Here is a 55,756-nt window from a genome sequence, read left to right as displayed (position 1 = left end):
GCGCGCCGCGTAGATGGCGGCGGTGCAGCCGGCGGGGCCGGAGCCCAGGATCAGAACCTTGGAGTGGTGGTGTGCCATCGGATGCTTCCCGGATGAATTTGATGTTGTTGCGCTACAGCATAAGGAGAGGGCGCGCCGCCCGCAAGCGGCGCGCCCCACATTTTCCGTCGCCGGATTACAGCTCGGAGGCGTGCTTGGCCAGGTACTCGGCGACGCCGTTCGGGTTGGCCTTCATGCCGGCCTTGCCCTTGTTCCAGCCGGCGGGGCACACCTCGCCATGCTCCTCGGTGAACTGCAGGGCGTCGATCAGGCGCAGCGCCTCGTCCACGTTGCGGCCCAGCGGCAGGTTGTTGACGTGGGCCGACTGCACCACGCCGTTCTTGTCGATGATGAAGGTGCCGCGCAGCGCCACCGAATCATTGATCAGCACGCCGAAGGACCGGGCGATGTTCTTGGTCAGGTCGGCCACCATGGGGAACTGGACGTTGCCCAGGCCGCCCTTTTCGACGGGGGTGTTCTTCCAGGCCAGGTGGGTGAAGTGGGAATCGACGCTGACGGCGATGACCTTGGTGTTGCGCTCGGCGAAGGCCTTGACGCGGTGGTCGTGGGCCAGGATCTCGGACGGGCAGACGAAGGTGAAGTCCAGCGGGTAGAAGAACACCACGCCGTAGGAGCCCGCCAGATAGGACTTCAGATTGAACGACGGATTGATCTCGTTGTCGGGCATCACGGCCGGGGCGGTGAAATCGGGGGCGGCCTTGGTCACCAGAGAGGTCGGGTTCACAATCGCGTCGGACATTATGAAAGCTCCATCAGAGGGCTTGGGACGAATGATGGCGAGAAATCTAGTCTGGTTCTCGCCTCTACGCAAGATGGAATGATTATAAAACTAGAGCCATGCCCTCGCCTGCGAAGGATATTAACTCGCACTTTCCTTAAGGTTTAGAGGGGCGGGCGCCGAGCGCCGGACCCGGTGGCAGCGCGAGGGCCGAAAATCGTCGGCGGGACGGAATGTTGGGCTTGCTGGCGGCGAACGAGTAATATAATTTCGCAAACCTGAGTTCTTTTGGAGTTCCCTTATGCAGCGGGTCAAGCTTGACCGCATCGATCGGCGCATCCTGGCCGACCTTCAGGCCGATGGCCGGATGACCAATGTCGAACTGGCCAGACGGGCGGGAATCTCCGCGCCGCCATGCCTGCGACGGGTGCGGGCGCTGGAGGAGGCGGGCTACGTCAAGGGCTACCACGCCGAGATCGACCCGGGAGCGCTGGGCTTCAATGTCACGGTCTTCGCCCATGTGGGCCTGAACAGCCAGGCCGAGGCCGACCTCAAGGCCTTCGAGGAACTGGTCAAGGGCTGGCCCGAGGTGCGCGAGTGCCACATGCTGGCCGGCGAGACCGACTTCCTGCTGAAAGTGGTGGCCCACGACTGGGACGATTACCAGCGCTTTCTCACCACCCGCCTGACCGCCGCGCCCAACATCAGCCACGTGAAGAGCGCGCTGGCCATCCGCACGTCCAAGCTGCAGCCCGGCGTGCCCATCGACGTCGAGGCCGGGCCCGAGCCCGAGCACGAGTAGCCGGCGGGAAGGGCGCCAAGCCCTCGTTCTTGCCCCCTTGGCGCGGCGCGACCTATAGTTCCCCCAGCCCGACAGGTCAGGATCGCAGGGAATGCCGTTCGCGCGGATCAAGCCATATGGAATAGCCGTTCTCGTCTTCCTTCTCGTGAAGCTGGCCTTGTCGGCCTCCCTGATCCGGCATGATCCAACCGCCTTCATCATGGGGGATGGGTTCGAATATCAGACCCGTGCCGACACCATGGCGCAGACCGGAAAGTTCGGAGTCCTGGGCAAGGACGGGACCGTCACCGACGACGCCTACCGCTTGCCCGGCTATCCCGCCTTCCTGTCGCTTCTCCGGCTTTCCGATGGCCCCGAGCGCGTCGCCGTGTGGAGCATCGCGCAGGTGGTGATCTGCCATGCCTGGCTGCTGCTGGTGGGCGGGTGGATGGCCCGCCGCCACGGAGACCGGAGCGCCACCTATTTCGTCGTCGCCCTGTCCCTGACCCTGCCCTGGACCCATTACATCGCCGTGGTCCACAGCGACTTCCTGTTCGCCGTCCTGCTGTTTTCCGGGGCCTTGCACCTGGCGACCGCGCTGGAGAGGCGGAAGGGCCGGCCCGTCCAGACCCTGGCGGCGGCGCTGTTCCTGGGCGCGGCCGCCCTGACCCGGCCCGATCTGGTGTTCCTGCCGTTCTGGTTGCTGGCCCTGGCCGGGGGCGTCCTGGTCTGGAACATTCGTCTCGGCCCGTCGCACGGGCAGGTGGCGGCGATGCCGATCGTGCTCGCCGCCGTGGGGACGTTCGGCGCCATGGCCGCCTGGGCCGTGCGCAATTATGTGGTGGCCGGCCGTCTGACCTATACCTCGGTGGTCGACACCGTCGTGATGTTCTTCGCCTCCAGCGCCAGCAAGACCGAGGCAGTGGCCGCCAAGGGCGCCGGGCTGCTGGACGTGGTGGGGCTGATGATCGCCAACGCCATGAACATCGTGCTCGGTTTCGGCCCGGCCCTGGCCCAGGTGTTCTTCAATCCCAGCCGCTGGTATCTGCATTTCTACATGCGGGGCTGGGGGCTGGACCTGCCGAGCAGCGGGGTGCCCATCTCGGAGATGGGATATTCCCGGTTGCCGCCGGTGGAATACGTCTACGTGGCGGTGGAAATCCTGATTCCCCTGGCGGTCTTCGCCGTCTTCGCCCGCTTCCTCCATGCCCTGTGGAAGGGGCGCATCGCCGCGCCGGCACCCGTCATGGCGCTGCTCGGCGCGATCATGGCCTATCTGATGATCCAGAAAGGCATCTGGGGCGCCCTGACCGTGGGAAGCGGCCAGCGCTACGGCATGCCGATCCTGCCGTTCGTCGTCTATTTCGGCGCCTTGACCTTCGCCGGCCTAAGGCCGGCTGTGGGTGGCGGCCAGCAGGTCCCGTAGGGTGGGCCGTTTGCGCACCCTGAGGAAGATCTGGTAGGCGAACAGGCCCGGCCAGACCCGGATGGCCCAGCCGTTGAGGGCGAGCAGCAGCCTGGCCAGCGGCGTGCGGCCCAGCGCCAGGGGGAAGGGCGCCGGAATGCCGCGCGTCTCCAGCACGCTGAAGCCCGATTGCTCGAACAGGTGGCGAATGGTTTGGAAGGTGTAGAGGCGGGTGTGGGTCATGTCGAGAATGCCCCGCTTGCCGTAATTGAACAGCCCCACCAGCAGGCCGAGCCGCACCACCAGGAAGCCCACGTTGCCGGTGCTGACCAGAAGCTCGGTCGCGGGCGACAGGTCGGGATCGCCGTGCAGCCGGTCGACGAAGGCCTCGGGCGAGGCGAGGTGCTCGATGATGTCGAGCAGCACCACCTTGTCCTTGCCGGCCAGCAGGCCCGGCGGCAGCGGCGCGTTCAGGTCGTGGGCGATGAATTCCCGGAAGGCCACCGGCTTTTTCGGCGCGGCCCGGTCCAGCCCGGTGACATTACAGCCCCGGCCGGTCAGATGGGCCGCCAGATCACCCTCGCCGCAGCCCAGTTCCAGCACGGTTTGGCCATCAGCGACCAGGGACGCGGCGACCGTATGGGGGCTGTCGAAATCCAGCTTGGCCTCGTACAGCACCTCGTCCCGGGCGGGGCGGCAATCGTAGATGCGGTCGTAGACCAGGCCGAAATCGTTGGCCCTGGCCCGGGTGGTGGCGCACACCACGTCCCAGGCGTACTTCATGCCGTTCACGTGGCAGATCTCGTCGCCGTAATAGGTGGGGATGGGCAGTTCCAGGATGCGCTGCCCGGCCCGCTGCAGCTGGATGATGATCTGGGTGTCGAAATGGAAGTCGTTGGTATTGAGGTGGAAGGGGATCGACCGCAGGGCGCTCACCGAATACAGGCGGTAGCCGGAATGGAACTCCGTCAGATCCAGGCCCAGCACCGTGTTCTGGAAGAAGGTCAGGATCTTGTTGCCGACGAACTTGTAGAGCGGCATTCCGCCCTGGCGGGCGCCGCCTTCGGTCATCATCCGCGATCCCATGACCGCGTCGGCCCGCCCCTCGGCCAGGGGCGCCACCAGTTCGGGCAGGCATTCGGGGGCGTATTGCCCGTCGCCGTGAATCAGGGCGACGTAATCGAAGCCGTTCTCCATGGCGTAGAAGAAGCCGATCTTCTGGTTGCCGCCATAGCCCTGGTTGACGGGGTTGCGCAGCACGGTGATGGGAAACGGCCAGGTCCCCTCCGCCGCGCTTCGGTGGCCGACCCGGAAGGTGTCGTCGGGCGAGGCGTCGTCGATGGCCAGGACTTCGACGTCGTAATGCTCGGTCAGGCTTGCCGGAATGCGCGAGAAGACCGAGGAAATGGTCTTTTCCGCGTTATAGGCCACGATGAAGGCGAGAAGGCGTTTCTTCATTGTCATGTCCGGAAAGCCTGGATGGCGTCCCCAGGTTCTAAAGGCAAGCGGGACCAAAGGAAAGGGGCCTTGTCCTCAGGCAAGGAATGCCGATAGGCTGTGCCGCCATCAATCCGGACACCGCGCCCTCGCCCATGAAAGTCGTTTCGCTGGCCCTGCCCGACGTGAAGCTCGTGACCCCGAGGCGGTTCGGCGACGAGCGGGGCTTCTTCGCCGAGACTTACAGCGCCCATGCCTTGGCGGCCCATGGAATCGACGTCGCCTTCGTCCAGGACAACCAGAGCGTCTCGCGGCCCGCCGGCGTGGTGCGCGGCCTCCATTTCCAGCGCCCGCCCCATGCCCAGGACAAGCTGCTGCGGGTGGTGCGCGGCTCGATCCTCGACGTGGCGGTGGACATCCGCCCGGGCTCGGCGGATTTCGGCAAATGGGTGGCGGTGGTGCTTTCGGCGGAAGACAGCGCCTCCATCTTCGTCCCCAAGGGCTTCGCCCACGGCTTCATGACCCTGGAACCGGAGACCGAGGTCTTCTACAAGGTCTCCCATCGCTACGTTCCCGAGGCGGAAGCCGGCATTCATTGGCGCGACCCCGATCTGTCCATCGACTGGCCCCTGGACCGGGTCGGGGGGGAGGGCGGCGTCACCATCGCCCCCCGGGACGCCGCCTTCGGCCGGCTGCGCGAGATGGCCCCCGAACTCCTGGCATGGGACGAGCAACCCGGATCATGAAGATTCTCGTCACCGGCGGCTGCGGCTTCATCGGCTCGGCCCTCATCCGCTTCCTGCTGGCGCGCACCGGGTGCTCGGTGGTCAACGTGGACTGCCTGACCTACGCCGCCAATCCGGCCGCCCTGGAAGGGGCGGAGGATGATCCCCGTTACGCCTTCGAGCGCCAGACCATCGTCGATGGCGCCGCCCTGCGGGAGATCTTCGGGCGGCACCGTCCCGACGCGGTGATCCATCTGGCGGCGGAATCCCATGTGGACCGCTCCATCGACGGGCCGGGAACCTTCATCCAGACCAATCTGGTGGGGACCTTCCAGTTGCTCGAGGCGGCGCGGGCCTATCTCGACGGACGGGGGGGCGCGGGGGAATTCCGCTTCCTGCACGTCTCCACCGACGAGGTCTACGGCACCCTGGGCGAGACCGGCGCCTTCACCGAAACCTCGCCCTACCGGCCCAATTCCCCCTATGCCGCCACCAAGGCGGGGTCCGACCTGCTGGCCCAGGCCTGGCGCGAGACCTACGGCCTGCCGGTGATGGTCAGCAACTGCACCAACAATTACGGCCCCTGGCAGTTTCCCGAGAAGCTGATCCCCACGGTGATCGTCAAGGCCCTGGACGGGTTGCCCATTCCCATCTACGGCTCGGGACGCAACGTGCGCGACTGGCTGCACGTGGAGGACCACGCCGCCGCCCTGTGGCGGATCGTCTCGGCGGGCAAGGTGGGGGAAAGCTACAACATCGGCGCCGCCTGCGAGCGCGCCAACATCGACGTCGCCCGCGCCATCTGCGCTTGCCTTGATGACCTGAGGCCCCTGGGCGGCGGACGGCGGCACGAGGAGCAGATCACCTTCGTCTGCGACCGTCCCGGCCACGATTTCCGCTATGCCCTGGACGCCGGCAAGATCGCCGCCGAGCTCGGCTGGGTCCCGACCTACGATTTCGATGCCGGCATGAAAGCCACGATCCGCTGGTATCTGGACCACGAGGAATGGTGGCGTGGCATCCTGGCCGGAACCTACGGCGGCCAGCGGCAGGGGCTGGGCCGGTGAAGGTCCTGGTCCTTGGCGCCGAGGGCCAGCTGGGCCGGGCCCTGATGACCGCCCCGTCCCGGCCGGGCCTGTCGCTGGTGGGGCTGGGCCGGGGCCAGGCCGATATCGGCGATTCCGAATCCGTCCGGGCGGCCATGGAAGCGGTCTCTCCCGACGTGGTGGTCAACGCCGCCGCCTACACCGCCGTCGATGCCGCCGAGGACGAGCCCGAGCGGGCCTTCCTGGTCAACGCCCATGGGGCCGGGCACGTGGCGGCGGCCTGCCGCTCCATTGGCGCCCGCCTGCTGCATGTCTCCACCGACTACGTGTTCGATGGCGAGGCGTCGCTTCCCTACCCCGATTCCGCCCCGGTCAATCCACGCAGTGTCTACGGCGCCAGCAAGGCCGAGGGCGAACGCCTGATCCGCCAGGCCCTGGAGCAGCACGTCATCCTTCGGACCTCGTGGGTGTTCGGCCATCACGGCAAGAATTTCGTCAAGACCATCCTCGGCCTGATCGGCTCCCGGGACAGGCTCGAGGTGATCGACGACCAGACGGGCTGTCCCACCGATGCCGCCGCCCTGGCCGCCGCCCTGCTGGACCTGGCGGGGCGGGGCGGGACGGATCTGCCCTGGGGCACCTATCATTTCTGCGGGGCCGACCCCATCACCTGGCACGGCTTCGCCCTGGCCATCGCCGAATTGCGGCGGCGGCGGCTGGCCGACGGCACCAGGATCGCGCCGACCACCACGGCGCGCTGGGGGCAGAAGGCCAAGCGGCCGGCCTATTCCGTTCTCGATTGCGAGCGGACCCGCGCCGTGCTGAAACTCGACGTTCCCGGCTGGCGTCCGGGGCTGGAACGGGTGGTCGACCAATGGATGGCGGGGGAACGATGAAGGGAATCATTCTGGCCGGCGGCAGCGGCACCCGGCTCCACCCGGTCACCCATGCCGTCAACAAGCATCTGCTGCCGGTCTACGACAAGCCGATGATCTATTATCCCCTGGCCACGCTGATGCTGGCGGGAATCCGCGACTTCCTGCTCATCACCACGGCGGAGGCGCTGCCGGCCTTCCGCAAGCTGCTGGGCACCGGCGCCGATTGGGGAATCGGCATCGACTACGCCATCCAGGACGAGCCCCGCGGCCTGGCCGAGGCCTTCCTGATCGGCCGTGATTTCATCGGCTCCGACCGCTGCGCCCTGGGGCTGGGCGACAACATCTTCTTCGGCCATGGCCTGCCCGACCAGCTGCGCGCTGCCGCCGCGCGGGAGGAGGGGGCCACGGTGTTCGCCTACCGGGTGGCGGACTCCAGCCGCTACGGGGTGGTCGATCTGGACCGCGACGGCAGGGCCCTGGGCTTCGAGGAGAAGCCGGCCAGCCCCAAGTCCAACTGGGCGGTCACCGGGTTGTATTTCTTCGACAACGCGGTGGTGGACATCGCCCGCGACGTCAGACCCTCGGCCCGCGGCGAGCTGGAAATCGTCGATATCCACCAGGCCTACCTGGAACGCGGACTGATGCGGGTGGAAAAGTTCGGCCGGGGCTTCGCCTGGCTGGACACCGGGACCCATGAAACGCTGCTGCAGGCGGCCCAGTTCGTCCAGACCATCGAACAGCGCCAGGACCAGAAGATCTCCTGTCCCGAGGAAATCGCCTATCGCATGGGCTACATCGACCTTCCGGCCTTCGCCGGGCTGGCGGCGCGAACCCAGAATTCCAGCTACGGCGCCTACCTCAAGCGGATAGCCCAGGAATTACACGAAGGCTGAAGCCGCCCGTCGATGTCCCGGGCCGGCTTCCGGCCGGGCTACCGCGCCAGCCTCTGGCGGATTTCCCCCTCGCAGCCCATCAGCCAGGCGATGCGCTTGAGCCGCGCGCTCTGTTCGGCCATGTCGTGGCGCTCTTTCTCGGCGCGGTCGTCGATTCGGCTCTGTTCCCGGTTCAGGCGGTCCATGCGGCCCTCGATGGCCGAGGCCTCGGCCCGAATCTGGGCGTCGATGCGGGCGCGCCGGGCCGGGCGGGCCAGCAGGTCGTCGCGCTCGGCCAGCACCGCCATCAACTGCTTTTCCCAGAAGGTGCCGGGAAACAGCAGGGCGCTGATGGCCGGGGGGCCATTGCCGGGTGCGCATGACTCGTCCAGGGACAGCGAGGAGGGCGGCGTCACCGCCCAGCCGAGAAAGCCCAGGCCCGCTCCGATCAGCAGCATGTCGCGAAGGCGCAAGGTTGCCATGGCTCGTCCCTCCTGCTTCTCCCGGTATGGTAGGACGGTGATCCGGCGGCGGCAAATGCCGATCGGCCGGGGAAGCTCTGCGCGCAAGAGTATTGCCCTTTTGCCCGCCTTTTCCGTCTGGCGGGGCCGGGGTACACTACCAAAGTCGTGGGCGGCGGGAGGCCGGTTTGGCGATCAGAGGGTCACGTGGCGTGAAGCCCGGGCGGGACATTCCGCAAAGCGAATCAATGGCGCGGCTGCGGGCGCGGGTCAAGGCGCTGGAGGCAGCCCAGCGCGAGGCGCGACGGACCCAGGGCGCCCTGTTCGCCGCCACCCGCGCCCTGCGGGAGAGCGAGGAGCGCTACGCCCTGGCCATGCGCGGCCCCAACGAGGGGCTTTGGGACTGGAATCCCATTACCAAGGAGCTGTACCTGTCGGCCCGCCTGCTCTCCATCCTCGGATTCGAGAGCGAGACCCTGCGGACCACCTCGCACGAATGGCTGAAGCTGGTCCATCCCGAGGACCGCGAGCGCTACCAGTCGACCCTGGTGCGCCACCTGAAGGGCCTCGACGCCCATTTCGAATGCGAATACCGGGTCAGCGACCGCCAGGGGCAGTGGCGCTGGATGCTGGCGCGCGGCCTGGCCGTGCGCGACGCCCAAGGGGTGGCGACCCGCATGGTGGGCTCCATCGGCGACGTCACCGACCGCCATGCCTATCAGCGCGCCCTCAAGGAGGCCAACGAGCGCCTGGAGCAGCGGGTGGCGGAGCGGACCGTGGAACTGGAGATGGCGCGATGCCAGGCCGAGGAGGCCAACCGCTGCAAGAGCGAGTTCCTCGCCAACATGAGCCACGAACTGAGGACGCCGCTCAATGCCATCATCGGCTTCTCCGACGTGATGCGTTCGGAGATCTTCGGGCCGGTGGGCAATGCCCGCTACGGCGAATACATCAACGCCGTCTGGGAATCGGGCAACCACCTGCTCAGCATCATCAACGACATCCTGGACCTGGCCAAGGTCGAGGTGGGCAAGTTCGACCTCAACGCCAGGCCGACCGATGTCGCCCAACTGCTCGACGCCGTCATCCGCCTGATGGCCGAACGCGCCGCCCAGGCCGAAGTGGGCCTGGACTGCGTCTGCGCCCCGGACGTGGGGGAGGTGGCGCTCGATCCCCTGCGCATGAAGCAGGTGCTGCTCAACCTGCTGTCCAACGCCGTCAAGTTCACGCCGGCCGGCGGGACGGTTCTCCTCGGCGCCCGCCTGTCGGGGGACGATCTGGTCATTCAGGTGATCGATACCGGCATCGGCATGGACGGCGAGAGCCTGGAAAGGGCGCTGCAGCCCTTCGTCCAGGTGGATTCAAGCCTGGCGCGCCGCTATGCCGGGACCGGACTGGGATTGCCGCTCGCCAAGTCCTTCGTCGAGTTGCACGGCGGCTCGCTCTGTCTGGTCAGCCGGCCCGGCCACGGCACCACGGTGACGGTGCGGCTTCCCCGTCATTGATTCCTTTCTCCCGCCACAACGCATGAGCTTTGCGCATGGCTGCCTTCGAACGCCTTTCGCACTTGCGAAAAGAAGCGTAGATGGCAAGGAGCGGTCGCAGGATGCTGGCGGCCAAGGAGACAACGATGATTGCTTCGACCATGGATATCGTGATGGCCGCCATCGGCGTTCTGGCCGTCGTGGGGCTCGGCATTTCCATCAGCGCCTGGCGCCACGCCGCCCGGGTGGAGCGGGAACTGGCCAAGGAAGACCATCAGGCCGGCATTCCCTCGGCCATCTGACCGGCCGGACCAAGCCACAGGCCCGCCCGGTCCCGCCTGAGGGACAGGCCGGCGCGGGCCGCCAGGGCCGGCAGGCGGCCCCGGATATCCAGCCCGAAGCGGCGGACCAGATGGTCGCCGATACCGCCGGCGGCGGCCCAGCCGTCCCGGCCGGCGATTTCCTCCACCACCAGACGCAGCAATCCCTTGTCGTCCAGGTCGAAGTCCTGGCGGGCGGCGATGCCCATGGCCGCCAGATGGGCGATGTCGGCGGCGAAGCCCCGGTCGTTGGAGGCGATCACCACCGGTCCGGCAAGAGGCCGGGACGCCATTTCGCGGACCGCCCGGGCGATGGCCTGGTCGGCGGCCTGGGAGGGGGCGTCGTCGGGAACCGGCGTCTCCGCCGCCACGGACAGGCCGCGCCGGTTCAGGGCGGCCCGCCAGGGTTCCATGGCCGCCCGGCGCCCGAACAGCTCGATGCGCCCGGCTCCGGCCCAACGTCCCAGGGCTTCCAACCGCCGCGTGCCGGTAAGATTTTCGCAGTCAATCAATACGATGGCGCTGTGGCTGGTCATGCAAACCTATCCCGCATGGCACAAATTTCACGACACGGCTTCCCGTCCGCCTCCGTGTCATATAACCTCTGTCCTGACCGGGCCTGTTGCGGGGCCGGCGGGATGATCATCTCATCCAAGGTGAATTCGGCGGGAGTAGGAATGTTCAAGCGCAAGTCCGTTGATGCACAGGTCGGCGACATGTTCATCAAGACCCACGACACCAAGAAGAGCATTTGGGTGGTCGAGAAGATTTTCGAGCACGTGGACGGCATCATGCATGCCCGCCTGTTCAACAAGGCCCAGCCGAAGACCATGATCACCGTTTCGGCTTCGACGCTCGCCGATCCCGACTTCTTTCACCGGGCACCCGCGCTTCCGCAGGATTGAGGGCCGGCCAGGGCCTTGATCGGCCCGGCATGGACCACCGTGGGCGGCTGGAACGGATTGCCTTGCACCAGCACGATGGCCGCCGTCGGGGCGGCGGCGGCCGCGAAGATCGCCATGGCCAGGATTTCCGCCCGCGCCTGATCCACATGGACCATGGCGATGGAAATCATGGTGAGAAAGCCGAGAAAGGCCATTCCCAGCCATTTCAGCGGATTGACGTGGGTTTGGGACAGGGCGATGCGCGCGCCCCGCGCCGCCCGCACCTGGGTGGCCTGGGCCAGCATCAGGCCGTGGACTCCGGGCGGGGTGACGGCGGCGATTTCGGGTCCCGACAGCAGGGCCAGCAGGCGGTCCAGATGCTCGGCCGCCAGACGGCTGCTCTGGCGCCGGGCCAGCAGCGGCCATTCCTCGTTCACGGTGACGCAGGCATAGTCGCGCACCGCGCCCACCACGCCGGTCTTGGCCGGGGGCGGCAGGTGCTCGGCCAGGGCGTCGATGCTGCGCAGTCCGTCGGCCTCCTGGTAGACGGCGTTCAGCGCCCGGTCGTGGGCGTTCCAGGTGTCGTTGGCCAGGAAGGCCAGGGTGAGGGCGAACAGCACGCCGACGACGCCCAGGAAGGGCGGCGACACGCCGCGCCACAGGCGAATCCGCTCGGCCCAGGGAGAGCGCAGCGTCACCCACAGCAGAAACCACGCGCCGAGGAAGGTGCCGAGCAGGGCGATGGCGGCGTAGCCGTAATGATCATAAGTGCCGAGGAGGGCGGTCATGGGCGTTCCTGTCCGGATGGGCGCCCCATTTCACTCCAACCGGCCGCCAAGGGCCAGCGATTGCTTCAGCGGTAGCCGAAGCCGGCCATGTCGAGATGGCTCTTGAAGTTGATGTCGCCCTTCAGCAGGTAATCGACGAAGGCCATGCGCATCTCGGTGGCGATGCGCCGCGCGTCGGCCAGGTCGGTGCCGGCTTCCACCTTGTCCCTCAGCCGTTCGAGGCGGGCCAGATTGGCGGCCTGCACCTGGCGGATGTGCTCGATGCCGGGATAGCCGGTGCGGACCAGCAGATCCATCTCCTCGGCCTGATGCTGGACGAGATGGCGCAGCAGATGGTCCAGCAGCGCGCAGGCACGACCGCCGTCCCCCTGGCCGAGGGCTTCCTCGATCTCGCCGATGGTGTTCAGTTGCTCGCGGTGGGCGCGGTCGAATTCCTCGACTCCGACACTCAGCGCGTCAACCCAGAAATCCGTGGACATGGGCTCCGTAAGAGTGGTTCTGACTTCAAGGACCACATGCTAGCACAGGGCCATACTTTCCGCCAGGGGTGTCCCCGCGCTAACCCAGGGCCCGCGCCACTTTCGAGCCGCTGGGGCGATCCAGCGCCGCACAGATGAAGCGGCCCGCCCCGATCAGGCGGTCCAGGTCGATACCGGTGTGGATGCCCATGCCGTTCAGCATGTAGACCAGATCCTCGCTGGCCACGTTGCCGGCCGCGCCCTTGGCGTAGGGACAGCCGCCCAGTCCGGCCACCGAGGAATCCATCACCGCCACGCCGCGTTCCATCACCGCCAGCAGGTTGGCCAGGGCCTGGCCGTAGGTGTCGTGGAAATGGGCGGCCAGCATCTCGACGGGCAGGCGGGCGGCCACCGCGTCGATCATGGCCTGGGCCTTGGCCGGGGTGCCGACGCCCACGGTGTCGCCCAGCGAGATCTCGTAGCAGCCCATGGCGGCCAGCCTTGACGCCACCTCGGCCACCGCCTCGGGGGCGACGGCGCCCTCGTAGGGGCAACCCAGGACGCAGGAGACGTAGCCCCGCACCCGCAACCCCTCGGCCTTGGCGCGGGCGGCCAGGGGGGCGAAGCGGTCCAGGCTTTCGGCGATGGAGCAGTTGATGTTCCGTTGCGAGAAGCTCTCGGACGCGGCGGCGAACACCGCCACCTCCTCGGCCCGGGCGGCGATGGCCGCCTCCAGCCCCTGCAGGTTGGGGGTCAGCACCGGATAGGAGACCCCCGGCCGGCGCTTGATCGCCGCCATCACCTCGCTGGTGGCCGCCATCTGCGGCACCCATTTGGGGCTGACGAAGCTGCCCGATTCGATGGCGGAAAGGCCCGTTTCGGTCAGGCGGTCGATCAACTCGACCTTGACCGCCACCGATACCGGCCGGGCCTCGTTCTGCAGTCCGTCGCGGGGGCCGACCTCGACGATGCGGACGCGTGGGGGATGACGCATGGCGCTCGTATCCTTGATGCCCATTCGCGGGCGGGACGCCCGCGCTCCAATCCCATGACCCATCTCGGAGCGCGGGCGTCCCGCCCGCCTTCACCCGGAGTGGCCTATTCCTTCACCTCGAAGGCCAGCAATTCCGTGCCCTCGGCCACCGCGTCGCCCACCTTGAAGTGGATGGCGGCGACGACGCCCTCGGCGGGGGCCTTGATGGCGTGCTCCATCTTCATGGCTTCCACCACGATGAGGGGCTGGCCGGCGGCCACCGCGTCGCCCGGCTTGACCAGCACCTGCACCACGGTGCCCGGCATGGGGGCGGCCAGACGGCCGTCGCCGCCTTCCCGCTCGGCCGCACTGGCCGACGGGTCGTCCAGCCTGATCTTCCACACATGGCCGTCGTGCAGCACGGTCAGCTCGAAGCCCGAGCGCACCACGGATGCCGTGCGGCGTTCGCCGCCGATCTCCGCCGTCAACGTGGTGCCGGACAGGGTGGCGCGGCGTGCCGACAGGGTCTGGCCGGGCAGGTCCAGCGACCAGCCGTCGGCGACGAAGTGCACGGTGACCCGGCGTTCCTCGCCCGCATCCACGAAGCGGAAATCGTGGTGGTTGTCGTCGTTGAGCCGCCAGCCGTTGGTCTGGTGCCAGGGCGAATGGGGATCGCCCGAGCGGGCGGCGGCCTGGCGGCCGTCCTCTTCCCGCCACAGCAGCAGGGCCAGCGAGGCGAAGGCGAGGCCCAATGCCGGAACCGGGGCGGAAGGCGGCAGCAGATCGGCGCGATGGCGCTCGATGAAGCCGGTGTCGAGCTCAAGCCGCGCGAAGGCCGGGTGGGCGGCGATGGCGCCCAGGAAGGAGACGTTGGTGGTCACCCCCGCCACCTGATAATCGGCCAGCGCCCGGCGCAGGCGGCGCAGGGCCGAATCGCGGTCCTCGTCCCAGACGATCAGCTTGGCGATCATGGGGTCGTAGAAAGGGGTGACCTGATCGCCCTGGCGCACGCCGGTGTCGACGCGCACGTGGCGGTTCTCGGCCGGGGGCGCCAGATGGACCAGCTTGCCGATGGCGGGCAGGAAGTCCTTGGCCGGGTCCTCGGCGTAAAGCCGGGCCTCGAAGGCGTGGCCCTTGCGGGTCAGCTGCTCCTGGGCCAGGGGCAGCTTGCCCCCCGAGGCCACCAGCAACTGCCATTCCACCAGATCCAGGCCGGTGATCATCTCGGTGACCGGATGCTCCACCTGCAGCCGGGTGTTCATCTCGATGAAGAAGAAGCGGCCGTCCTGATAAAGGAACTCCACCGTGCCGGCGCCGACGTAATCCACGGCCTGGGCGGCGGCGACGGCGGCCTCGCCCATGGCGCGCCGCGTCTCGTCGGCCAGGGCGGGGGCGGGGGCCTCCTCGATCACCTTCTGGTGGCGGCGCTGGATGGAGCAATCGCGCTCGAACAGGTAGACGCCATTGCCGTGGGTGTCGCAGAACACCTGGATCTCCACATGGCGCGGCCGGCCGAGATAGGTCTCGAGCAGCAGGGAATCGTCGCCGAACGCCGCCTTGGCCTCGCGCTTGGCCGAGGCCACCGCTTCGGCCAGGCCTCCCGGCTCGTTCACCACCCGCATGCCCTTGCCGCCGCCGCCAGCAGAGGCCTTGACCAGCACGGGATAGCCGATCACCGCCGCCTCGCGGGTGAGCTCGTCCAGCGACTGGCCCTTGCCGTGATAGCCGGGCACCAGGGGCACGCCCGCCGCTTCCATCAGCCGCTTGGATTCGGCCTTGGAGCCCATGGCGTGGATGGCGCCCACCGGCGGGCCGATGAACACCACGCCCGCCTTGGCGCAGCTTTCGGCGAAGCCCGCGTTCTCGGACAAAAAGCCGTAGCCGGGATGGATGGCCTGGGCCCCCGTCCGCTTGGCCGCTTCCAGAATGACGTCACCCTTGAGGTAGCTTTCCGCCGCCGGGGCCGGGCCGATCAGCACCGCCTCGTCGGCCATGGCCACGTGCATGGCATTGGAATCGGCCTCGGAATAGACCGCCACGGTACGGATGCCCAGACGCTTGGCAGTGCGCATGACCCGGCAGGCGATTTCGCCGCGATTGGCGATCAGGATCTTGTCGAACATGTTTGTTCCCCGAGACACTCTAAATCCGAAGATCGTCATGCCCGGACTTGTTCCGGGCATCCACGCCGGTCCGCAACTCCACCCTTTGGGATTTGTCGCACCACGTGGATGGCCGGGTCGAGCCCGGCCATGACGCACAATAAGGCTAGTTCTCCACCCAACCCGGCTTTCTCTTTTCCAGGAAGGCGCGGATGCCTTCCTTGCCCTCGTCGGAAGCCCGGCGCTCGGCGATCTGCTGGGCGGTCCAGGCGCGCAAATCGTCGTCCAGCGGCTGGTCGGCGGCGCGGCGGATCAGTCCCTTGGCGGCGCTCATGGCCTGGGGGCCGTTGCCCTTGAGGCGGGCCAGCCACTTGTCCCTGACCTCGGCCAGCCGGTCGGCGGGCACCACCTCGTGCACCAGCCCGGTGGCCTGGGCTTCGGCCGCGTCGAACAGTTCGGCGGTGACGGCGTAGCGCCGGGCCTGACGGCCGCCCATGGCGCGTACCACGTAAGGCGAGATCACCGCCGGGATGATGCCCAGCTTGACCTCGGACAGGCAGAAGCTGGCGCCTTCCGCCGCCACCGCCAGATCGCAACAGGCCACCAGCCCGACGCCGCCGCCATAGGCCGCGCCCTGCACCACGCCGATGACCGGACGCGGGCAGGCATCGATGGCTTCCAGCATGTCGGACAACGCCATGGCGTCGGCCAGGTTTTCCGCGTGGGAATAACCGGCCATGCGCTTCATCCACTCCAGATCGGCCCCGGCGGAAAAGCTCTTGCCGGTGGAGTCCAGGACCACGGCCCGCACGTCCGGCGCCGTGGCGGCGTCCTTGAAGGCCTCGGCCAGCTCCTTGATCAGGGCATCGTCGAAGGCGTTGTGGCGCTCCGCCCGATTGAGGGTGATGGTCCGCACGCCGTCATGGGTGGTGACGAGAAGGGCGCTCATCGGAATTTCCTCGGGAATGGATGGGGCGGATCAACCACGAAGGCGCGAAGGCGCGAAGAAAACACGAAGAAAAAAGAGGTGGATTGATGTCTTCCTGCCTCCTTCGTGCCTTCGTGCCTTCGTGGTGAATTCACCCCGTGGCCGTGCCGATGCCGGCAGGTATTCTGGTAGACCATTCCCGCCTCCTACATCCGGAACACGCCGAACCTGGTCGGCTCGATGGGGGCGTTGAAGGAGGCCGACAGCGACAGCGCCAGCACCATGCGGGTCTCGGCCGGGTCGACCAGACCGTCGTCCCACAGCCGGGCGCCCGCGTAATAGGGGTGGCCCTGGGTCTCGTACTGGTCGCGGATGGGGGCCTTGAAGGCTTCCTCCTCGTCGGCGGGCCAGCTTTGGCCCTTGGCCTCCATGGCGTCCCTCTTGATCTGGGCCATGACGTTGGCGGCCTGCTCGCCGCCCATCACCGAGACGCGCCCCGTCGGCCACATGTAGAGCATGCGCGGCTGGTAGGCGCGGCCGCACATGCCGTAATTGCCCGCCCCGAACGACCCGCCCATGATCACGGTGAAGCGCGGCACCTTGGCGCAGGCCACGGCGGTGACCATCTTGGCGCCGTCCTTGGCGATGCCGCCGGCCTCGTACTTCTTGCCGATCATGAAGCCGGTGATGTTTTGGAGGAAGATCAGCGGAATGCCGCGCTGGCTGCACAATTCCACGAAATGGGCGCCCTTCTGGGCGGATTCCGAGAACAGGATGCCGTTGTTGGCGACGATGCCCACGGGATAGCCCCAGATATGGGCGAAGCCGCAGACCAGCGTGGTGCCGTAGGTCTGCTTGAACTCGTCCAGCCTGGAGCCATCGACGATGCGGGCGATGACCTCGCGCACGTCATAGGGCTTGCGGCGGTCCTTGGGGATGATGCCGTAGATTTCCTTGGGGTCGTAAAGGGGCTCTTCCGGCGTGGCCATCTTCAGGCTGACCGGCTTGGTGCGGTTGAGGTTGCCGACGATGCGCCGGGCGATGGCCAAAGCGTGGCCGTCGTCCATGGCGTAATGGTCGGTGACGCCCGAGGTGCGGCAATGGACGTCGGCGCCGCCCAGTTCCTCGGCCGAGACCACCTCGCCGGTGGCGGCCTTCACCAGGGGCGGGCCGCCGAGGAAGATGGTGCCCTGGTTCCTGACGATGACGCTTTCGTCGCTCATGGCCGGAATGTAGGCGCCGCCCGCCGTGCACGAGCCGTGCACCACCGAGATCTGCGGAATCCCTAGGGCCGACATCTGGGCCTGGTTGTAGAAGATGCGGCCGAAATGGTCGCGGTCGGGGAACACCTCGTCCTGGTTGGGCAGGTTGGCGCCGCCCGATTCCACCAGGTAGACGCAGGGCAGGTTGTTTTCCTTGGCGATGTCCTGGGCCCGCAGGTGCTTCTTCACCGTCAGGGGATAATAGGAGCCGCCCTTCACCGTGCCGTCATTGGCGACGATCATGCATTCCTGGCCGGCGATGGAGCCGATGCCGGTGATGATGCCGGCCCCCATCACGTCCTTGGAATACATGTCCCAGGCGGCCAGCTGCGAGAATTCCAGGAAGGGCGAGCCCACGTCCAGCAGGCGGCGGATGCGCTCACGCGGCAGCAGCTTGCCCCGCGCGATGTGGCGCTCGCGCATGGCGGGGCCGCCGCCCATCTTGACCTGGGCCACCACGCGCTTCAGGTCGTCCACCAGGGCCTGGGTGGCCTCGGCGTTGGCCTTGAACTCGTCCGAGCGGGGATTGACGGAGCTTTTGATGACGCTCATGGCTGGCAAATTCCGCTTTATTCGGCGTCACCCCCGGACTTGATCCGGGGGTCCATGGATGGCCGGGTCAAGCCCGGCCATGACGGTTTGAGGAGGTGGCTTACTTGGTCTCTTCGAACAGCTCGCGGCCGATCAGCATGCGGCGGATTTCCGACGTACCGGCGCCGATCTCGTAAAGCTTGGCGTCGCGCAGCAGCCGCCCGGTGGCGTATTCGTTGATGTAGCCGTTGCCGCCCAGGGCCTGGATCGCCTCCAGGGCCATCCAGGTGGCCTTCTCGGCGCCGTAGAGGATGACGCCGGCGGCGTCCTTCCTGGTGGTCTCGCCCCGGTCGCAGGCCTTGGCCACCGCGTAGGTGTAGGCGCGGCAGGCGTTGAAGGTGGTGTACATGTCGGCCAGCTTGCCCTGCATCAGCTGGAAGGTGCCGATGGGCTGGCCGAACTGGGTGCGCTCGTGCATGTAGGGCACCACGATGTCCATGCAGGCGGCCATGATGCCCAGCGGCCCGCCGGTCAGCACCACGCGCTCGTAATCCAGGCCGCTCATCAGCACGTTGACGCCGCGCCCGATGTCGCCCAGCACGTTCTCTTCCGGAACCTCGCAGTCCTGGAACACCAGCTCGCCGGTGTTGGAGCCGCGCATGCCCAGCTTGTCCAGCTTCTGCGCCACCGAGAAGCCCTTGAACGTCTTCTCCACCAGGAAGGCGGTGATGCCGCGCGGACCGGCGTTCAGGTCGGTCTTGGCGTAGACCACGATCACGTCGGCGTCGGGGCCGTTGGTGATCCACATCTTGGTGCCGTTGAGGATGTAGCGGTCGCCCTTCTTCTCGGCCTTCAGCTTCATGGAGACCACGTCCGAGCCGGCATTGGGCTCGCTCATGGCCAGCGCGCCGATATACTCGCCCGAGATCAGCTTGGGCAGGTACTTCATCTTCTGCGCTTCGGTGCCGTTGCGCTTGATCTGGTTGACGCACAGGTTGGAATGCGCGCCGTAGGAGAGACCCACCGAGGCCGAGGCCCGGCTGATCTCCTCCATGGCCACCACGTGCTCAAGATAGCCCATGCCGGCGCCGCCGTACTTCTCCTCCACCGTGATGCCGAGCAGGCCCATGGCGCCCAGGCGCGGCCACAGCTCGTTGGGGAATTCGTTGGACCGGTCGATCTCGGCGGCGCGGGGCGCGATCTCGGAGGCGGCGAAGGCGGCGACCGAGTCGCGCATCATGTCGGCGGTCTCGCCCAGATCGAAGTTCAGCGCGGAATTGAAGCCGGTCATCGCGTGCTCCTAAACAGACAGGCCGGTGGATTGCGTTAAACGAGCATACGTTTTTTTAATTCGGTCGCAAGGGGAATCAGTGGCCCGGCAGGGCCAGAATCCAGATGGGCATGATCAGGGCGGCGGCCACGGTCTGGGCCGACAGCATGGTGGCCACCAGGGGGGCGTCGCCGCCCATCTGGCGGGCCACCACATAGGAGACCGGGGCGGCGGGCAGGGCGGCATAGAGCACGGCGGCGGCCAGGGTTGAACCCTCCAATCCGCACAGCGCGCCGAGGGCCAGCACCAGCAGGGGCAGTCCGCCCATCTTGGTGGCGATGGAAAGCGCCACCGAGGCTCCGGCCCTGCCCAGATCGCCGAGGCGGATGCCGGCGCCCACCGCCAGCAGGCCCAGCGGCAGCGAAGCGCCGGCCAGGATGTCGAGGAAGGGGCCGATCACCGGCGGCAGGCCGATGCCGCCCAGGTTGAGGGTGATGCCCACGAGGCAGGAGAGGATCAGCGGATTGCGCAGCACCGGCAGGATTGCGTCGCGCCAGCGGAAGGCGGCGCTCTCCTTTCCCGCCCAGCGCAAATGGGCCAGGATGCCCAGCAGGTTGACCAGCGGCACCACGGCGGCGGTGCAGATGGCAACCAGCGCCACGCCCTCGCCGCCCCACAGCCCCGCCGCCACGGCGAGGCCCACATAGGTGTTGGGGCGCATGGAGCACTGGAACAGGGAGGTGAAGGCCGGGCCGTCCAGGCGCCAGGGCGCGCGGCGCAGTCCGTCGGCCGCCAGCCCGACGATCACCGCCATCACCAGCACGGCCCCTGCCTGGGCGGCCATGATGCCGCCCACCGGCATCCCGTCCAGCCGGGCGCGGGCCAGGGCGGTGAGCAACAGGGCGGGAAAGAACAGGAAGAAGGTGGCGCGCTCGGCCGGCAGCCAGAAGGACTCGTCGATCCAGCGCCTGGAGCGCATCTGGTGGCCGAGCGCGATCAGGGCGATGACCGGAGCCAGCGCCGCCAGAACCTGGATCATGCGGGGCTCCCGTCATCCCGAGCGAAGCCGAGGGATCTCCGCCCGGAGCAGCGGTTCAGCAACGGCAAGGCCGTTCCAGGACGAGATCCCTCCTCCCGCCGGTCGTCGGGATGACAGGTCATTCCACCCCGTGTTCGGCCAGGATGGCCCTGGCATCGGCCAGATCGTCGCCCAGCTCGCGGATGGTGGCCAGCAGCGAGTGGATCAGGGTGTTCAGCCCCGGCGGCGCCTGATCCATCATGGTGCGGATGGCGTCCTTGGTCAGCACCAGACAGGTGACGTCGTCATCGGCCACCGCCGCCGCCATGCGCGGGCCGTCGTCGATCAGGGCCAGTTCGCCGAACACCTGGAACGGCCAGACCCGGCCGATGGTGACCTTGCGGCCGGCCACCGTCTTGAAGATGCGCACGGTGCCCTGCTGCAGCATGTAGGCCTCGTGGCCCGCGTCGCCTTCCTTGAAGATCACCGTGCCGCGCGGGAAGACGCGCTGCAGGCCTGGCGTGCCGCCGGTATCGCTCATGACCAAAGCCCCCTCACCCCGACTTGAAAGGTCGGTCAGCATAGCGCGCCGGTGGCGCTTCTCCAATCAGGTAAGGCCCGGGCTCGACTGTAACGATACCTGCGGTTGCCAGCGGGGCCGGGCTCGCGGTACGCTTTGCCAAAACAAGGACGGTAACCGTCTTCTCCGGGAGGATCGCTCAATGGGAAAACCCCATCGGATTGCGCTGGCCCTGCAGGGCGGCGGCGTGCATGGCGCCTTTACCTGGGGCGTGCTCGACGCGCTGCTGGACGAAGCCGCTTCCGGCACCATCGAGTTCGTCGGTGTCAGCGGCGCGTCGTCGGGGGCGCTGACCGCCACCGCCATGGCCTATGGCTACCACGAAGGCGCCGCCCAGCCCGGCCCGGCCAGCGCCCGCTCCAAGCGCATGGCCGAGGCCGCCCGGACCAAGATCCGCGAATTGTGGGAAACGGTGGCCCGCGCCGCCTTCTGGGGCGGCAATCCCTTCGTGGCCGCCATCGGGCTGGCCCACGGCTGGAACATCGACGACACCCCGGCGGCCCGCTGGGCCGACGTGGCCGGCGCCAACACTCCGGCCGCCGAATCCGGGCTCGCCACCTATCTCACCGCCGTGCTGCGGGACGTGCTGCCGGAGATTCCCGCCATCTTCGCCCTGCCGCAGCAGGGCACCCCCACCCTGATCGTCGCCGCCACCGACATCGGCGAATGCCGCCGCCAGCTGTTCATCGACGGGGCGGTGTCGCCCGACGCGGTGCGGGCGTCCACCAACCTGCCCACCTCGCTGCATACGGTCAGCATCGGCGACCATCATTACTGGGATGGCGGCTACATGGGCAATCCGCCGCTCACGCCTTTGGTCGAGCGTCTGCGCGAGGCCGACGCCGAGGACCTGCTGCTGGTGACGCTCAACCCGCTGCACCGCGACGGCCCGCCGCCCAAGGGAGCGCGGCAGGTGCTGGACCGTCTCAACGAGGTGGCCTTCAACGCCTCGCTGGTCCACGAGGTCAACGCCATCGAGACCATCAACCGGCTGGTGGATGCCGGCATGATCAAGGACCCGCCGCCCGGCCAGCATCCCTATCGCCGGGTCAACCTGCACCGCATTCACGCCGACGACGAGATGGTCAAGCTGGGCGTCTATTCCAAGGACGCGCCGGCCTGGGACTTCCTGGTCTATCTCCGCGACCTGGGGCGCAAGGCCTTCGCCGACAGCTGGTCCTCCATCAAGCCGGCCTTGGGCAAGCATTCGTCCTGGGACACCAATTCGGTGTGCGACCAGATCCTGGCCCGGAAAGCCATCACCAGCCGGGAGAAGTAGGGGGCGTTAGCCTCCTGTCATCCTGAACGCAGTGAGGGATCTTTCAGGCAAGGACGGCGGGCGCTTCGGGTGAAAGATCCTTCAGCCGCGTCGCGGCTTCAGGATGACAGGATGAAGCGCCCTTGACCGATTGCATGCAACCGGTCACGCTGCACGTCATGGACGAGGGCAAGAGGCAACTTTCAGCCGCTGAACGGTTCGACTGGCTGCGGCTGATCCGCAGCGAGAACGTCGGGCCGCGCACCTTCTCGCGTTTGCTGGAGCGTTTCGGATCGGCCGGGGCGGCGCTGGCGGCGCTGCCCGATCTGGCCCGCAAGGGCGGGGCGCGGCGGCCGCTGAAGATCTGCCCCAGGCCCGATGCCGAGCGCGAGATGGAGGCGACCGAACGGCTGGGCGCCCGCCTGCTCGGACTTGCCGAGCCCGCCTACCCGCCCTGGCTGGCGGCGCTGGAGGATGCGCCGCCGCTGCTGTGCGTGCTCGGCGACGGGGCTGTTCTGGCCAAACCCATGGTGGCCATGGTCGGGGCGCGCAACGCCTCGCTCAACGGCCGCAACTTCGCCCGCCGCCTCGCCGCCGACCTGGGCCGCGCCGGCTACGTGGTGGCCAGCGGCATGGCGCGCGGCATCGACACCGCCGCCCATCAGGGAGCGCTGGCCTCGGGCACCGTGGCGGTGCTGGCCGGTGGCGTGGATGTGGTCTATCCCCCCGAGAACACCGAATTGTGGCGCGAGATCGCCGGGGCCGGTGCCGTCGTCTCGGAGATGCCGGTGGGCACCCAGCCCCAGGCCAGCCACTTTCCCCGCCGCAACCGCATCATCTCGGGCTTGTCGCTGGGCGTGGTGGTGGTCGAGGCCAATGCCCGCTCGGGCTCGCTGATCACGGCGCGCTTCGCCGCCGACCAGGGCCGCGAGGTGTTCGCCGTGCCGGGCTCGCCCATGGACCCGCGCGCCGCCGGCCCCAACGACCTGATCCGCCACGGCGCCACCCTGACCGAAAGCGTCGCCGACGTGACCGATGTGCTGGGCGACCTGCTGCGCCGTCCTCTGGCCGAGGGCAAACGCGCCGGTTTCCGCGGTCCCCAGCCCGCCGAGCCCGACGCTTGCGAGATGGACCGCGCCCGCCGGGCGGTGGCCGAAGCCCTGGGGCCGGCACCGGTGACGGTTGACGAAATCATCCGCCAATGCCAATTGTCACCCTCCATGGTGTCCTGGGTCCTGCTGGAGGTCGAACTGGCGGGACGGTTGGAGCGCCATCCCGGCAACCGGGTCTCGCTGCTGGTCGGCTGAGTCCGGACGCCCATTGGAAGTGAACGGGTGCGGATGAAAGTCGTCGTCGTCGAGTCTCCGGCCAAGGCCAAGACCATCAACAAATATCTGGGCAGCGACTTCCACGTGCTGGCCTCCTACGGCCATATCCGCGACCTGCCGCCCAAGGACGGCTCGGTCAGGCCCGACGAGGGCTTCGCCATGGACTGGGAGACGGATGCCAAGTCCGAGCGGCAGATCAAGGAGATCGTGGCCGCCGTCAAGGGCGCCGACAAACTGTTCCTGGCCACCGACCCGGACCGCGAGGGCGAGGCCATCTCCTGGCACGTCCGTCAGGTGCTGGAATCGCGGAAGGCGCTGAAGGGCGTCGAGGTCAAGCGGGTGGTGTTCAACGAGATCACCAAATCCGCCGTGCTCGACGCCATGCGCAATCCCCGCGACATCCATCAGGAACTGGTGGACGCCTATCTCGCCCGGCGGGCGCTGGACTATCTGGTGGGCTTTACGCTCTCGCCGGTGCTGTGGCGCAAGCTGCCGGGCTCGCGTTCGGCGGGCCGGGTCCAGTCGGTGGCGCTGCGCCTGATCTGCGAGCGCGAATCCGAGATCGAAAGCTTCAGGCCCCGCGAATACTGGACCATCGCCGCCGACTTCCTGACGCCCAAGGGGGCGCTGCTGTCGGCCGGGCTGACCCATCTGGGCGGCAGGAAGCTGGACAAGTTCGACCTGTCGTCCGAAGCCCTGGCCCGCGACGCCGAGAAGAAGGCGGCGTCCGCCCGCTATTCCGTCGCCTCGGTGGAGCGCAAGCGCACCAAGCGCAATCCCTATCCGCCCTTCACCACCTCGACCCTGCAGCAGGAAGCCAGCCGCAAGCTGTACTTCGCCGCCGCCCGCACCATGCAGCTGGCCCAGCGCCTGTACGAGGGCGTCGACATCGGCGGCGAGACGGTGGGTCTGATCACCTATATGCGTACCGACGGGGTGCAGATGGCCGCCGAGGCCATCGCCGGAGCCCGGGCCGTGATCGCCGAGGATTTCGGCAAATCCTACGTCCCCGAGGCGCCGCGCCTCTACAAGACCAAGGCCAAGAACGCCCAGGAAGCCCACGAGGCCATCCGTCCCACCGATCTGGCCCGCCGGCCCGAGGACGTGGCCCGCTATCTCGACAAGGACCAGCTGCGCCTCTACGAGCTGATCTGGAAGCGGACGCTGGCCAGCCAGATGGCGGCGGCCGAGCTGGATCAGGTGGGCGTCGACATCAAGGGCGACCAGCACGGCATCGTCTTCCGCGCCACCGGCTCGGTGGTGGTGTTCGACGGCTTCATGAAGGTCTACCGCGAGGACAAGGACGATTCCGACGACGAGGACGCGGAAAAGCTGCTGCCCGACGTGACCGAGAAGGACGCCATGGAGCGCAAGGCCATGCGCACCGAGCAGCATTTCACCCAGCCGCCGCCGCGCTTTTCCGAAGCCAGTCTGGTCAAGCGCATGGAAGAGCTGGGCATCGGCCGGCCGTCCACCTACGCCTCCATCCTGTCGGTGCTGCAGGACCGCAATTACGTCCGCCTGGACCAGCGGCGCTTCATCCCCGAGGACCGGGGCCGTCTGGTCACCGCCTTCCTGGAAAGTTTCTTCGGCCGCTACGTGGAGTACAACTTCACCGCCGATCTCGAGAACCAGCTGGACGACATCTCCGGCGGGCGCATCGACTGGAAGAAGGTGCTGGAGGTGTTCTGGAAGGACTTCTCCGGCGCCGTGGACGAGACCAAGGATCTGCGCGTCGCCCAGGTGCTGGACGCCCTCGACGAGCTTCTGGGGCCGCACTTCTTTCCCGATACCGGCACGGGCCGCGATCCGCGCTCCTGCCCCACCTGCTCATCCGGGCGGCTGTCCTTGAAGCTGGGCAAGTTCGGAGCCTTCATCGGCTGCTCCGCCTATCCCGAGTGCCGCTTCACCCGGCCGCTGACGACCGGGGGCGAGGGCGAGGAGGAGGTGAGGGAAGGTCCCAAGGAATTGGGCAACGACCCCGAAAGCGGCCTGCCGGTCACCCTGCGCAAGGGCCCCTACGGCACCTATGTCCAGCTGGGCGACGAATCGACGCTGAAGGCCGAGCCTGCCCCGGCGCCGGAGAAGGGCAAGAAGGCAAAAGCGGCCAAGGCGCCCAAGCCCAAGCGGGTGTCGCTCTACAAGGGCCTCGAGCCCGCCGACGTCACCCTGGACATCGCCTGCCGCCTGCTGGCCCTGCCGCGTCTGATCGGCACCCACCCCGAGACCGGCAAGTCCATCAGCGCCGGGGTGGGACGTTTCGGTCCCTATGTGGTGCATGACGGCGTCTACAAGTCCCTGGCCAAGGACGACGACGTCCTGGTCATCGGCATGAACCGCGCCATGGAGCTGCTGTCCCAGGCCAAGGGGCGCGGGGCCGCCGGCCCCCTCAGGACCCTGGGCGAGCACGAGGGCAAGCCGGTCACCCTGCACGAGGGCCGCTACGGCCCCTACGTCTCCCGCGATGGCGTGCATGCCACCCTGCCCAAGGACGTCACGGTCGATACGGTGACGCTCGAGGCCGCCCTGGCCCTGATCGCCGCCAAGGCGGCCAAGGGGCCGGTCAAGCCGGCCAGAGGCCGCAAGGCCGCGCCCGCCGCCAAGACCGAGGCGGCGCCGAAAAAGGCCGCCGCCAAGAAGGCTCCCGCCAAGAAGAAGGCTCCGGCCAAGAAGGCCGCCGCCAAGACATGAGCGGCGGGGCCGTCCTCTTTCTCGGTCCCGCCAATTCGCCGCTGCTCGGCTGGTTGCGAAGCCAGGGGGGCGGGGTGGAGCAGACGGACGGACGGATCGACGCCGCCTTCGTGCGGGCCGGCGGCTTCCGGGCGGTGGTCAGCTACGGCTACCGCCATATCCTGAAGGCCGAGGTGCTGGCGGCCATGCCCGACGTGGCCGTCAACCTGCATGTCTCGCTGCTGCCCTGGAACCGGGGCGCCGATCCCAATTTCTGGAGCTTCGTGGACAATACCCCCAAGGGCGTCACCATCCACTGCCTGGCCGACGGGGTGGACACCGGCGACATCCTGGCCCAGAAGGAAGTGGTGTTCGGACCGGGCGAGCATACCCTGGCCTCCACCTATGCCCGTCTCCAGGATGAGATTCAGGACCTGTTCAAGACTCATTGGCCGGCGATTCTGGCCGGAACCTGCCCGCGCCGCCCGCAGGTCGGCGAGGGCAGCCTTCACCGGATGAAGGACAAGGAGTTGCTGGCCCACCTCCTCGCCGATGGATGGAATACGTCCGTCCGAGTGCTCGAGCGGCATGCCGGCAAGGGCAAAGAGGTGATGGCCGGTCACGAGTGAGAAATACTCCGGTCCCGGCCGGCGGCGCAATGGTGTATCTGGTGATAACTAAAGGTCTTTTATTGGGGTTTGGTGGTTCGTCAAAAGTGTAGCTCCCAATAAATACAGCATCAATATTGCAAAGTGACAAAATATGGCTTTTTCGCCACAAGAGTTAACAAATCCTTTACTCCCGAACCCGGCATCATGTTGAAGTGATTGGCAAAAATTCGGTTGCGCGGGGACTGTCAGTTGATCTAGACTGATGTTGTTAGGAAGTGTGCTCCCTGCATGCGACCCGCAGCCAGTGGCTTGCCGGTTGCGGGGAATGTAAGGAAGCCCGGGGCGAGAATCGCACCGGCCTCTCTAGAAAGGAGATTGGTTATGTCTGACGTCACCCTTACCTCCGCCGTCCGCAGCAACCTGCTGGCGCTGCAATCCACCCAAGGCCTCGTGAATCGTACCCAGGGCCGTCTGTCGACCGGTTTGAAGGTCGGTAGCGCCATCGACGATCCGGTCGCCTACTTCCAGGCCAAGGCGCTGTCCGACCGCGCCAGCGACTTCCAGGGCAAGAAGGACAACATCGACCAGGGCGTGTCCGCGCTGTCCACCGCGCTGCAGGGCATTTCCGGCGTCACCACCCTGGTCAAGCAGCTCAAGGGTCTTGCGCTGAACGCGCAGTCCGCTTCCAGCTCGCAGATCAGCAGCCTGGTGCAGCAGTTCAACGCGCTGCGCAGCCAGCTCGACAATCTGGCGACCGACACCCAGTATCAGGGCCAGAACCTGATCGCCGGCGCCGGCCAGACCCTGACCGTCAGCTTCTCGAACCTGACCGGTTCCAGCCTGGAAGTGGACTCGGTGGACGTGAAGGTCGGCGCCGCCGGCCTGAACATCGCCAAGGCCGTTTCCTCCAATGGCGGCTTCCAGCTGTCGTTCGACGACGCCACCGGCGTGGCGCTGGGCACCAGCGGCGTGGTCAAGGCCACCTATGCCGGCACCGCCACCGCGCTGGCCTCGGGCTCCTACACCTTCTCGTACGGCTCGGCCACGGTGAGCTTCACCGTGTACTCGGCCGGCGCCACCACCAACGCCGACCTCGGGTCCGACGTGGCCTTCACCACCACCTCGGTGTTCGCCAACGGCCAGGACTTCAACTTCCGCGCCACCACCGCCTCCCTGACCGGCACGGGCCTGTCCGAGCTGAACGTCACCCAGGGCAGCGTCCAGAACAACAACCGGTTCGCCGTGGAATACGCGGCCCTCAGCCAGGGCGGCATCTCGGCCCTGGACAAGGGCGACACCATTGACATCACCCTCAATGGCCTGACCGGCAACTCGCTGGCCAAGGGCACCTACACCTTCGCCTACGGTTCCTACAACCTGACCTTCACCGTGGCGTCGGCCGGCGATTCCGCCAACGGCACCTTCACCACCACCAGCACCTTCGTCAACGGCAGCTTCGGCACCGCCGCCGGCGCCGTGCTGACCCTGACCCTGGGCTCCGGCTCGGTCACCGGCCAGGACACCATCTCGTTCTCGGCGGCCGGCGTGTTCGCCTCGGCCAACGGCGGCAACATCAAGGGCCAGGCCTATTTCAGCGCGGGTGGCATCACCGGTGCCTACGGCATGCACATCAGCGCCGAATCCAACCTCGGCTACGTGTCGGGCCAGTACGTGCTGGACGCGAATCTGGCCGGCGTGGTGCAGGACCTGGTCACCAAGCTGGACGCCAACCTGCAGACCCTGCGGTCGGTGGCCCAGAACCTGGGTACCAACGTCGCCCTGCTGAACACCCGTCTGGACTTCACCAAGAACTACGTCGACCTGCTGCAGTCCGGTTCGGGCAAGCTGACCCTGGCCGACCTGAACGAGGAAGGCGCCAACCTGCTGGCCCTGCAGACCCGCCAGCAGCTGGGTATCCAGGCGCTGTCCTTCGCCGGTCAGAACGAAAAGTCGATCCTGTCGCTGTTCCGCTAAGTCGAAATGGCGTAAAACTTGGGAGAAGAGGTGGCTTTGCCACCTCTTTTCTTTTGTCCGGTTCCCCGCGAGAATCCGCCCGCCCCGGGGCGACGTCACGGGCGGGAAGGCGGACGGCATCGCGGCCCCCAGCAAGGGGAAAGGGAGAAAGGGCATGGCCGAGGCGGCACACGTCGACAGCGAACTGGTCACGAGGAATTTGCAGGCCTTCATGGAGCTCATGCCCGAGCTCGGTGTCCGTCTTCAAGCCTATCAGGCGCAGAGCCAGCTGGTCACCAATTCGGACGGCGACCTGGACGTGGAGTTTCGCGGCGAGTTGCTCTACGGCCCCGGCGGCCGCAAGCGGGTCGAGGCCATGGTGGAGGCGTCGGCCACCACGATCGACAGCCGCATCAACGTCAATCCCCTGTCCAGCGGACACGTGGACCTGATCACCCAGCGCTTCCTCTACCGCACCTTGAAGCGCGCCACCGAAGCTGGCATGGAGTTCCTGCAGTTCCCCGAGGAAACGGGGGGCTTCCACCTGGCCTGCATCGGGCTGGGTCTCGGCTATCACCTTCCCCTGCTGCTGGAGCAGGTGAAGCCGGCGGGAATCCACATCGTCGAACCCAACATGGATTTCGTCTTCCACTCGCTGGCGACGGTGGAGTGGCGGCCGCTGCTCGAGACCCGCCGCGACAATCCCTATCGGTTCAGCCTGATCATCTCCGAGGATTCCGGCGACATCGCCCGCTCGCTCCGGGCGGTGATCCGCTGCTGCTGTCCGGTGGTGGTCGACTGGGCGCGGGTCTTCGTCGCCTACAACAGCCCGATCCTGATGGCGGCCATGTCCGAGTTCATGCGCGACGCCCAGCTGATCGGCATCGGCCTCGGCTTCTTCCATGACGAGATGGAGATGACGCGGGCCTCCTACATGAATTTGCGCGACGGCAATTATCAGGTCATGCAGCGCGCCAAGAACACCCTTAGCGCGCCGGTGTTCATCGTCGGGTCGGGGCCGTCCCTGGACGACGACATCGAGGTGATCAAGGCCAACAAGGACCGGGCCGTGATCATTTCCTGCGGCACCGCGTCCCGCGTCCTGCTGGCCAACGGCATCCAGCCCGACTTCCAGATGCTGCTGGAGAACGGCGCCGCCCCCTATCGCGCCCTGGCCGCCGTCCACGAGGAGTTCGGCTTCGGCGATGCGGTGCTGATCGCGTCGAACACCGTGGACCCCAGGGTTCGCGGCCTGTTCGAGAATGCCGTCTACTATTTCCGTCCGGCGCTCAGTTCCTATGCCCTGTTCAGCCCAGGCCCCCAGTATTCCCTGGAGGATTCCGGGCCGACGGTGACCAATACCGGCACCTCGGCGGCGCTGGCGCTCGGCTTCCGCGAGCTGTACCTGTTCGGCGTCGATCTCGGCAGCCGCAATCCCAAGCGCCACCATTCAAAGCAATCCCTCTACCGCCACGACGACGACCAGAAGGAGGGGCAGAAGGGGGTGATGAACTTCGACACGGTGTTCGACGTCCGCGACGTGGGCAATTTCGGCGGTCTGGTCTACAGCGAGACCATCATGCTGTGGACCCGCGACGCCTTGGGCCGCATCATCGGCCGTTACCGGCCCGGCGTGGACGCCTTCAACTGCAGCGACGGGTTGCTGATCGAGAACACGCGGCCCATGAGCTCGCAATCCATCCGGCTGAAATCCACCCCGGAAATCAAGGCCCGGGACCTGGCCAGGGTGAGGGCCACCTTCCTGCCCGGCACCGAGGCCCATTTCACCGAGCGCTGGGGCCGCGAGAACTGGCAGCAGAGCATCGTTTCGCTGCTGGAGGAATGCGCGGCGGCGGTGGATGACCATCTTGGCGACATCAATCCCATGGTGGTCCGGCTGTCCGAGCTTTTGATCAGCGACTACAAGGCGCCGCCCACCGTCGCCCAGTTCTTCACGCGCGGCACCGTCATGATGGCGGTGATGTGCTTCGACTATTACGCCAAGCGGGTGAAGAATCCGGAACACAAGGCGGCGTTCTGGGACATCGTGCGCGACGAGTTCCTGGAGATGGTCCGGGTCATGACGTTGCAGTGCGAATGGTATTTCGAGAACATCGAGAAGTTCGAATCGGACGAGGAACTGTTCGAGAAGGTGACGGGGTGGCAATATGAGTGACGAATTCACCCAGGATATCGAGGACCTGATCCGCATCCTCCAGACCGGCACCGCCGCCGAGCTGATGGAGCATTGCCAGACGCGGATCGGGCAGGGCAGCCTCAATCCCTACCATTTCCTGGCCATGGGCATCACCTCGTTCTGCAGCGGCGATGCCGGGCTGGGCATCCAGCTGCTGGAGCGCGCCCATTCCATCGCGCCCGACTGCCGCGAGGTGGTGGACGTCCTGGCCAGCCTCTACACCAGGGTGGGGCGGCTGGCCGACGGCCTTTATTACGGCAAGCTGGCGGTGTGCCTGAAGCCGCGCCCCGACGCCAAGGAACTGGTGCCCGCCGATCTGTCCTCCTACATGGCCTCGCTGCAGACCGTGGGTATTTCCCACCATCTGACCAATGCCGAGGCGGCCTTTCATCTGGGCCTGTTTCGGGAGGCGCTGGATCAGGCGGAAAAACACCTGCGCATCCATCCCGGCGACGAAGCGAGCATGCTGCTGATCGCCCGCTCGTTGCTGGAACTGGGGCAGCCCTTCAGGGCGGCGGCCATGATGCGGGCCGCCCTGCACCACAAGCCGTCCGACGCCCGCATGCACGCGGTGCTGGCCGACGCCATGATGGCCTGCTCCCGCCACGGCGCCGCCCTCGAGCATCAGAAGATCGCCTTCGAACTGGCCGGGGACGACGACGTCCTGCGGGCCAGCCTGGCCGGCTCCCTGGTGCTGCAATCGCAAGCCAACTGGCCGGCCGCCCGGGCGATGATCGATGCCTATCTGGCCGACCGCGAGGCGCCCGTCCGGCGGGTCAACGCCCGCGACAAGGAGGAAACGCCGGTGGTCGGGCTGATGTGGGACCAGGTCTACGACAGCCCGCTGATCAACTGCCTGATTCCGGTGATCCGGCACCTGGAGATGACGGTCCTTTACACTCTCAACCCGCGCCATGACCACATGACCGACGTGCTGCGCACCAGCGTCATGCGTCCGCGCCAGGCCATCGGCATCGACGACGCCACCATGGGGCGCATCATCCTCGGCGACCAGCCCTCGGTGCTGATCAACTTCTGCAGCCCCGGCGAGCGTGCCTGCTATCCGGTGTTCAAGGGCGAGGGCGCGCCGGTCACCGTTCACTGGATCACGTCGCCCATGTGCGACCGCCTGCCGGGCGCCAGCGTGGTCCTCTCCGACGAGGAAACCGCGCCGGTCGATCGCCTGGCCTATGGCGACGACCGGGTGATGACGCTGCCCAATCTGCTGGCCTATCAGTTCCCGCGCATTCTGGCCCCCGAGGACGAGGTCCTCGACCTGCCGCGCTCCACGCGGGGCTTCACCATGTTCGGCGTCCACGGCATCCCCGCCCGCATGACCGAGGAAAGCGTCGCCCTGTGGTCGCGGGTACTGTGGGCGGTGCCCGACGCCCATCTGATGATCGGCGGGCGCGACGACTGGGAAGAGGAGATGATCTCCTGGGGCCTGGAGGCCTTCGCCGAATACGGCGTCTCGAACCGCGTCCATTTCCAGGCGCCGCTGGACGGCAACGACATCGCCGCCGCCAAGGCGTTTCCCCACATGATCGACGTGGTGCTGGATTCCATTCCGGTCAACGGCCTGACCGAGCTGGCCTGGGACCTGTGGATGGGCCTGCCGGTGGTGTCCATGCGCGGCGACCGCCGGGTGGGGCGGACGGGAGCATCCATCCTGCGGGCGGCGGGACGGCCGGAATGGATCGCCGATGATCCGGCCGGCTACGTGGCCATCGCCGCGGGGCTGGCCCGCGCGCCCGACCTGGGGCGGATCCGGACCGGTCTGCGCGAGCAGGTCCTGGCCTCGCCCCTGGCCGACACCGACGCCCTGGGGGCGGAGATTTCCGTGCGACTGAAGGGAATTCGGGCCCTCAACCTGTTGCGCGGCTAGATCATGGCCCGCGATCCGCTGGCCGAGGCCTTCGAGCGCGTCGAGGCGGGGGATTTGGCCGGGGCCATGGCCATTTACCGGGCCGCCCAGAGCGGCGGTGATCCCCGGGTCAAGATGTGCCTGGGCCAGATGCTGCTGCTGCATGGTGATTACCGCCGTGGACTGCCGCTGGCCGAGTACCGCCCCCAGCCGGACATCGGCGGCCCCCGCTGGCGCGGGCAGCGGCTGGCGGGCGAGACGGTCCTGATGCGGGGCGAGCAGGGCTTCGGCGACAACATCCAGTTCGTGCGCTACGCCGCCTTGCTGGCGGCGCGCGGCGCCCGCGTGGTGGTGGGCTCGCCCGCCGGGCTGGGGGCCGTGCTGGCCACGGCTCCGGGCGTGGCGGCGGTTGTGGAATCGGGCCAGGCGATGGCGCCGCCCGATTTCCAGGTGCCGATGATGTCCCTGCCCCATGTGTTCGGCACCACCTTGCAGACCATTCCCGCCCACGTCCCCTATCTGCGGGCCGATGCCGGGCTGGTGGCGGAGTGGCGCGACCGTCTGGCCGGCCATGGAGGGCTGAAGGTCGGACTGGTGTGGGGCGGCAATCCCGAGGCTCCCTACGACGGACGGCGCTCTCCGGGACTCGATCCCTACCTGACTTTGCTGGACGTTCCCGGCGTGACCTTCTTCAGCCTGCAGAAGGGGCCGGCCGCCGCCCAGGCGGCGGGGCGGAGCCTGCCGGGAAATTTCATCGACCTGGGGCCGCGTCTCGGTGATTTCAGCCAGACCGCCGCCGTCATGGAGGGGCTGGATCTGATCGTTTCATCCTGCACTTCGCCGGCCCATCTGGCCGGGGCGCTGGGGCGGCCGGTCTGGGTGGTGCTGTCCAGCTTCCCCGACTGGCGCTGGCTGCTGGAGCGCGAGGACAGCCCGTGGTATCCCACCGCCCGGCTGTTTCGGGCCGGGCACGGCGAGGGATGGGGGCCGGTGCTGGGGCGGGTGCGGAACGCGCTGGCGGAGCGGGTGGGCTGATCAGCCCGCCTTGCCTCCGGTCGCGGCGTTCTTCTGGCCTTCCAGCAGGCCCTCGGCCAATTGCATGTTGATGTTGATCAGGGTGTTGAGCGAGGAATCGCCGATGGAGGCCCCATTGGTGAAGGTGGTGTGGGCGACGAATTCGCTCAGGCGGATCAGGTTGGCCTTGAGATCGGGCGGCAGCGGGCTGCCCGGCGACCGGGCCAGGGCGCGGATGGCCACCCAGACCTCCAGATTATGGTTCAGCGCCGCCACCAGTTCGGCGGCACGGTTCTCGCCGCTGCGGGCCCGATCCAGGGCGATGGCCGCCTCGGCCAGGCTCAGGGCTTCCTGTTCGGGGAGGGGAAGGCTCGACAGATCGCCGATTTCTTCGGTCATGGGAGTCTCCTGAGGCAGCGTTCGACGCGCGGACCTTGTTGATTCTGGCCGATAATTCTGTGGCATCTTCCGTTAGAAAACCGTTAACCCCGCCACACTGGCCACCGCTTGCCCGGCCCCCCGATTTATGGATTTCTTAACGGAACGATGCTAGGCTCGGCATGGGTGAAGAATTCGCCCGCCGCGTGGGAGGTTTCCTTGAGCGACACCGTGCTCAGTGCTTATGTCGGCGATCTGACCCAGATGCTCAGCACGCTCTCGGGCATGTCGTCGCGTCCGGCGTTCAATCTGGCCTTCGCCAACATGCAGAACGCCATGGTGGTCCGCTACAACGACGAGGTGTCGGCCTTGCAGAGCAAGGCGCTGGACCGCTACGACACCAACCTGGACAAGGAACTGGCCCAGCTCGAGGAGCGCCTGCCCAAGCTGCAGGAATACCAGGTTCAGGTGAACAATGCCCGCACCCAGTTGCTGGATCGCCTGGATGACCTCAACAATCTGGCGTCGCTCAATACCGATCAGCAGCTCAACGCCGCCTACGGCGACCCGGTGGACCCCACGAGCTACGACGCCGCGGTCGAGGCCTTCAACGAGAACCTTGGCAATCTGCCGTTCATCGATGGGGCCGAATTCGACCTGTATGGCGACGAGGGGATCGGCCAGATCCGTTTGAATGGCCTCGGCATCGAGCCTTTCTCCGTTGACGACGACGACGCGGAAACCGGCTCGACCTACAATCTCGGCACGTCGCTGGAGACGCTCAATCTCGCCCTCAACCGGATAACCAACCGCCTGGACATCGTTGCCAGCGAAATGGATTGGGTCGAGGAGCGCATTACCGAGATTCGGGATCACCAGCAGCAGTCGGTGGCGGAGATCAAGGCCGAAGTCGCCGAGCAGGTCGCGCAGAAGAAGATGCTCATCGCGCAGCAGCTTCAGGCCATCTCCATCGGATTCGAGGCGGCGCAGGCCAGCAGCGACCAGATGGTCAAGGCCTTCACCAACGATACCTATCAGGTTGGTTCGGTGGTCAACCTGTTTTCATAGCGCGGTGGCAGCACCGTCCTGAAAAGTGATGGGAGTGGTTATGAATCCTTACAGCAACGCAGCACATGCCGCCAGTATCCCCCAGGAGGGCAATCCGCGTGAAACGGAGGCCTGGGCGCTGACCGAGGCAGCCCGCCGCATGGCATCGGCGTCCCGTGGCGAGCCCGAGGGCATGCGCGAGGCGCTGCGGCTCAACTGGAAGCTCTGGACCATCTTCCAGGCCGACCTGATCGGGAAGGTGGAGGCCGGCGAGACGACCGAGACCGTCGTCAACATGCTGAGCCTGTGCCAGTTCGTCGATTTCCACACCGTCGCGGCCCTGACCGAGCCCAACGCCGCCAAGATCGAGGTGTTGGTCAACATCAACCGCAACATCGCCAGCGGGTTGCGCGATTCCCTGGCCCGCGAGGCCCGTGAGGCCGCCGCCGCCGCCGGTACCGCCGACCCCGCCGCCGCTCCCGCCGCCCCCGCCGGCGCCTATGCTCCGGCACCCGGCGTCGCCCATACGCCCATCAGCGCGACCGCCTGATCGGCTTTGGACGGTTTACCGCATCCCCGGACCCGGGCCCGGCGCCCTGTCCGGGGATTTTGATTCACAAGTCCGCATGACCCGATCCTCCCGTCCCCTGATGCTGTTCGCCGCCGCCGATCCGGGCGGGGCCAACGCCGTCCTGCCCGTCGCGGTGCTGCTGGCCGGGCAGGGGGAGCGGGTGGCCGTCCTCGATCACGGCTTTCTCGGGCGCAATGCGCCGGCCGGCCTCGGGCGTCTGGCTCCGCCATCCGGCGGGGACCTGGAAGCCTGGCTGGAGGCCGCGGGCGTGGGGGGGCTGTGTTTCGGCACCTCGCTGGCCGACCACCTGCCCCTCGCCCTGGCCCGCGCCGCGCGGAGGCGGGGATTGCCGGTGCTGTGCGTGCTGGACAACTGGATGAACTATCATGCCCGCCTGAGCATGGACGGAGCCGCGCCGCTGGTTCCCGATGTCTACGCCGTCATGGACGACAAGGCGCGCGACGAGGCCCTGGCCGAGGGGGTGCCGGCCCGTTGCCTGCGGGTCACCGGTCATCCCGGGCTGGCCGGACTGGCCGCCGACGCCGATGCCGGCCCGGATGGGCGGCGGGGGCTGCGCGAACGCCTTGGCCTTGGGCTGGACGGACGGGGACTGGTCGCGTTCATCGGCGAGCCGGTGTCAAAGGACCAGGGCACCGGTCCGGATTTTCCCAACTGGCGCGGATATACCGAGCGCGATGCGCTGCTCCTGCTTTGTCGGGAACTGCAGCCCCACGCCGGGCATCTGGACGTGGCCATTGTTCCCCACCCGCGCGACGACGTGGCGGAACTGGAGGAATTGTGGCAAACCAGCCGGGGCGCCCTGAGCGGCGGTCTGGCCGGCGGGGTGTCCGGGCGTCAGGTGGTGCTGGCCGCCGACCGGGTGGCGGGCATGGCCTCGATCCTGCTCTACGAGGCCTGGCTGCTGGGCAAGCCGGTTCTCAGCCTGCAGCCCGGGCTGGTCCGGGCCGACCTGGATGCCGCCGTGCGGCGGCCCGGCATCGCCGTGGTGACCGAGAACGGGCGGGCCCCGGAGGCCATCGCCCTCTGGCTGGCGGCGGAGCAGGGGGACATGCGGCCGGATTGCCGGCGCCATCACGAGGCGCCGGTCCGCCTGGCGGACGTGATGCGAAATCTGATGGGGACATGATGGCGAAGTCTGACCGAATCGAGGAAGCGCTGAACAAGGCCCGGCAGGGCGACCTGTCCAGGGCCCGGACCATCTCGCGCGAGCTGGCCAAGGTTCCCCCCGGCCATGCCGGGCTGATGGAACTGGCGGTTGCCGCCCATCAGGGCGGCGACCTGCCCCTGGCGCTGAAGTTCCTCAACCGCGCCGCGGTGTCGGGGCTGATCGACGCCCTTTACGGCCGGGGCGTGGTGCTGGGGGCGCTGGGGCGGCTGGACGAGGCGCGGGCGGCCTTCGGCAAGTGCCTGGAGCGGGCTCCGGCCCACGAGGCGGCGCTGACCAATCTGGGCGGGCTGGAGCAGATGACCGGCAACCTGGAGGCGGCGGAGCGCTGCTACCGCGCCGTCCTGGACTTCGCGCCCCAGGCGGTGCTGGCGCTGCACAATCTCGCCGGGCTGTGCCTGGCCCAGGGGCGGCTGGACGAGGCCGAGGATTTCGCCCGCCGCGCCCACGGCCTGCAGGCCGGTCCGGATACCGCCCTGCGTCTTGCCGACATCCTGGGCGAGACCGGCCGTCACGCCGAGGTGGCCGACCTGCTGCGTCCGGTGATCGATGCCTATCCGGATGACGCCCGGCTGTGGCGGGCGGCGGGGCATGCCGCCAACGCGCTGGGGCGCCGGTCGGAGGCCCTGGCCGCCTATCGCAACGCGGTCGGCCTCGACCCCGAGGATACCGAGGCCAGCCACATGATCGCCGCCCTGACCGGCGCCTGAGCCGGACGGGAGAGGGGGCGATCGAATGAGGGGGAATGGGGCGAGTGATCGGATTCGAACCGACGACATCCAGGACCACAACCTGGCGCTCTAACCAACTGAGCTACACCCGCCACCGGGGAAGGCCGCATGTTTAGCGAAGTCCGGGGGCGCCCGTCAAGGGGCTATCCTCGGAAATAGCGTTCCAGCCGCTCCACCGCCTGATCGATGGCCGCCTCGGTCTTGGCGAAGCAGAAGCGGGCGAAGTGGTCGACGTCGCCGCCCTGGTAGAAGGCGCTGACCGGAATGGCCGTCACCCCGGCCTTCTCGGTGATGTGGCGGCAGAATTCCCCGTCGTCGCCGGCGAAGCCCAGGGGGCGGAAATCGGCGGTGATGAAATAGCTGCCGCCGGTGGCCATGACCTGGAAGCCGACCCGCTCCAGGCCGGCGGCGAGGCGGTCGCGGCGCTCGGCCAGCATGGCGGCGAGGCCGTCATAGTACGAATCCTCCTTGCCCAGGCCCCAGGCCACGGCGGCCTGCAGGTTGGGCGGCGTGGTGAAGGTCAGGTACTGGTGGGCCTTGGCCACCGGCCCGAGAACATCGGGGGCGGCGATCACCCAGCCCACCTTCCAGCCGGTCAGGGAGAAGATCTTGCCCGCCGAGCCGATCTTCAGGCAGCGTCCCCGCATGCCCGGCAAGGTCATCAGCGGCACGTGGCGGCGGCCGTCATAGACCAGATGCTCGTAGACCTCGTCGCAGACGCAATAGGCGTCGAAACGCTCCAGCAGGCCGGCCACGAATTCCAGCTCGTCGCGTCCCCACACCTTGCCCGCCGGATTCATGGGCGTGTTGAGCAGCATCAGCTTGGTCCGGTCCGAGAAGGCCGCCGCCAGTTGATCCCTCGGCAGGTCCCAATGGGGCGGCTGGACGCGCACCAGCTTCGGAATGCCCCCCGCCCGGCGGATGATGGGCAGGTAGGAATCGTAGAGCGGCTCGATCAGCACCACCTCGTCACCCGGCTCGATCAGCCCGAACAGGCAGGCGGCCAGGGCCTCGGTGGCGCCCGAGGTCACCATCACCTCGGCCATGGGATCGAGATCCAGGCCGTAGAAGCGCCGGTCATGGGCGGCGATGGCGGCGCGCAGGTCGGGGATACCCATCATGGAAGGGTACTGGTTGGGGCCGCTGGTCACCGCCTCGGCCGCCCTGGCGACGACGTCGGCGGGTTCCAGCCCCTCGGGGAAGCCCTGGCCCAGGTTGACCGCGCCATGGGCCTGGGCCAGGCGCGACATGGTCTCGAAGATGGTGGTGCCGAACGACGACAGAATGGAGTTGGCGGACTTCAACGGGGCTGCTCCGGCGTGGAATCGCGACGCTTCACCCTAGCCCGGAAGGCGGGTCCAGGTGAAGGGGGTGTGGTTTGCCCATGAAATAGGCGTAAATGCCTGAAAATAGGGCATCTTTGTCTGGAGATTCCTGGGGTTTGGGCGCTTTTCCGGGTGGCCGAAGTGGCACGATGCGTGCTAAATGAGTCGCGCGTTCAGACGCGGGTTCTCAACGCCAATCCGAAAGACGGCGGGTTCATGAAGAAGATCGAAGCCATCATCAAGCCCTTCAAGCTCGACGAGGTGAAGGAAGCCCTTCACGAGGTCGGCCTCCAGGGCCTTACCGTGACCGAGGCCAAGGGTTTCGGCCGACAGAAGGGGCATACCGAGCTCTATCGCGGCGCCGAGTACGTGGTGGATTTCCTGCCTAAGGTCAAGATCGAGCTGGTCATCGAGGACAACCTGGTGGAGCGCGCCGTCGAGGCCATCCAGCAGGCCGCCCACACGGGGCGCATCGGTGACGGCAAGATCTTCATCTCCACGGTGGAAGAGGCCATCCGCATCCGCACCGGCGAGCGCGGCAGCGACGCCATCTGAGTTTTCATCCCTCCGGCGGCCCGATCGTGGGCGGCGGGGCGGGACCGCGTGTTCAACTTCAACTCTCAGGAATGTGACCATGTCCGACGACGTCAAGAAGGTCCTCGAACTGATCAAGGAAAACGACGTGAAGTACGTCGATTTCCGCTTCACCGATCCGCGTGGCAAGTGGCAGCACACCGCTCAGCACGTGTCCACCGTGGACGCCGACATGCTGAACGAAGGCATCATGTTCGACGGTTCGTCGATCGCCGGCTGGAAGAGCATCAACGAGTCCGACATGATCCTGAAGCCCGACCCGGCTTCCGCCGTCATGGACCCCTTCGCCGCCCAGTCCCAGCTGATCATCAACTGTGACATCGTCGAGCCCGCCACCGGCCAGCTCTATGACCGCGACCCGCGCTCCATCGCCAAGCGTGCCGAGGCCTTCGTGAAGTCCTCGGGCGTGGGCGACGCCACCTATTTCGGCCCCGAGGCCGAGTTCTTCGTGTTTGACAACGTCAAGTACGAACTCAGCATGAACAAGGGCTATTACGAGCTGTGCTCCGAGGACGGCGTCGAGGCCCAGGGCAAGGACTTCGCCGAGGGCAACCTGGGCCACCGTCCGGGCGTCAAGGGCGGCTACTTCCCGGTTCCGCCGGTGGACGGCCACGTGGACATGCGCGCCGAGATGCTGACCGTGATGGGTGAGATGGGCCTGCCCATCGAGAAGCACCACCACGAAGTGGCCTCGTCGCAGCACGAGCTGGGCATCAAGTTCGGTTCGCTGGTGCAGGCCGCCGACTGGATCCAGATCTACAAGTACGTGGTCCACAACGTCGCCGCCTCCTACGGCAAGACCGCGACCTTCATGCCGAAGCCGATCTATGGCGACAACGGCTCGGGCATGCACGTCCACCAGTCCATCTGGAAGGCCGGCAAGCCCCTGTTCGCCGGTTCGGGCTATGCCGACCTGTCGGACACCGCGCTGTACTACATCGGCGGCATCATCAAGCACGCCAAGGCGATCAACGCCTTCACCAACCCGCTGACCAACAGCTACAAGCGCCTGATCCCCGGCTTCGAGGCTCCCGTGCTGCTGGCCTACTCGGCCCGCAACCGCTCGGCGTCGTGCCGTATCCCCTACTCGGCCTCGCCGAAGGGCAAGCGCGTGGAAGTCCGCTTCCCCGACCCCGGCGCGAACCCCTACCTGGCCTTCTCGGCCATGCTGATGGCCGGCCTGGACGGTATCGCCAACAAGATCCACCCCGGCGATCCCATGGACAAGAACCTGTACGACCTGCCCCCCGAGGAGCTGTCCCAGGTCCCGACCGTGTGCGGCTCGCTGCGTGAGGCCCTCGAGGCCCTGCGTGCCAACAACGACTTCCTGTGCAAGGGCGACGTGTTCTCGAAGGAATTCATCGAGAGCTACATCGAGCTCAAGTACGAGGAAGTGTATCGTTTCGAGCACACCCCGCATCCGGTCGAGTTCCAGATGTACTACTCGGTCTAAGTCCCGAGCCACATCAGGTCCGATTGCGAAGCCCCCGCCGGGAAACCGGCGGGGGCTTTTCGTTGGGAAGGGGGTTAGCGCGGCGGAAAGAAGCCGTCGCGCACCTTCCAGACCGCCTCCATGTCCAGCTTCTTGCCATCGAAGATGATCTGGCGGCTTTTCTTGTCGTCACGGTTCTTCAGATAGTGCGTCAGGTTCATCCAGCGGATGACGGCCTGGCCGGTGTGTTCATCTCTCTGGCGGATGACCAGATAGACGTCCGCCGGCTGGCTGACCCAATAGTCCAGGTGTCGCTCGTTGGTGACGTCGAATATTTCCTGCCCATCACCCTTGCGGGTCCGCAGGTAGGAATTGCCGCTTTTCAGCTGGACATAGATCTTCTTGCCGCTGGCCCGCCCGTGGTTATCCTTGAACTCGACCTCGCCATCGATGCCGTGGTCAAACATGGTGACCGGCCGGAAGATCTGGTTGGCCTCGCCGCAGATGGCCAGCATGTGGCCGATCAGGATCTGCTCCAGGGCCTGGGTGTCCAGTTCCTGGCGCGCCGTGGTCTCCATGGCCAGAATCTTCTGGGCGACCGGATCGCTCTTCAGCCGCTGCTCGATGAAGTCGACAAATTCCACCCGTCCGTCGCAGCCCTGGCAGGTGATGAAGTCCTTCCCGGCATCAATGCGCTGGCGAACCGCGGCGATATCGGTCACCGGCTTGCCGCAATGGGTGCAGACATAGCGCCGGTCCCGCACGACGTCGCAGGCGTGCCGCTCCAGGTGGCGGTGAAGGTACTCGATCAGGGTGATCTTCACCTCGTCGGGCACGCCGGAATCAAAGTGAAGGCGGATGGTGGCCTGTCCCTCTCCCTGACGGTTGTCGATCATCAGGGACAGTTCATGCCCCCTGCAGGTGGAGAAGACGGCGGCGTTGCGCCACAACTCGGGGTGCTCGAACTCCTTGCTGTACCACAGGCGCACCACCAGGGTGGTCCAGATGGTCTGCCACTCGCCCCGGAAGGTATAGGAGACAAAGGGGACGCCTCCGGAAACTGGCGGTTCTGACGGTTTTGTGATTCGATTCTCCCTGGGATCACCGGGAGGTCGAGATGAAGGGGCAAGCCGGTTTCTGGGATTTCGAGCACAGCCTTGAGGCTCTGTCGGCGGAAGGCGATCCGCTGGAGCAACTGGAGCGGACGGTTCGCTTCGAGCAATTTCGCCCGGCGCTGACCAAGGCGGTTCGGCGCTCCGATCCGTCGAAGGGCGGCCGGCCCGGGTTCGACGTGGTGCTAAAATTCAAGATGCTGGTCCTGCAAGGGCTGTATGGCCTGTCGTTGCAGCAGACGGCGTTTCAGGTGCGGGATCGCCTGACCTGGCTGCGGTTCTGCGGCCTGCGCCCCGGAGACGCGGTGCCCGACGCCAACACGCTGTGGGATTTCCGCGAGGCGCTGATCAAGACCAAGGCGCTGGACCGGCTGTTCAACACGCTCGACCAGGCGATTTCCGCTGCCGGCTATTTGGCCATGGGCGGCCAGATCATCGACGCCACCCTGGTAGCGGCGCCCAAGCAGCGCAACAGCGATGGCGAGAAGGAGGCGATCAAGGCCGGTCAGATCCCCGAGGCGTGGACGGACAAGCCGGCCAAGCTGCGGCAAAAGGATCGAGATGCCCGCTGGACGGTGAAATTCGCCAAGGCTAAGCCGACGGCGGATGGCAAGCCGCAGATCGACATCGCCATTCCGGTCTTCGGCTACAAGAGCCATATCTCCATCGACCGCCTGCACGGCATCATCCGCCGCTGCATTGTGACCGACGCGGCGGCGGCGGACGGTGCCCGACTGCGGGAGGGGCTGATCGATCCGAACAATACCGCCTCACCGGTGTGGGCCGATACCGCCTACCGCTCCCAGGCCAACGACGATTTCCTGGCCGACCATGGCCGCGTCAGCCACATCCACCGCAAGAAGCCGAGAGGCAAACCAATGGCCAAGGCCACGGCGAGAGCCAATGCGGTCAAATCCAAAATCCGCGCCCGCGTCGAGCACGTCTTTGCCGAGCAGAAGGACCGCATGGGGCTTTTCATCCGAACCATCGGCAAGGCCAGGGCCGAGGCGACGATCACCCTGGTCAATATTGCCTACAATATGAAACGGTGGTGCTGGCTGGAGAAAACGGCCGCCGCATGACCCCAAGGAAGGGGAATGCCGAGGCAATTCAACCTCAGAATTGGACCAAAAGTTCCTCTTCAGATCACGGCCAGGCCGGAACGCGCCCACGCCGACCGTCTCTGAACGTCAGAAATCGAGTTTCCGGAGGCGTCCACGTCAGAAATCGAGTTTCCGGAGGCGTCCAAGGTGTCCGGCTCGGTGGGGATATCGCGCTCGCGCCGGAACTGGGAGGGAAACACCAGGAACCGCCCGGAAGGTGTTTCCTGGGCGATGCACAGGGCATTTTCCAGGAAGGTCTGGACCATGGCGTGGAGCAGCAACTCCTCGTCCGGGCGGTGGCTCAGACGCTCGACACCGGTGAAGTCGAACCCGGCATGGTGAATGTCGGCTTCGGCGATGCATCCCATTTCGTCCTTATGGGCGCGGGCGGCGCGGATGATGGCCCCGGCATAGCCGTTGAGGAGATCGGGACGCAGCAACACCAGGTCGCCGAATTCCAGCGGCCGCACCAGCCCCTGGTTGGCCAGCAGGGTGACCGCCGTGCGCACGTCGGACTCGCCGAAGGATTCGGCGGGCAGCGCCTGCTCCAGCCGCTGGGCCAGTTCGCTGAAGCGCAGCAGCCTGATATCGTCCTCGTCGCGCATGGTCATGACGGCGGTCTTCAGCGCCGCCAGCAGGCGCGGGGTGGAGGTCCAGGGCAGGGTGTCCCACGGGATGTGGTCGGCGATAAGCTGCTTCAGGCGCGAGGGCCTGCCGCCATTGCCGCTGTCGGAACAGTTCTCCCCGGTTTTGGCGCTGGTGGCGATCCAGTCGGCGAAGCCATGCTGGGTCCGGAAGCGATTGATCTTGGTATCGCCCAGTTTCATGCCTCCCACATCCACCTGGGAGAACACCAACAGCCGGGGCGGCGGTGGCCGCTTGGACTTGCCGGCCGAGGCGGCGGTCTCCAGGGCCTTGAGCCAGTCGCCCGCGCCGGCGAAAGGATCGTCCCGCTGGGGGTTGAGCAGCAGGAGGGCCAGCGCCGTCTGGTCCAGGAACAGCTGATGGATCAGGCGGTAATCCTCCTGCCCGGCCAGATCCCACAGCAGCGCCTCGCGCTCCACGGTGTCGTCGGGGGGCAGCGGCAGGTCCAGGGGCCAGACATTCATGCCGTGGGTGCGGTCGCGCACCACGTATTCATCCTCGATCAGGCGATGGGCCAACGAGGTCTTGCCCACCGTCCCCTCGCCCAGCAGTACCACCTTGGCATTGACATAGCGGCGGTCTGAGGCGGTTGCCGAGGGCTGGAATCCGGTCAGGCGGTATACGTAGATGTCGCCTGCATCCGTTCCGACCACCAGCCGGGAGCCCTCGGGAGAGAAGGTCACCGAGAGTGGATCTGCCCCGAGTTTGATGATTTGTAGGCAGGCTCCACAGGCCCAATCCCAAAGCCGGACAGTTCGGTCTCCGAGGCCGCCAGAAGCAAGCACGGCTCCGTCAGGAGAAACAGCGACTGACAGACACTCACCTTCATGCCCTTCCAACGTGCCGACGCAGATATTTGCTTCCAGATCCCAGATGCGGATGGTTTTGTCGTTGGAGCCTGAGGCCGCATAGCGTCCGTCTGGCATGAATTTGACGTTATTTACCAGTTGGGAGTGGCCCTCCAGAATAGATACGCACTGGCTAGTTTCCAGGTCCCAAAGCCGTATCATTCCGCTCCGATGGCCGGATAGTGCCATGGTTGCATTTCTATTAATGTCCCCGCTTAGAATATCAGCCTCTCCAAGTTCTTCCCCTGCTCCATCGACAGTCATAACTTTCAGGCATTGTCCATCGCCAAGATCCCACAAGCGCAAGCTGCCATCGGCTGCTCCGGTGAGAGCGTGGAGACTGTCTGGAAGAGCTGATATAAAGCTGACGTATTTTTTGTGGCCGCATAGCTGCATCTGATTCAGACCAGATGCGATGTTCCACACCAGAACGGAGGAATTTATGCTTGTCGCTAGAAGAAGTTTTCCGTCATATGTCATTGACACTCTTGGAGATACATGAGTTTTATTTTGAAATTTGGCGATACATCTTCCATCTTTCAGGTCAAAAATCCCGACGGTATCATCGCGCCCCTCCGAGGCTACCCATTGCCCATCCGGACTGATGATGACCCCAGAGGCCCAGTTTGAGTGCCCCTTAATCGTCAGCTCGAATACCGCCAGCGGCTCCGGTTCCGGCTGTGGAGGGGACGTTTTCGCGGAGCGCTTCCGCCCTCGCTTCGGCTTGGGTTCCTTTGCGGTGGCGGCCTCCTCCCCCTCCGACCGGCAGGCCTCCAGCAGGGTGGCGAAGGCCTGGTCCGTCTCCTCGCGGTAATCCACATGGAGGTAACGCCGCAGGGTGTCGGGCAGGTCGCAATCGGCCAGCAGCAGGGGAATAAAACGGCGGCCGGTATTGGCCGGGTCGCGGAACAGCACCGTGCTGCGTTCCAGCGTTACCCAGTCGGAAGTTAGGGCGGCCGGTGACAGGCACAGCACCTGCACCCGTGCCGCCTCCAGCCCGCGTTCGATGGCGAGATAAATATCGTCGCCCGGTTTGATGATCCATTCGTCGAACCACACCCGCAGCCCCGAATCGCGCAGCCGTTCGGCCAGGCGCCGTACGCGCGGCTTGTCCTTGGAGTTGTGGCTCAGGAAGACGTCGTAGGTAAAATCACGCGGCATGCGTTCCCCCGCCCCGCCGGCAGCAACCAAGGCGATGGGAACCCATGCCATGGTCCTGTATCGCATGAAAGGCGGGTAGGCTCAACGCCTGGAATGGGGATAATTGGTGGGCCCGGCAGGACTCGAACCTGCAACCAGACCGTTATGAGCGGCCGGCTCTAACCATTGAGCTACAGGCCCCACCGGGGGCGACCATAGCCGAGAGGGATGGAAATGCAAGGGGGGAGACGACGTTTCCGCCGTCTCCGTTCTGCAGTCCTTACGGGAAAGCCCCAATCGACTTCACCTGGAAAGGTCTTCCAACTGACCTCGGCCGGGCTGAAGTTCTTCAACGACAGCGCGCTCAGGAAGGTCGGGTCGTCTTCGACCGAATCATAGGGGCCGTGGACGCCGCGCAGGCGCTTCCATTCCGCCGCCGGGCCGTAATCCATGACCTGGACCTTGCCGTCCATGTGGAAGCCGGCGACCCAGTGGTGGGTATTGCCGCTGCCGTTGCGGATGAAGACGTAGCCCGCCTTGTAATCGGGATTGATGCGGTTGAGCGGCGCGATGGCGAAGCCGGCGGTGTCGGTGCAATGGTCAGAAATCGGCCTGGGGTGAAGCAGATCTGGAATGGAAAAAAGTAGGGGGAGGCGCTCCAGGCGTCTCCCCCATTGTTTCCATCCGATGACGTTCCGAATCTAGGTATCGAGGAACGAGCGCAGCTTGCGCGACCTGGACGGGTGCTTGAGCTTCCGGAGCGCCTTGGCCTCGATCTGGCGGATGCGTTCGCGGGTCACGCTGAACTGCTGGCCCACTTCCTCCAGGGTGTGGTCGGTGTTCATGCCGATGCCGAAGCGCATGCGCAGCACCCGCTCCTCGCGCGGCGTCAGGCTGGCGAGCACCCGGGTGGTGGTCTCGCGCAGATTGGCCTGGATGGCGGCGTCCAGCGGCAGGACGGCGTTCTTGTCCTCGATGAAGTCGCCCAGGTGGCTGTCTTCCTCGTCGCCGATGGGGGTTTCCAGGGAGATGGGCTCCTTGGCGATCTTCAGGACCTTGCGGACCTTCTCCAGCGGCATGGAGAGCTTTTCCGCCAGCTCTTCCGGGGTCGGCTCGCGGCCGATCTCGTGCAGCATCTGACGGCTGGTGCGGACCAGCTTGTTGATGGTCTCGATCATGTGCACCGGGATGCGGATGGTGCGGGCCTGGTCGGCGATGGAGCGGGTGATGGCCTGCCTGATCCACCAGGTGGCGTAGGTGGAGAACTTGTAGCCGCGCCGGTACTCGAACTTGTCCACCGCCTTCATCAGGCCGATATTGCCCTCCTGGATGAGGTCCAGGAAAGGAAGACGGCGCCGAGGGCGAAGGCGAGGTCGAGGGCGAAGGCGAGGCCGAGGAAGGCGAGGAGAACTCCATCTCGCTGGCCGCCATGGAAACCGAGCTGCTGCCCATCGTGCTCGAGACCTTCGAGGCCATCGCCGCCACCCACCACAAGCTGGAGAAGGTCCAGGACCAGCGCCTGGCCGCCCTGAACAAGGGCGAGGCGGTCACCGCCGCCATGGAGAAGAAGTACGACAAGCTGAAGGCGGAACTGGTCCGCCTGATGGACGGCGTGCATCTCAACAACGCCCGCATCGAGCAGCTGGTCGAACAGCTCAACGGGCTGAACCGCCGCCTGATGATGCAGGAAGGCCGCCTGCTGCGTCTGGCCGAATCCTGCCGGGTGAAGCGCCAGGACTTCCTCGACGCCTATTACGGCTCGGAACTGGACCCCAACTGGATCGAGCAGGTCACCCAGCGGTCCAAGCAGTGGAAGGACTTCGCCACCCGCCACGGCAAGGAAGCCGCCGACATCCGCGCCGCCATCGCCGACATCTCCACCGAGGCCGGCCTGCCCATCAGCGAATACCGCCGCATCGTCCAGACGGTGCAGAAGGGCGAGCGCGAGGCCAGCAAGGCCAAGAAGGAGATGATCGAGGCCAACCTGCGCCTGGTGATCTCCATCGCCAAGAAGTACACCAATCGCGGCCTGCAGTTCCTGGACCTCATCCAGGAGGGCAATATCGGCCTGATGAAGGCGGTGGACAAGTTCGAGTACCGGCGCGGCTACAAGTTCTCCACCTACGCCACCTGGTGGATCAGGCAGGCCATCACCCGCTCCATCGCCGACCAGGCCCGCACCATCCGCATCCCGGTGCACATGATCGAGACCATCAACAAGCTGGTCCGCACCAGCCGTCAGATGCTGCACGAGATCGGCCGCGAGCCGACCCCGGAAGAGCTGGCGGAAAAGCTCTCCATGCCGCTGGAGAAGGTCCGCAAGGTCCTGAAGATCGCCAAGGAGCCCATCTCCCTGGAAACCCCCATCGGCGACGAGGAAGACAGCCACCTGGGCGACTTCATCGAGGACAAGAACGCCGTCCTGCCGCTGGACGCCGCCATCCAGGCCAATCTGCGCGAGACCACCACCCGGGTGCTCGCCAGCCTGACGCCGCGCGAGGAGCGGGTGCTGCGCATGCGCTTCGGCATCGGCATGAACACCGACCACACCCTGGAGGAAGTGGGCCAGCAGTTCAGCGTGACCCGCGAACGCATCCGCCAGATCGAGGCCAAGGCGCTCCGGAAGCTCAAGCACCCGTCCAGGTCGCGCAAGCTGCGCTCGTTCCTCGATACCTAGATTCGGAACGTCATCGGATGGAAACAATGGGGGAGACGCCTGGAGCGCCTCCCCCTACTTTTTTCCATTCCAGATCTGCTTCACCCCAGGCCGATTTCTGACCATTGCACCGACACCGCCGGCTTCGCCATCGCGCCGCTCAACCGCATCAATCCCGATTACAAGGCGGGCTACGTCTTCATCCGCAACGGCAGCGGCAATACCCACCACTGGGTCGCCGGCTTCCACATGGACGGCAAGGTCCAGGTCATGGATTACGGCCCGGCGGCGGAATGGAAGCGCCTGCGCGGCGTCCACGGCCCCTATGATTCGGTCGAAGACGACCCGACCTTCCTGAGCGCGCTGTCGTTGAAGAACTTCAGCCCGGCCGAGGTCAGTTGGAAGACCTTTCCAGGTGAAGTCGATTGGGGCTTTCCCGTAAGGACTGCAGAACGGAGACGGCGGAAACGTCGTCTCCCCCCTTGCATTTCCATCCCTCTCGGCTATGGTCGCCCCCGGTGGGGCCTGTAGCTCAATGGTTAGAGCCGGCCGCTCATAACGGTCTGGTTGCAGGTTCGAGTCCTGCCGGGCCCACCAATTATCCCCATTCCAGGCGTTGAGCCTACCCGCCTTTCATGCGATACAGGACCATGGCATGGGTTCCCATCGCCTTGGTTGCTGCCGGCGGGGCGGGGGAACGCATGCCGCGTGATTTTGGGAGGCGCTCCAGGCGTCTCCCCCATTGTTTCCATCCGATGACGTTCCGAATCTAGGTATCGAGGAACGAGCGCAGCTTGCGCGACCTGGACGGGTGCTTGAGCTTCCGGAGCGCCTTGGCCTCGATCTGGCGGATGCGTTCGCGGGTCACGCTGAACTGCTGGCCCACTTCCTCCAGGGTGTGGTCGGTGTTCATGCCGATGCCGAAGCGCATGCGCAGCACCCGCTCCTCGCGCGGCGTCAGGCTGGCGAGCACCCGGGTGGTGGTCTCGCGCAGATTGGCCTGGATGGCGGCGTCCAGCGGCAGGACGGCGTTCTTGTCCTCGATGAAGTCGCCCAGGTGGCTGTCTTCCTCGTCGCCGATGGGGGTTTCCAGGGAGATGGGCTCCTTGGCGATCTTCAGGACCTTGCGGACCTTCTCCAGCGGCATGGAGAGCTTTTCCGCCAGCTCTTCCGGGGTCGGCTCGCGGCCGATCTCGTGCAGCATCTGACGGCTGGTGCGGACCAGCTTGTTGATGGTCTCGATCATGTGCACCGGGATGCGGATGGTGCGGGCCTGGTCGGCGATGGAGCGGGTGATGGCCTGCCTGATCCACCAGGTGGCGTAGGTGGAGAACTTGTAGCCGCGCCGGTACTCGAACTTGTCCACCGCCTTCATCAGGCCGATATTGCCCTCCTGGATGAGGTCCAGGAACTGCAGGCCGCGATTGGTGTACTTCTTGGCGATGGAGATCACCAGGCGCAGGTTGGCCTCGATCATCTCCTTCTTGGCCTTGCTGGCCTCGCGCTCGCCCTTCTGCACCGTCTGGACGATGCGGCGGTATTCGCTGATGGGCAGGCCGGCCTCGGTGGAGATGTCGGCGATGGCGGCGCGGATGTCGGCGGCTTCCTTGCCGTGGCGGGTGGCGAAGTCCTTCCACTGCTTGGACCGCTGGGTGACCTGCTCGATCCAGTTGGGGTCCAGTTCCGAGCCGTAATAGGCGTCGAGGAAGTCCTGGCGCTTCACCCGGCAGGATTCGGCCAGACGCAGCAGGCGGCCTTCCTGCATCATCAGGCGGCGGTTCAGCCCGTTGAGCTGTTCGACCAGCTGCTCGATGCGGGCGTTGTTGAGATGCACGCCGTCCATCAGGCGGACCAGTTCCGCCTTCAGCTTGTCGTACTTCTTCTCCATGGCGGCGGTGACCGCCTCGCCCTTGTTCAGGGCGGCCAGGCGCTGGTCCTGGACCTTCTCCAGCTTGTGGTGGGTGGCGGCGATGGCCTCGAAGGTCTCGAGCACGATGGGCAGCAGCTCGGTTTCCATGGCGGCCAGCGAGATGGAGTTCTCCTCGCCTTCCTCGGCCTCGCCTTCGCCCTCGACCTCGCCTTCGCCCTCGGCGCCGTCTTCCTTCTCCTCGTCGCCGGCCTCGCCCTTGCCCTCGGCGGGAGTTTCGGCCTTGCCCTCGGCGGGGGATTCGACGGGGGCGGCCTCGGCGGCGCCCTCCATCTCCACCTCGGCCAGTTCGTCGGCCTCGGGATCGGCGCCGTAGGTGGCATCCAGGTCGATGATGTCCCTGAGCAGCATCTTGCCCTCGACCAGGGCGTCATGCCATTCGACCACGGCGCGCAGCGTCAGCGGGCTTTCGCAGATGCCGCCGATCATCATCTCGCGGCCGGCCTCGATGCGCTTGGCGATGGCGATCTCGCCCTCGCGGGACAAAAGCTCCACCGAGCCCATCTCGCGCAGGTACATGCGAACCGGGTCGTCGGTGCGGCCCAGGTCTTCCTCGTCCACGTTGCCGGCGCCGGAATAGCCCTCGGTCTCGGTGGCCTCTTCCTCGGCGGCCTCGGCGGCGTTGTCCTCGCCTTCCTCGCTTTCCACCACGTTGATGCCCAGCTCGGACAGCATGGCCATGGTGTCCTCGATCTGCTCGGACGACACCTCGTCGGGGGGCATGGCGGCGTTCAGCTCGTCATAGGTGACGTAGCCGCGCTCCTTGCCCTTGGCCACCATCTTCTTGACGGCGACGCCCAGGGTGTCGAGCAGCGGGCCGTCCATGGCCTCGTCCTGGTTCTCGGAAACTTCGGCCGTATTCGTCGATTTGGTCGCCATGAAAAATGCTGCTCCTCAAGGGTCCGACCCCGAGCCGGGCCGGATTCTCCGGTCCCGCCCACTGTTCACAAAAGTCTTCAACCGTTCCCGGACGCCTCGTCGTCCAGGACGCTGGCCGTCTGCTGCTGCTTCTTCACCGCCTCGAAGCGGCTCCACGACGCGGGTGTGGGGCCTTGGGCGAGTTCGGCGTTGGCTTCGCTCACGTCAGCCAGCAGGTCCTTCCTGGTATAAAGATTGTAGACGTGTTCCCAATGGACCCGGGCTTCCTCGGTGGAAAGGTCGCCGCGCAGGGCGCGGACCCGCCTTTCGTTGGCATCGAGCAGGAAGTCCAGAATCTCGGAATATCCGTCCGTCCTCAAATGGGTGACGAGACCGTCCGCGTCAAGGTCGCGGGCAGCCCCGAGGTGCTTTAGAATCCCGCGTCGAAGATTGTCAAGGGTCTTGTCCGCGAAAGTGGTCTCGCCGAGGCGTTCGCCGATGGAATCCAGCAGTCGGGGATGGTCGAGAACCAGGGACAGCATCATCCATTCCTGGGCCGCCGCATTGGGCCGGGGCGGGCGGGGACGGCCGGCGCCGGGCAGCAGGCCGTCGGGTCCCTTCAGCGGCGCCTGGGGATCGGGGCGGAAGCGGCCGAAGCCCTTGCCCGCCGTCTTGGTCCAGGGGCGCGGCGGCGGACGGAACGAGTCCTTGGCCTTCTGGCGGAAGGTGGACAGGTACTGGTAGCGCACCGTCTCGTCGGCGATGGAGAAGGCCTTTTCCGCCAGTTCCTTCTCCAGCAGGGCGCGCCGCTCGGGGGTATCCAGCGGCCGGTCCTGGGTGGCGAGGCGCCAGGCCACCTCCACCAGGGGCTGGGCGGCGTCCAGCACGGCGGCCATGGCGGCGGGGCCCTTGGCCTTGATCAGGGAATCCGGGTCCTCGGGCGGCGGCAGGGTGGCGAAGCGCAAGCTGTGGCCGGGCTTGAGGATGGGAAAGGCGCGGTCCAGGGCACGGGCCATGGCCCGCTGTCCCGCCTTGTCGCCGTCGAGGCAGAGGATGGGCTCGGGCGCGAGGCGCCACAGCTCCTCGATCTGCTGCTCGGTCACCGCCGTGCCCAGCGGCGCCACCGCATAGGCGAAGCCGGCCTGATGGAGCGCGATGACGTCCATGTAGCCCTCGACCACCACCACCCGGTTCGTCTCGCGCGCCTGCTCGCGGGCATGGGCCAGGCCGTAAAGGGTCTGGCCCTTGTGGAACAGCGGCGTGTCGGGGGAGTTGAGGTATTTGGGCTGGCCGTCGCCCAGAATGCGGGCGCCGAAGCCGATCACCCTTCCGCGCCGGTCGGTGATGGGGAACATCACCCGGCCGCGGAAATAGTCGAAGGAGGCGCCGCCATTGTCGGGCTTCTTCAGCAGCCCCGCCTCGATCAGCAGGCTCTCCGGGCATTCCTTGCTCATCAGCGCGCTTTTCAGCGCCTCGCGGGACTCGGGGGCGAAGCCCAGGCGGAAACGGGCGATGGTCTCGTCCGACAGTCCCCGGTTCTTGAGATAGGCGAAGCCATCGCGCCCCGTGGGGCCGCGCAGGTGCTTCTCGAAGAAGACGGTGGCGGATTCCAGGGCGTCGTGCAGCGAGGCGCGGCGCGCTTCCCTGACCCGTTCCTCCGGCGTGGCCTTGGGCACTTCCAGCCCGGCCTCGGCGGCCAGCCGCTCCACCGCCTCGGTGAAGCTGAGGTGTCCGGCCCGCATCTCGAAGCCGATGGCGTCGCCATGGGCACCGCAGCCGAAGCAATGGAAGAACCCCTTGTCGTCGTTGACGGTGAACGACGGGGTCTTCTCGTTGTGGAAGGGGCACAGGCCCTGGTGCTCGCGCCCCTTGCGCACCAGCTTGACCCGCCGGGCCACCACCGAGGTGACCGGGATGCGGGCGCGCAGCTCGTCGAGGAATTGGGGAGGGAAAGCCATGCCTGGGTCTTTCCGTTCACGTCACCCGCTGGATATGGTGAGGCCGCCGGGGCGGCGTCAGCCCCCCAGCTCCTTCTTCACCACCGCGCCGGCCTTGGCGAAGTCCATGCAGCCGGCATGGCTGGCCTTCAATTCCGCCATGACCTTGCCCATGTCCTTGATGCCGCCGGCGCCGGTGGCCGCGATGGCGGCCTTGACCGCCTGGGTGATCGCCGCTTCATCCATCTGCTTGGGCAGGAACTTCTCGATGATGGCGATTTCCTCGGCTTCCTGCTGTGCCAGCTCGGGACGGCCGCCCTGCTCGTACATGGAGATGCTCTCGCGGCGCTGCTTGATCATCGACTGCAGCATCTGCTGAATCTCGGCGTCGGGGATGCCGTCGGCCAGCCCCTTGGGCCGGGCCGCGATGTCGCGGTCCTTCAGCGCCGCCAGGATCAGGCGGACCGTGGAAACCGTGCGGGCATCCTTGCCCAGCATCGCGGCCTTGAGCGCGTCATTCAACTGCTGGCGCAGCATGGCAACCCCTCGTTTGGGAAAGCGCACAGGCTACTCCAAATCCCCACGGAAAGGAAGCTTATCCGTGGAATGCCATCGCCTTGAAAAGGAAGGGTTTTTCTCGCTCCGTCGCGACGCTTGACTCTGTCCGCGCCCGTCATTATAAGGCGCGGAATTTACCTGATGCCGACTGGGCCTCGACGAGGACCCCGCAGCCCCGAAGGTCTTGCCCGTTCGCGAGATGCTCCGGCGGCCTTCTGCGGCCCAAAATCGGCGGGGAGAGCCTCGGCTCTCTATGATACTGTACCTGCGGCCGGAGCCCTTCCGGCCCGCGAACGCGACAAAGGACCACCATGCCGAACCAACACGGGACCGCACCGAAGCCCAGCAGCCAGGTGCCGACCTTTGATGCGCCGCGCCCCCCGGGAGCGACCGGGGCCCTGGTCCTGGCCGACGGCACCGTGCTGTGGGGCAAGGGGCTGGGCGCCGCCGGCTCCAACGTGGGTGAGGTGGTGTTCACCACCGGCATGACCGGTTATCAGGAGACGCTGACCGATCCCTCCTTCGCCGGCCAGGTCATCACCTTCACCTTCCCCCACGTGGGCAATGTGGGCACCAATGCCGAGGACCTGGAGACCACCACTCCGGCGGCCCGCGGCCTGATCCTGCGGGCCGACATCACCGAGCCCGCCAACTGGCGCTCGGCCAGGCACCTGGATTCCTGGCTGAAGGCCAACAACATCACCGGCATCTGCGGCATCGACACCCGGGCGCTGACCCGGCGCATCCGCGCCAACGGCGCGCCCAACGGCGTCATCGTCAACGCCCCCGACGGCAATTTCGATCTGCCCGCCCTGTGGGCCAAGGCCAAGGACTGGCCGGGCCTGGAGGGCATGGATCTGGCGCTGGACGTCACCTGCGCCCAGACCTATTCCTGGGACGAGACCGAGTGGTCGCTTCGCGGCGGCTACGGCAAGCAGGACCAGCCCCGCTTCCACGTGGTGGCCATCGATTTCGGTGCCAAGCGCAACATCCTGCGCTGCCTCGCCAATACCGGCTGCAAGGTCACCGTGCTGCCGGCCGAGGCCACCGCCGAGCAGGTCCTGGCGCTCAATCCCGACGGCGTGTTCCTGTCCAACGGCCCCGGCGACCCGGCGGCGACGGGCAAGTACGCCGTGCCCATGATCCAGGGCGTGGTCAAGGCGGGCAAGCCGCTGTTCGGCATCTGCCTCGGCCATCAGATGCTGTCCCTCGCCCTCGGCGGCAAGACCTTCAAGATGGACACCGGCCATCGCGGCGCCAACCATCCGGTCAAGGATCTGGAGACCGGCAAGGTGGAGATCACCAGCCAGAATCACGGCTTCGTGGTGGACGAAAAGTCCCTGCCCGCCGGCGTCAAGGTCACCCACCGCTCGCTGTTCGACGGCTCGGTGGAAGGCATCGCGGTCGAGGGCAAGCCGGTGTTCTCGGTGCAGTACCACCCGGAAGCCTCGCCGGGGCCGCAGGATGCCCATTACCTGTTCGAGCGGTTCGTGGGGTTGATGGAGAAGCGGGGCTAGGCGGACGCGTTCATTTCACCACGAAGGCACGAAGGCTCGAAGGAATTGGAAGGGGACAAGGAATTCGACGCCGCAAGCCGAAGGGTGATCGGGCTGGCGATTGAGGTCCACAGGGCTTTAGGCCCAGGACTGCTCGAATCGGCCTATGAGCAGTGTCTGGCTCATGAACTGGAGTTGAACGAAATCCCTTTCAAGCGACAGGTGCCCGTTCCGGTCGTCTACAAGGGAATGCAACTGGACTGCGCTTACCGGCTTGACTTGGTCGTTGCCGATGCGCTGGTCCTGGAAATCAAGGCGGTTGAGAAATTGCTGCCG

Annotated in this window: 50 protein-coding genes, 3 tRNA genes and 1 pseudogene (1 of these 54 cut by a window edge); 29 read left to right on the top strand and 25 right to left on the bottom strand. The window is 66.6% G+C overall.

Translation table 11 applies throughout. The features are described from left to right. Positions 1 to 78, bottom strand: the start of a protein-coding gene (gene trxB / locus ACV4UZ_RS00310; RefSeq protein ID WP_491598966.1) for a thioredoxin-disulfide reductase. 873 nt of this gene lie to the left of the window's left edge; only the first 78 of its 951 coding nucleotides appear in the window; the start codon lies at positions 76 to 78; the stop codon falls past the left edge of the window. A 97-nt stretch (positions 79 to 175) separates the two neighbouring features. Further along, the gene (locus tag ACV4UZ_RS00305) at positions 176 to 799 is read right to left on the bottom strand and encodes a peroxiredoxin (RefSeq protein ID WP_491598965.1); all 624 of its coding nucleotides are present in this window, start codon (positions 797 to 799) and stop codon (positions 176 to 178) included. Positions 800 to 1,079: 280 nt separating this feature from the next. Between ACV4UZ_RS00305 and ACV4UZ_RS00300 the strand changes: the two genes are divergently transcribed. Together ACV4UZ_RS00300 and ACV4UZ_RS00295 are read left to right on the top strand one after the other, a co-directional pair. Continuing rightward, positions 1,080 to 1,580 (top strand): Lrp/AsnC family transcriptional regulator, encoded by a 501-nt coding sequence (locus ACV4UZ_RS00300; protein WP_491598964.1) that lies wholly within the window; start codon positions 1,080 to 1,082, stop codon positions 1,578 to 1,580. 157 nt (positions 1,581 to 1,737) lie between these two features. Then, positions 1,738 to 2,985, top strand: coding sequence for a hypothetical protein (locus ACV4UZ_RS00295; RefSeq protein WP_491598963.1), 1,248 nt, complete (start codon positions 1,738 to 1,740; stop codon positions 2,983 to 2,985). On the opposite strand, the gene ACV4UZ_RS00290 is transcribed toward ACV4UZ_RS00295, so the two are convergent. After that, positions 2,947 to 4,422, bottom strand: coding sequence for a bifunctional glycosyltransferase/class I SAM-dependent methyltransferase (locus ACV4UZ_RS00290; protein WP_491598962.1), 1,476 nt, complete (start codon positions 4,420 to 4,422; stop codon positions 2,947 to 2,949). The genes ACV4UZ_RS00295 and ACV4UZ_RS00290 overlap by 39 nt on opposite strands. A gap of 134 nt (positions 4,423 to 4,556) precedes the next feature. On the opposite strand from ACV4UZ_RS00290, the gene rfbC reads away from it, so the two are divergent. The 4 genes from rfbC to rfbA are packed head-to-tail and all read left to right on the top strand — an operon-like array spanning position 4,557 to position 7,943. Beyond that, complete coding sequence (rfbC, locus tag ACV4UZ_RS00285; protein WP_491598961.1) at positions 4,557 to 5,147, top strand: dTDP-4-dehydrorhamnose 3,5-epimerase; 591 nt, start codon at positions 4,557 to 4,559, stop codon at positions 5,145 to 5,147. Further along, positions 5,144 to 6,193 carry a dTDP-glucose 4,6-dehydratase gene (gene rfbB / locus ACV4UZ_RS00280; protein WP_491598960.1) on the top strand — a complete coding sequence of 350 codons (1,050 nt, stop codon included), beginning with the start codon at positions 5,144 to 5,146 and terminating at the stop codon, positions 6,191 to 6,193. Before rfbC ends, rfbB begins: the two co-directional genes overlap by 4 nt. After that, positions 6,190 to 7,068, top strand: coding sequence for a dTDP-4-dehydrorhamnose reductase (gene rfbD, locus ACV4UZ_RS00275; RefSeq protein ID WP_491598959.1), 879 nt, complete (start codon positions 6,190 to 6,192; stop codon positions 7,066 to 7,068). The genes rfbB and rfbD overlap by 4 nt, the downstream gene beginning before the upstream one ends. Continuing rightward, positions 7,065 to 7,943: a glucose-1-phosphate thymidylyltransferase RfbA gene (gene rfbA, locus ACV4UZ_RS00270; RefSeq protein ID WP_491598958.1), complete on the top strand. Its 879-nt coding sequence runs from the start codon at positions 7,065 to 7,067 to the stop codon at positions 7,941 to 7,943. Before rfbD ends, rfbA begins: the two co-directional genes overlap by 4 nt. A 38-nt stretch (positions 7,944 to 7,981) precedes the next feature. On the opposite strand, the gene ACV4UZ_RS00265 is transcribed toward rfbA, so the two are convergent. Beyond that, entirely contained in the window at positions 7,982 to 8,404 is a 423-nt protein-coding gene (locus ACV4UZ_RS00265; protein ID WP_491598957.1) for a hypothetical protein, read from the bottom strand. A 227-nt stretch (positions 8,405 to 8,631) separates the two neighbouring features. Between ACV4UZ_RS00265 and ACV4UZ_RS00260 the strand changes: the two genes are divergently transcribed. Together ACV4UZ_RS00260 and ACV4UZ_RS00255 are read left to right on the top strand one after the other, a co-directional pair. Then, a complete protein-coding gene (locus tag ACV4UZ_RS00260; RefSeq protein WP_491598956.1) occupies positions 8,632 to 9,888 on the top strand; it encodes a PAS domain-containing sensor histidine kinase in 1,257 nt (418 codons plus the stop codon). A 125-nt stretch (positions 9,889 to 10,013) separates the two neighbouring features. Further along, positions 10,014 to 10,169 carry a hypothetical protein gene (locus ACV4UZ_RS00255; RefSeq protein ID WP_491598955.1) on the top strand — a complete coding sequence of 52 codons (156 nt, stop codon included), beginning with the start codon at positions 10,014 to 10,016 and terminating at the stop codon, positions 10,167 to 10,169. Here the strand turns inward: ACV4UZ_RS00255 and ACV4UZ_RS00250 are convergent. Further along, positions 10,142 to 10,723 carry a hypothetical protein gene (locus tag ACV4UZ_RS00250; protein WP_491598954.1) on the bottom strand — a complete coding sequence of 194 codons (582 nt, stop codon included), beginning with the start codon at positions 10,721 to 10,723 and terminating at the stop codon, positions 10,142 to 10,144. The genes ACV4UZ_RS00255 and ACV4UZ_RS00250 overlap by 28 nt on opposite strands. Before the next feature lie 141 nt (positions 10,724 to 10,864). Here ACV4UZ_RS00250 and ACV4UZ_RS00245 point away from each other — a divergent pair, with 141 nt between their 5' ends. Next, positions 10,865 to 11,092, top strand: a complete 228-nt coding sequence (locus ACV4UZ_RS00245; protein WP_068437256.1) for a hypothetical protein — start codon at positions 10,865 to 10,867, stop codon at positions 11,090 to 11,092. Here the strand turns inward: ACV4UZ_RS00245 and ACV4UZ_RS00240 are convergent. The 9 genes from ACV4UZ_RS00240 to ACV4UZ_RS00200 all read right to left on the bottom strand — a co-directional run bounded on the left by ACV4UZ_RS00240 (position 11,062) and on the right by ACV4UZ_RS00200 (position 20,942). Continuing rightward, positions 11,062 to 11,859 carry a bestrophin-like domain gene (locus ACV4UZ_RS00240; protein WP_491598953.1) on the bottom strand — a complete coding sequence of 266 codons (798 nt, stop codon included), beginning with the start codon at positions 11,857 to 11,859 and terminating at the stop codon, positions 11,062 to 11,064. The two genes, ACV4UZ_RS00245 and ACV4UZ_RS00240, sit on opposite strands and share 31 nt — an antisense overlap. Before the next feature lie 65 nt (positions 11,860 to 11,924). Next, the gene (locus tag ACV4UZ_RS00235) at positions 11,925 to 12,338 is read right to left on the bottom strand and encodes a bacteriohemerythrin (RefSeq protein WP_491598952.1); all 414 of its coding nucleotides are present in this window, start codon (positions 12,336 to 12,338) and stop codon (positions 11,925 to 11,927) included. A gap of 79 nt (positions 12,339 to 12,417) precedes the next feature. Continuing rightward, a complete protein-coding gene (locus tag ACV4UZ_RS00230) occupies positions 12,418 to 13,311 on the bottom strand; it encodes a hydroxymethylglutaryl-CoA lyase (RefSeq protein ID WP_491598951.1) in 894 nt (297 codons plus the stop codon). A 104-nt stretch (positions 13,312 to 13,415) separates the two neighbouring features. Beyond that, a complete protein-coding gene (locus ACV4UZ_RS00225) occupies positions 13,416 to 15,413 on the bottom strand; it encodes an acetyl-CoA carboxylase biotin carboxylase subunit (protein ID WP_491598950.1) in 1,998 nt (665 codons plus the stop codon). Between the two features lie 145 nt (positions 15,414 to 15,558). Further along, positions 15,559 to 16,341, bottom strand: coding sequence for an enoyl-CoA hydratase/isomerase family protein (locus tag ACV4UZ_RS00220; protein ID WP_491598949.1), 783 nt, complete (start codon positions 16,339 to 16,341; stop codon positions 15,559 to 15,561). Positions 16,342 to 16,526: 185 nt separating this feature from the next. Further along, complete coding sequence (locus tag ACV4UZ_RS00215; RefSeq protein WP_491598948.1) at positions 16,527 to 18,134, bottom strand: carboxyl transferase domain-containing protein; 1,608 nt, start codon at positions 18,132 to 18,134, stop codon at positions 16,527 to 16,529. A gap of 100 nt (positions 18,135 to 18,234) precedes the next feature. Beyond that, complete coding sequence (locus tag ACV4UZ_RS00210; RefSeq protein ID WP_491598947.1) at positions 18,235 to 19,404, bottom strand: isovaleryl-CoA dehydrogenase; 1,170 nt, start codon at positions 19,402 to 19,404, stop codon at positions 18,235 to 18,237. Positions 19,405 to 19,480: 76 nt separating this feature from the next. Beyond that, complete coding sequence (locus tag ACV4UZ_RS00205; RefSeq protein ID WP_491598946.1) at positions 19,481 to 20,422, bottom strand: AEC family transporter; 942 nt, start codon at positions 20,420 to 20,422, stop codon at positions 19,481 to 19,483. A gap of 118 nt (positions 20,423 to 20,540) precedes the next feature. Next, a complete protein-coding gene (locus tag ACV4UZ_RS00200; RefSeq protein ID WP_491598945.1) occupies positions 20,541 to 20,942 on the bottom strand; it encodes a Crp/Fnr family transcriptional regulator in 402 nt (133 codons plus the stop codon). A gap of 181 nt (positions 20,943 to 21,123) precedes the next feature. Between ACV4UZ_RS00200 and ACV4UZ_RS00195 the strand changes: the two genes are divergently transcribed. From ACV4UZ_RS00195 to ACV4UZ_RS00160, 8 genes are all read left to right on the top strand, one after another. Further along, the gene (locus tag ACV4UZ_RS00195; RefSeq protein ID WP_491598944.1) at positions 21,124 to 22,260 is read left to right on the top strand and encodes a patatin-like phospholipase family protein; all 1,137 of its coding nucleotides are present in this window, start codon (positions 21,124 to 21,126) and stop codon (positions 22,258 to 22,260) included. A gap of 158 nt (positions 22,261 to 22,418) precedes the next feature. Further along, positions 22,419 to 23,546, top strand: coding sequence for a DNA-processing protein DprA (gene dprA / locus ACV4UZ_RS00190; RefSeq protein ID WP_491599070.1), 1,128 nt, complete (start codon positions 22,419 to 22,421; stop codon positions 23,544 to 23,546). 33 nt (positions 23,547 to 23,579) lie between these two features. After that, positions 23,580 to 26,258, top strand: a complete 2,679-nt coding sequence (topA, locus tag ACV4UZ_RS00185; protein ID WP_491598943.1) for a type I DNA topoisomerase — start codon at positions 23,580 to 23,582, stop codon at positions 26,256 to 26,258. After that, positions 26,255 to 26,866 carry a formyltransferase family protein gene (locus ACV4UZ_RS00180; protein WP_491598942.1) on the top strand — a complete coding sequence of 204 codons (612 nt, stop codon included), beginning with the start codon at positions 26,255 to 26,257 and terminating at the stop codon, positions 26,864 to 26,866. Before topA ends, ACV4UZ_RS00180 begins: the two co-directional genes overlap by 4 nt. A gap of 363 nt (positions 26,867 to 27,229) precedes the next feature. Then, entirely contained in the window at positions 27,230 to 28,822 is a 1,593-nt protein-coding gene (locus ACV4UZ_RS00175; protein WP_491598941.1) for a flagellin N-terminal helical domain-containing protein, read from the top strand. A 154-nt stretch (positions 28,823 to 28,976) separates the two neighbouring features. Further along, complete coding sequence (locus ACV4UZ_RS00170; RefSeq protein WP_491598940.1) at positions 28,977 to 30,977, top strand: flagellin glycosyltransferase Maf; 2,001 nt, start codon at positions 28,977 to 28,979, stop codon at positions 30,975 to 30,977. Next, entirely contained in the window at positions 30,970 to 32,883 is a 1,914-nt protein-coding gene (locus tag ACV4UZ_RS00165) for an O-linked N-acetylglucosamine transferase family protein (protein ID WP_491598939.1), read from the top strand. Before ACV4UZ_RS00170 ends, ACV4UZ_RS00165 begins: the two co-directional genes overlap by 8 nt. A 3-nt stretch (positions 32,884 to 32,886) precedes the next feature. Further along, complete coding sequence (locus tag ACV4UZ_RS00160; RefSeq protein WP_491598938.1) at positions 32,887 to 33,897, top strand: glycosyltransferase family 9 protein; 1,011 nt, start codon at positions 32,887 to 32,889, stop codon at positions 33,895 to 33,897. Here ACV4UZ_RS00160 and ACV4UZ_RS00155 read toward each other — a convergent pair whose 3' ends face one another. Beyond that, positions 33,898 to 34,275: a flagellar biosynthesis regulator FlaF gene (locus ACV4UZ_RS00155; RefSeq protein ID WP_491598937.1), complete on the bottom strand. Its 378-nt coding sequence runs from the start codon at positions 34,273 to 34,275 to the stop codon at positions 33,898 to 33,900. Between the two features lie 198 nt (positions 34,276 to 34,473). On the opposite strand from ACV4UZ_RS00155, the gene ACV4UZ_RS00150 reads away from it, so the two are divergent. From ACV4UZ_RS00150 to ACV4UZ_RS00135, 4 genes are all read left to right on the top strand, one after another. Then, entirely contained in the window at positions 34,474 to 35,322 is an 849-nt protein-coding gene (locus ACV4UZ_RS00150; RefSeq protein WP_491598936.1) for a hypothetical protein, read from the top strand. A 40-nt stretch (positions 35,323 to 35,362) separates the two neighbouring features. Continuing rightward, positions 35,363 to 35,851, top strand: a complete 489-nt coding sequence (locus tag ACV4UZ_RS00145) for a flagellar biosynthesis regulator FlaF (RefSeq protein WP_491598935.1) — start codon at positions 35,363 to 35,365, stop codon at positions 35,849 to 35,851. A 76-nt stretch (positions 35,852 to 35,927) separates the two neighbouring features. Continuing rightward, a complete protein-coding gene (locus tag ACV4UZ_RS00140; RefSeq protein ID WP_491598934.1) occupies positions 35,928 to 37,019 on the top strand; it encodes a hypothetical protein in 1,092 nt (363 codons plus the stop codon). Next, entirely contained in the window at positions 37,016 to 37,768 is a 753-nt protein-coding gene (locus tag ACV4UZ_RS00135) for a tetratricopeptide repeat protein (protein WP_491598933.1), read from the top strand. The genes ACV4UZ_RS00140 and ACV4UZ_RS00135 overlap by 4 nt, the downstream gene beginning before the upstream one ends. Positions 37,769 to 37,804: 36 nt before the next feature. Here ACV4UZ_RS00135 and ACV4UZ_RS00130 read toward each other — a convergent pair. Beyond that, positions 37,805 to 37,881 (bottom strand) — tRNA-His (locus ACV4UZ_RS00130). 51 nt (positions 37,882 to 37,932) lie between these two features. Next, positions 37,933 to 39,093, bottom strand: coding sequence for an aminotransferase (locus ACV4UZ_RS00125; RefSeq protein ID WP_491598932.1), 1,161 nt, complete (start codon positions 39,091 to 39,093; stop codon positions 37,933 to 37,935). Between the two features lie 237 nt (positions 39,094 to 39,330). Between ACV4UZ_RS00125 and ACV4UZ_RS00120 the strand changes: the two genes are divergently transcribed. After that, positions 39,331 to 39,669 carry a P-II family nitrogen regulator gene (locus tag ACV4UZ_RS00120; RefSeq protein WP_008616616.1) on the top strand — a complete coding sequence of 113 codons (339 nt, stop codon included), beginning with the start codon at positions 39,331 to 39,333 and terminating at the stop codon, positions 39,667 to 39,669. Positions 39,670 to 39,748: 79 nt separating this feature from the next. Continuing rightward, entirely contained in the window at positions 39,749 to 41,161 is a 1,413-nt protein-coding gene (gene glnA / locus ACV4UZ_RS00115) for a type I glutamate--ammonia ligase (RefSeq protein ID WP_491598931.1), read from the top strand. 74 nt (positions 41,162 to 41,235) lie between these two features. Here the strand turns inward: glnA and ACV4UZ_RS00110 are convergent, their stop codons facing one another. Next, on the bottom strand, positions 41,236 to 42,132 hold the full coding sequence (locus ACV4UZ_RS00110; protein WP_491598930.1) for a DUF4365 domain-containing protein: 897 nt from the start codon (positions 42,130 to 42,132) through the stop codon (positions 41,236 to 41,238). Between the two features lie 125 nt (positions 42,133 to 42,257). Here ACV4UZ_RS00110 and ACV4UZ_RS00105 point away from each other — a divergent pair, with 125 nt between their 5' ends. Further along, on the top strand, positions 42,258 to 43,334 hold the full coding sequence (locus ACV4UZ_RS00105; protein WP_491598929.1) for an IS5 family transposase: 1,077 nt from the start codon (positions 42,258 to 42,260) through the stop codon (positions 43,332 to 43,334). Between the two features lie 59 nt (positions 43,335 to 43,393). Here the strand turns inward: ACV4UZ_RS00105 and ACV4UZ_RS00100 are convergent, their stop codons facing one another. Next, complete coding sequence (locus ACV4UZ_RS00100) at positions 43,394 to 46,060, bottom strand: TIR domain-containing protein (RefSeq protein ID WP_491598928.1); 2,667 nt, start codon at positions 46,058 to 46,060, stop codon at positions 43,394 to 43,396. Between the two features lie 53 nt (positions 46,061 to 46,113). After that, a tRNA-Ile gene (locus ACV4UZ_RS00095) sits at positions 46,114 to 46,189 on the bottom strand. A 203-nt stretch (positions 46,190 to 46,392) separates the two neighbouring features. On the opposite strand from ACV4UZ_RS00095, the gene ACV4UZ_RS00090 reads away from it, so the two are divergent. Then, positions 46,393 to 46,635, top strand: a complete 243-nt coding sequence (locus ACV4UZ_RS00090; protein WP_491598926.1) for a hypothetical protein — start codon at positions 46,393 to 46,395, stop codon at positions 46,633 to 46,635. A gap of 54 nt (positions 46,636 to 46,689) precedes the next feature. On the opposite strand, the gene ACV4UZ_RS00085 is transcribed toward ACV4UZ_RS00090, so the two are convergent. Continuing rightward, positions 46,690 to 47,295: a sigma-70 family RNA polymerase sigma factor gene (locus ACV4UZ_RS00085; protein WP_491598927.1), complete on the bottom strand. Its 606-nt coding sequence runs from the start codon at positions 47,293 to 47,295 to the stop codon at positions 46,690 to 46,692. A gap of 35 nt (positions 47,296 to 47,330) precedes the next feature. Here ACV4UZ_RS00085 and rpoD (ACV4UZ_RS00080) point away from each other — a divergent pair. Next, positions 47,331 to 48,665: pseudogene (rpoD, locus tag ACV4UZ_RS00080) on the top strand (RNA polymerase sigma factor RpoD); the annotation flags it as partial. Positions 48,666 to 48,719: 54 nt separating this feature from the next. On the opposite strand, the gene ACV4UZ_RS00075 reads toward rpoD (ACV4UZ_RS00080), so the two are convergent. After that, positions 48,720 to 48,962: a hypothetical protein gene (locus ACV4UZ_RS00075; RefSeq protein ID WP_491598926.1), complete on the bottom strand. Its 243-nt coding sequence runs from the start codon at positions 48,960 to 48,962 to the stop codon at positions 48,720 to 48,722. 203 nt (positions 48,963 to 49,165) lie between these two features. On the opposite strand from ACV4UZ_RS00075, the gene ACV4UZ_RS00070 reads away from it, so the two are divergent. Next, positions 49,166 to 49,241, top strand: a tRNA-Ile gene (locus ACV4UZ_RS00070). A gap of 172 nt (positions 49,242 to 49,413) precedes the next feature. On the opposite strand, the gene rpoD (ACV4UZ_RS00065) is transcribed toward ACV4UZ_RS00070, so the two are convergent. The 3 genes from rpoD (ACV4UZ_RS00065) to ACV4UZ_RS00055 form a co-directional block, all read right to left on the bottom strand. Next, complete coding sequence (gene rpoD / locus ACV4UZ_RS00065; protein WP_491598925.1) at positions 49,414 to 51,450, bottom strand: RNA polymerase sigma factor RpoD; 2,037 nt, start codon at positions 51,448 to 51,450, stop codon at positions 49,414 to 49,416. 77 nt (positions 51,451 to 51,527) lie between these two features. Then, the gene (gene dnaG, locus ACV4UZ_RS00060; RefSeq protein WP_491598924.1) at positions 51,528 to 53,387 is read right to left on the bottom strand and encodes a DNA primase; all 1,860 of its coding nucleotides are present in this window, start codon (positions 53,385 to 53,387) and stop codon (positions 51,528 to 51,530) included. Between the two features lie 57 nt (positions 53,388 to 53,444). Then, positions 53,445 to 53,903 carry a GatB/YqeY domain-containing protein gene (locus ACV4UZ_RS00055; RefSeq protein WP_491598923.1) on the bottom strand — a complete coding sequence of 153 codons (459 nt, stop codon included), beginning with the start codon at positions 53,901 to 53,903 and terminating at the stop codon, positions 53,445 to 53,447. A 332-nt stretch (positions 53,904 to 54,235) separates the two neighbouring features. Between ACV4UZ_RS00055 and carA the strand changes: the two genes are divergently transcribed. Together carA and ACV4UZ_RS00045 are read left to right on the top strand one after the other, a co-directional pair. Next, positions 54,236 to 55,441, top strand: a complete 1,206-nt coding sequence (gene carA / locus ACV4UZ_RS00050) for a glutamine-hydrolyzing carbamoyl-phosphate synthase small subunit (protein WP_491598922.1) — start codon at positions 54,236 to 54,238, stop codon at positions 55,439 to 55,441. Between the two features lie 45 nt (positions 55,442 to 55,486). After that, the coding region (locus ACV4UZ_RS00045; RefSeq protein WP_491598921.1) for a GxxExxY protein at positions 55,487 to 55,756 on the top strand (270 nt) is incomplete at its 3' end.

Source organism: Paramagnetospirillum sp. (assembly GCF_058402745.1).
Note: the sequence above shows the minus strand (reverse complement) of the source record. Positions and strands in the feature narration are given on the sequence as shown.

What these genes read in the sequence shown, in the direction of transcription:
- glnA (WP_491598931.1), top strand. Translation starts at nt 39,749, where the DNA reads ATGTCCGACGACGTCAAGAAGGTCCTCGAACTGATCAAGGAAAACGAC.
- ACV4UZ_RS00230 (WP_491598951.1), bottom strand. Translation starts at nt 13,311, where the DNA reads ATGCGTCATCCCCCACGCGTCCGCATCGTCGAGGTCGGCCCCCGCGAC.
- ACV4UZ_RS00195 (WP_491598944.1), top strand. Translation starts at nt 21,124, where the DNA reads ATGGGAAAACCCCATCGGATTGCGCTGGCCCTGCAGGGCGGCGGCGTG.
- ACV4UZ_RS00100 (WP_491598928.1), bottom strand. Translation starts at nt 46,060, where the DNA reads ATGGCATGGGTTCCCATCGCCTTGGTTGCTGCCGGCGGGGCGGGGGAA.
- ACV4UZ_RS00250 (WP_491598954.1), bottom strand. Translation starts at nt 10,723, where the DNA reads ATGACCAGCCACAGCGCCATCGTATTGATTGACTGCGAAAATCTTACC.
- rfbA (WP_491598958.1), top strand. Translation starts at nt 7,065, where the DNA reads ATGAAGGGAATCATTCTGGCCGGCGGCAGCGGCACCCGGCTCCACCCG.
- ACV4UZ_RS00245 (WP_068437256.1), top strand. Translation starts at nt 10,865, where the DNA reads ATGTTCAAGCGCAAGTCCGTTGATGCACAGGTCGGCGACATGTTCATC.
- carA (WP_491598922.1), top strand. Translation starts at nt 54,236, where the DNA reads ATGCCGAACCAACACGGGACCGCACCGAAGCCCAGCAGCCAGGTGCCG.
- ACV4UZ_RS00170 (WP_491598940.1), top strand. Translation starts at nt 28,977, where the DNA reads ATGGCCGAGGCGGCACACGTCGACAGCGAACTGGTCACGAGGAATTTG.
- ACV4UZ_RS00200 (WP_491598945.1), bottom strand. Translation starts at nt 20,942, where the DNA reads ATGAGCGATACCGGCGGCACGCCAGGCCTGCAGCGCGTCTTCCCGCGC.
- ACV4UZ_RS00210 (WP_491598947.1), bottom strand. Translation starts at nt 19,404, where the DNA reads ATGACCGGCTTCAATTCCGCGCTGAACTTCGATCTGGGCGAGACCGCC.
- ACV4UZ_RS00225 (WP_491598950.1), bottom strand. Translation starts at nt 15,413, where the DNA reads ATGTTCGACAAGATCCTGATCGCCAATCGCGGCGAAATCGCCTGCCGG.
- rfbC (WP_491598961.1), top strand. Translation starts at nt 4,557, where the DNA reads ATGAAAGTCGTTTCGCTGGCCCTGCCCGACGTGAAGCTCGTGACCCCG.
- ACV4UZ_RS00120 (WP_008616616.1), top strand. Translation starts at nt 39,331, where the DNA reads ATGAAGAAGATCGAAGCCATCATCAAGCCCTTCAAGCTCGACGAGGTG.
- ACV4UZ_RS00135 (WP_491598933.1), top strand. Translation starts at nt 37,016, where the DNA reads ATGATGGCGAAGTCTGACCGAATCGAGGAAGCGCTGAACAAGGCCCGG.
- ACV4UZ_RS00165 (WP_491598939.1), top strand. Translation starts at nt 30,970, where the DNA reads ATGAGTGACGAATTCACCCAGGATATCGAGGACCTGATCCGCATCCTC.
- ACV4UZ_RS00140 (WP_491598934.1), top strand. Translation starts at nt 35,928, where the DNA reads ATGACCCGATCCTCCCGTCCCCTGATGCTGTTCGCCGCCGCCGATCCG.
- ACV4UZ_RS00235 (WP_491598952.1), bottom strand. Translation starts at nt 12,338, where the DNA reads ATGTCCACGGATTTCTGGGTTGACGCGCTGAGTGTCGGAGTCGAGGAA.
- ACV4UZ_RS00215 (WP_491598948.1), bottom strand. Translation starts at nt 18,134, where the DNA reads ATGAGCGTCATCAAAAGCTCCGTCAATCCCCGCTCGGACGAGTTCAAG.
- ACV4UZ_RS00220 (WP_491598949.1), bottom strand. Translation starts at nt 16,341, where the DNA reads ATGAGCGCCCTTCTCGTCACCACCCATGACGGCGTGCGGACCATCACC.
- ACV4UZ_RS00145 (WP_491598935.1), top strand. Translation starts at nt 35,363, where the DNA reads ATGAATCCTTACAGCAACGCAGCACATGCCGCCAGTATCCCCCAGGAG.
- ACV4UZ_RS00155 (WP_491598937.1), bottom strand. Translation starts at nt 34,275, where the DNA reads ATGACCGAAGAAATCGGCGATCTGTCGAGCCTTCCCCTCCCCGAACAG.
- ACV4UZ_RS00205 (WP_491598946.1), bottom strand. Translation starts at nt 20,422, where the DNA reads ATGATCCAGGTTCTGGCGGCGCTGGCTCCGGTCATCGCCCTGATCGCG.
- ACV4UZ_RS00265 (WP_491598957.1), bottom strand. Translation starts at nt 8,404, where the DNA reads ATGGCAACCTTGCGCCTTCGCGACATGCTGCTGATCGGAGCGGGCCTG.
- ACV4UZ_RS00300 (WP_491598964.1), top strand. Translation starts at nt 1,080, where the DNA reads ATGCAGCGGGTCAAGCTTGACCGCATCGATCGGCGCATCCTGGCCGAC.
- rfbB (WP_491598960.1), top strand. Translation starts at nt 5,144, where the DNA reads ATGAAGATTCTCGTCACCGGCGGCTGCGGCTTCATCGGCTCGGCCCTC.
- ACV4UZ_RS00105 (WP_491598929.1), top strand. Translation starts at nt 42,258, where the DNA reads ATGAAGGGGCAAGCCGGTTTCTGGGATTTCGAGCACAGCCTTGAGGCT.
- ACV4UZ_RS00290 (WP_491598962.1), bottom strand. Translation starts at nt 4,422, where the DNA reads ATGAAGAAACGCCTTCTCGCCTTCATCGTGGCCTATAACGCGGAAAAG.
- ACV4UZ_RS00305 (WP_491598965.1), bottom strand. Translation starts at nt 799, where the DNA reads ATGTCCGACGCGATTGTGAACCCGACCTCTCTGGTGACCAAGGCCGCC.
- ACV4UZ_RS00160 (WP_491598938.1), top strand. Translation starts at nt 32,887, where the DNA reads ATGGCCCGCGATCCGCTGGCCGAGGCCTTCGAGCGCGTCGAGGCGGGG.
- ACV4UZ_RS00260 (WP_491598956.1), top strand. Translation starts at nt 8,632, where the DNA reads ATGGCGCGGCTGCGGGCGCGGGTCAAGGCGCTGGAGGCAGCCCAGCGC.
- ACV4UZ_RS00085 (WP_491598927.1), bottom strand. Translation starts at nt 47,295, where the DNA reads ATGAAGGCGGTGGACAAGTTCGAGTACCGGCGCGGCTACAAGTTCTCC.
- dnaG (WP_491598924.1), bottom strand. Translation starts at nt 53,387, where the DNA reads ATGGCTTTCCCTCCCCAATTCCTCGACGAGCTGCGCGCCCGCATCCCG.
- dprA (WP_491599070.1), top strand. Translation starts at nt 22,419, where the DNA reads ATGGACGAGGGCAAGAGGCAACTTTCAGCCGCTGAACGGTTCGACTGG.
- ACV4UZ_RS00175 (WP_491598941.1), top strand. Translation starts at nt 27,230, where the DNA reads ATGTCTGACGTCACCCTTACCTCCGCCGTCCGCAGCAACCTGCTGGCG.
- ACV4UZ_RS00240 (WP_491598953.1), bottom strand. Translation starts at nt 11,859, where the DNA reads ATGACCGCCCTCCTCGGCACTTATGATCATTACGGCTACGCCGCCATC.
- ACV4UZ_RS00180 (WP_491598942.1), top strand. Translation starts at nt 26,255, where the DNA reads ATGAGCGGCGGGGCCGTCCTCTTTCTCGGTCCCGCCAATTCGCCGCTG.
- rpoD (WP_491598925.1), bottom strand. Translation starts at nt 51,450, where the DNA reads ATGGCGACCAAATCGACGAATACGGCCGAAGTTTCCGAGAACCAGGAC.
- topA (WP_491598943.1), top strand. Translation starts at nt 23,580, where the DNA reads ATGAAAGTCGTCGTCGTCGAGTCTCCGGCCAAGGCCAAGACCATCAAC.
- ACV4UZ_RS00255 (WP_491598955.1), top strand. Translation starts at nt 10,014, where the DNA reads ATGATTGCTTCGACCATGGATATCGTGATGGCCGCCATCGGCGTTCTG.
- ACV4UZ_RS00055 (WP_491598923.1), bottom strand. Translation starts at nt 53,903, where the DNA reads ATGCTGCGCCAGCAGTTGAATGACGCGCTCAAGGCCGCGATGCTGGGC.